The following is a 47,363-nucleotide window of genomic DNA, read 5'->3' on the forward strand; positions in this document are numbered from 1 at the left end:
ATCCTTTATCAGCAAACGATACGTTTGCAAATAATTCCGTTTTAAGGTTAGATCATTTGTGTTGATTCGCATAGCTTTAAGTTAGGCTATTTTGTCTCCGAATTATCTAACCTTTACAGCAATGACGCTGATTCTTGTAAATTCTATCAAGAATGATTCTAAATAATACATATGTCTTGTAATAAACATATTTCGCTGCATGTTTTGTATTTTTGCAAATCGATATTTTAATTATATAAACCGCGGATGAAAAAAAGTGCAATTTTTGGTCTTGTTGTTATCGCTATAGCCATAGCGGTTATCATTAGTGTTTATTCAAGCTCAAGCACCTATGCTTCCTTTGCCGAAGCGCAGCAAACCAGCAGCGAACTGCATGTAATAGGCCATTTTAGCAAGGGAAAAGAAATGGTTTATGACGCCACTAAGGATGCCAATTATTTTTCATTTTATATGAAGGATAACAAAGGAGAAGAGCGTAAAGTTGTTTTTACCGGTACCAAACCCGAAGATTTTGAGCGTTCAGAACAGCTGGTACTTACCGGCCAAATGGTTGGCAGCGAGTTTCACGCCTCAAAGATCCTGATGAAATGTCCATCCAAATACACGCAGGATAAGTTAGAAGTTACAGAAGCAAAGGCTAAACAAGCCAGCATTTAATCATTTTTGATGAATACAGTTTTTAAGGGCGAACACCTTTTACCGGGACAAATCGGCCAGTTTTTTATTGTTCTTTCGTTTGGTGCAGCCCTGCTGTCATTTATAAGTTACTACTTTGCAACTACCGATGATGCAGGCAAAGCTAACAGCAGCTGGCAGCGTTTAGGTCGCTTAGGTTTCTACGTAAGTTCTATCTCTATTTTAGGAATGGGCACCTGCTTGTTCTATGTGCTTTATAATCATTATTTCGAGTATCATTACGCCTGGGCTTATACCTCGCGTTCATTGCCTGTTTATTACTTGGTATCAGGCTTCTGGAACGGACAGGAAGGCGGCTTTTTACTATGGGCTTTTTGGCAGGCAGTTTTAGGTAATGTACTTATTAAAAGGGCCAAATCATGGGAGCGCCCGGTAATGACAGTTGTAGCCCTGTCGCAAGTGATATTAGGCACAATGGTGCTTGGGATCGATATTTTTGGTCAGCGCATAGGGAGTTCGCCGTTTTTGCTGTTGCGTAATTCGGGTATTGAAGCGCCTATATTTTCACAGCCAAACTACCTGGAATTTATAAAGGATGGTCAGGGTATGAACCCATCGTTACAAAACTACTGGATGATCATTCACCCGCCAACGCTGTTCCTGGGTTTTGCTTCAATAGTTGTTCCCTTTGCATATGCAGTTGCCGGGCTTTGGCAAAAACGTTATAAAGAATGGGTGCAGCCTGCTATATCATACGCTTTGTTTGGCTCTATGATCTTAGGTACTGGTGTTATTATGGGCTCGTTCTGGGCATATGAATCATTGAACTTCGGTGGTTTCTGGGCCTGGGACCCGGTTGAAAATGGTTCTATCTTTCCATGGTTAACTATAGTGGCGGCATTGCACGTAATGATCGTATTTAAGAATACTGGTCACTCATATTTTACAGCTACGCTGCTTGTTTTGCTGAGCTTCGTACTGGTATGGTACACCTCATTCCTTTCAAGAAGCGGTATTTTAGGCGAAAGCTCGGTGCACGCTTTTACCGATTTGGGCATGTTTTGGCAGCTGGTTATCGGGATATTGCTATTCCTTGTATTATCTGTTGTTGTTTTGGTATGGCGATGGAAAGAATTGCCTATCACCAAAAAAGACGAAGAAACCTACTCGCGCGAATTTTGGATGTTTGTAGGCGCGGTATTTTTAGGTCTGTCATGTTTCCACCTTATTGTAGTAACATCGGTACCAGTATGGAATGCCATGTTTGGTACCAAGATAGCCCCACCAGCCGATCCTGTTAAACATTATAACGTGATCCAGGCTTCGTTTGCCTTTGTTGTAACTTTACTTACAGGCTTTACGCAATTCCTGAAATATAAAAAGACCGATATTACCCGGTTCTTCATCACTACAGGCGTTTACTTTTTGTTCGCCATATTGGTAACTGCGCTTGTTGTTTACTTAACCGGTGTTTACCGTCTGAACTTTGTATTCAACCTTGTGATGTGTGGTTCAGTTTATTCGGTTATTGCCAATGCCAAAGTTTTGGTTGATGCCTTTAAAGGTAAGTTTAAGCTGGCAGGTTCGGCAGTGGCGCATTTGGGTTTTGGCTTGCTGATGGTTGGTGCGGTAATAGCAGCAGGTACCAGCAAAGTAGTTTCTGAAAATGCGAGTGGTGTGGTTAACGTACAGGGCTTTGATGCTAAAGCCGGCAATGCCCGCGAAAATATCATGATCTACAAAAACACCCCGGTAAAAATGGGCGATTATACAGTTACCTACCTTGGCGACTCGATATCATCTCCGTACCACTTTTACAGGGTTGATTATAAAAAGGTTGATGCCAACGGCAAAGTGCTCGAAAACTTTGTACTTAAACCAAAAGTACAGGCCAGCCGAGATGCAGGTTTCTCTTCATCGCCCGATACCAAGCACTACCTGTTAAATGACCTTTATACCCACGTAACCGCCATACCGAGCGAAGGTTTTGCCATGCAGGGCGAGGCCGGGCATGACGAAGGTAATGATGATAAAAATTACGATGATCCTGTAGCCCATGAAGTTGCCGTTGGCGATACCATCAGGTACCGCGACGGCTTTATGCTGGTTAAATCGTTAAACAAACAAGCGACCGTACAAAATATCCCCCTTACTGCTAACGATGTGGCTATCGGTGCTAATATTGAAGTACACAGCCGCGATGGCAAAGTATATACAGCCGAACCTGTATTTATGATCAGGGGCGGTAACGTGTTTGATTTTGCCCGCAAGGTTGATGATGCTGGTTTAAAACTGCGTTTTTCAAGGATCAACCCTGAAAATAAGAAGGTGGAGATCACTGTTTATCAGCAGCCGCAAAACAAGCGCCCATGGATTGTGATGCGCGCTATCAGCTTCCCATATATCAACTTTTTCTGGAGTGGTACTATTATCATGGTGATAGGTTTCCTGCTTTCAATCCAAAGGCGGAACAAAGAACTTAAAACCGTTTAAATTTTTTAGGTGGATATTACTGGGCACCGGTATAATATTGCTCATGACGGGTTTACCGTTATTGACGATATTTATACCAGTGTCGAAGTTAATGCCATTATCAACGCCATTGAATCGGCCGATAAAACAGGTCCGCTGTTCCGTCAAACTGATGATGTGTTTGCGATAAGGCAGTTTCTAAAAGCAGTTCCGCATGTTTCCCCTCTTTTATTTAATGAAAGGCTGAAAAGCGTTATCTCCAATATTTTTGGCGATGGGTATTTTGTTGTTAAATCCATCTACTTTGATAAGCCCGGATCATCAAACTGGTTTGTGGCCTGGCACCAGGACCTGACCATTTCTGTTGACCGGAAAATTGATATAGCAGGCTATGGCCCCTGGACGGTTAAGTACAACCAGTTTGGTGTACAGCCACCGTTAGATATCCTACAGGATAATTTCACCATCCGTATCCATCTTGATGATACCGACGAAGGTAACGGCGCTTTGAAAGTGCTGCCCGGTTCACATCTTAAAGAGATCTATCGCCCTGAGAATATTGACTGGCAGCAGGAAACCGAAGTGAATTGCAATGTGCAGGCAGGTGGTGTTATGATCATGCGGCCATTACTTATACATGCGTCAAACCGTACTACCAATAATAGAAAGAGGAGGGTAGTGCATATTGAGTTTAGCACAGTTGAATTGGCAGCAGGGATTGATTGGGCGGAAAAAATTTAATTAATCTGCTCCGTATGGGACGCCAACAGCGATAAAAAAATTCTGAAGCATTTGATACTTCTGTGTGCACTCTATTCCAATGTTTATTTTACCTGAGGCCGATTCGCTTCTATGGCATGAAAAGCAGATATCAAGATGGTCAATTACCCTGTTGTTTTTGTCAAGGAAAACAATTGAGTTGCGTGGATCAAAACAAGCAGCGATTCCCGCTGTCAGATAATCTTTCAAGCCGCTGTAGCTGTAGTTAAAGATTATGTCTGTGAATTTAATGAGCTGATCATGATTTAGAACTGTCCACTGTTTGACATTATTATATTTTAACCTTCTTTTTTTAATGGTGATACCTCGGTCAGTACCGGATATTTGTTCCTGATTAGGTAATAGGTTACCCGCAGAATCTATATTGGGTGCTGGGGGCAATTCACCCACATATGATATGGCCAATATTTTTGCTGCAATGGAAAAGGGATATTTCTTTAGGCGTTGTGCTACCGAAAACTGATTTGTATAGGCACAACTGTCAAATTCGGGTTTATAGCCTTTGATGTATTCGCGCGAATATATTGGTTGATATACAGTTTTTCGTTGATTACGTTTGATTTTTTTATGTATTGTAGTATCCGTTAGATGGGCCTGAAGGTAACTGTCATTTGCATAACAAGTAAGGTTTATCAGCAATAGTAAACAGGTAATTAATTTAAATTTCATCTTCTAAAATACAGATTAAATTAATTCTGCTATCCCTTCAAAAACGAAAAAATCTTGGCATTTACCGTATCAGCCTTTTCAATCATCGGTAAATGTGCTGCGCCATCAACAGGGAAATAATCAACTTTCAATACGCTACGAATGGAATCGGCAAAACGTAGTGGTAATGTTTTATCGGCCTTACCCCATATCAGCAGTACATTTTTTCCTGCACTATTCAAACAGGTGTTGCTTTGTTTGCCATTTTGGTGGTAATTGTACATGGTTGAAACCAGCGCGTTTCTGAAGCCTTTGTATCCCATCTGCGGCAGGTAGCGTTTTACCCATTCCGGATGGTTTTTGGGATAAAGAAAATCAGTTAATTGTCCGTTTGCCCGTTCATCGGAGTTTACGGCTTCATTATACAGGGTGAAATATTGCGGCGACGCCGGCTTTTTTTGCTCATATACGGGGTCAACAAGAATCACTTTATTTACAATGTCGGGGTGGCTGCAGGTAAAGTTGGTTATTACTGCGCCGCCGAATGATACCCCCGCTAAATTTATTTTTCTGCTTAACTTAAGTTGCTTGATGAGGTCAAGCAGTTGTGTATTATAAAACTCCTGAGTATAGGGAACATCCGGCCTGTCGGAATAACCACGGCCGTACATATCATAACGTAATACTTTGTATCCCTTTTTTACAAGGTAATCATAGGTACCATCCCATATATAATAAGGTACACTAAAGCCATGAACAAGTATGATCACTTCTGCACTGTCGGGACCTTCAAGCTGGTAGTGGGTTACGCCCTGGCTTAATTTGATGAAGCTTCCGGAAATGTTTTTACGGCCGGCATCGGTTAAGGTTTTGTTTTCTTTATTGTTATATCTATAGAAGCCGTAAAGGATTAATGACGCGGCCCCGACAAGAAATATCACAATTATTATGCTTACTTTAAGTATTTTCATGCGGTATTAGATGTTGGTTCCTAAAATACAGAAATATTTATACTACAGTTAGTTAAATAATTTTATCCATTGTAAAGATTATATGAACATTACTATAATAGGCTCCGGCAATGTAGCCACCCATATGGCAGCAGCTTTTAAAAATGCCGGGCACCGTATTGTACAGGTATACAGCCGTAACATGCAGCACGCTGCACTGCTGGCTTACCACGTAGGCGCCGAAGCCATAGATAACCTTGCCAATATCAATCCAGATACCGGGTTATTTGTTGTTTCGGTTAAGGATGATGCCATAACAACTGTTGTTAAAGCATTATCGGCCCATAAAAAGTTAATAGTACATACATCGGGTTCAACCGATTTGAACAGCTTGCTGGCTTTAACACCCAATGCAGGTGTTTTTTATCCACTGCAAACGTTTAGTAAGATAAGAGAGGTTGATTTCAGATCTGTCCCGCTCTGTCTTGAAGCTGCCGACGATGCTATACTGGCTGATTTAAAGCAGCTTGCATTTACCATCAGTAACAATGTATACACCGTTAACTCCGCTCAGCGTAAAATATTGCACCTGGCTGCGGTATTTGCCTGTAATTTCCCCAATTATTTATACGGAATTGCGCAGGAGCTGCTGGCGCAAAACCAAATGGAATTTAATATGCTGCGCCCGCTGATCCTGGAGACTGCACAGAAGGTGCTTGAACAGGAGCCGCGTAATGTACAAACCGGCCCGGCGGTGCGTAATGACGAGGGCACTATGGCCACCCATCTACAGCTATTGAGCGATATGCCTATGTTACAGGATATTTACAGTTTGTTAAGTCAGGGTATTATCAAAAACAATAAAGGACTTACCGCAGACCAGTAATTTTGTTACTTTTGCTTAAATGAACATTTATAAAATAAAGGTCAATTTCGAGGAAAAAGGGCACGAAAGCATTGAGCTCCCTATAGCCGAAGGAGAATCTGTATTAGACGTGTGCCTGGAAAATGGCATAGAGCTACAGCACAATTGCGGTGGTGTTTGCGGATGCAGCACCTGCCATGTTTACGTAAACAAAGGGATGGATAACATCCAGGAGATATCCGATAAGGAAGAGGATTTTATTGACAGGGCTGTTAACCCGCGTATTAACTCGCGCCTGGGTTGTCAGTGTGTGATTGTTGATGGCGACATTGAAGTTACCCTGCCTGATCAGTCGCAGTTTTTAGGCCACTAATGTTTGCATTAATCCGTTTAAAACAACAAATAAAACGTATAATTTACAACGTATTAGCGTAACCCCAGGGTAGTACGTAAAATCAATAAAAATGAGCGATAATAAATTTGCCTTACCAATTCACTGGAATGATTATGAAGATATTGCCATTGAACTTTATGAAAAGTTTGGTGACGATTTTGACGAATCAAAAATATACCGTATCCGTTTTACCGAACTGCTGGAGTGGGTATTAAGCCTGCCTAATTTTGCCGGTACCCGTACCGAATCAAATGAAGGCCACCTTGAGCAGATCCAATCGGCCTGGGTATACGAATGGCGCGACAACCAATAGTTCAGTTGGCGGTTTTAAGTTGGCAGCTTGTAGTTTTAAATTTGCAATTAGCAGTTTAACACAGTGCAAATATTCAGTAGTCAAAATAACCGGTGATATCACCCCTGAAAATAGGTGATATCATCAAAAAAAATCGGTGTAATCACAACCCATGGAATCATTCCTGAATAAATTAAAAGATATTACTACCCTCATTTTTGATGTGGACGGCGTTTTAACCGACGGATCTGTTTTTGTAACAGAAGCTGGTGAACAAAGCCGTGCGTTTAACATTAAAGATGGCTACGCGCTGCAATTGGCTGTTAAGTGCGGGTATAATGTTTGCGCAATATCGGGCAGCCGCTCAAAAAGTGCTATGTACCGCTTAAACAGCCTCGGTATCCAGGATGTTTATATGGGTACGCATACCAAATCGCAAAGGTTTAAGATCTACCTCGAAGAAAAAAGCATTATAGCCACCAACGTATTATATATGGGCGATGACATTCCCGATCTGGAAGTGATGAAGCTTGCAGGTTTACCTGTTTGCCCTGCCGATGCAGTTGAAGAAATCAAAGCTGTTAGCGCCTACGTATCGCCCTACGGCGGCGGCAAAGGCTGTGCCCGCGATATTATAGAAAAAGTGCTCAAAGTTCAGGATAAATGGATGAGCAAGCAGGCGTATAGCTGGTAGATTTTACAATAAAAAGATATGTCACGAGGATCCATCTGAGAAATCCTGAAAAAAACCGTGATGACTTATAAAATATATTTTAGCGATGGTGCGCGGGGGTCGCGTTAGTGATAGGAGCGGATACCGGCCTTGTGGCTAATGCCTGTGCAGTATGAGCGGATAGCACGGGCCGCAGGCAACGCCCATATTCATAAATCGATCAAAAAACACACTTAATAATCACGTCATTATAAGGTACAAAGCAATCGCGAACTCGGCAGTTTTGCTCTGTATAGCAAGCGATTGCCACGCTATCGCTCGCAATGACATAAAAAAATAACAATTCAACATGCACACTATCCCCCCCGTAATTCTCGCATCAAAATCACCAAGACGGCAGGAACTGCTCGGGCTTATGGATGTTGATTTCAGGGTTGTGCTTAAGGATGTTGATGAATCATACCCTGAAGGGCTAACCCCGCCGGAAGTTGCTTTGCATATAGCCCGCAAAAAAGCCGAAGCATTTGACGAAACGATAGGGGATGAGGTAGTGCTCACTGCCGATACCATAGTTTGTATAGACGGCCTGATACTGGGTAAGCCCGAAACCCGCGAACATGCTATCGAAATGCTTCAAAGGTTATCGGGGCGCGTACACCAGGTTATAACCGGTGTATGCTTGCTGTATAAAGGGCGTTATAATAACTTTTACGACCTTACCGAGGTCTTCTTCCGCAAGCTTTCGGATGCGGAGATCAGCAATTATGTAGATAAGTATCAGCCGCTTGATAAAGCCGGTTCCTATGGTATCCAGGAATTGATAGGACTGATAGGTATCGAACGAATTGAAGGCTCCTATACCAACGTGGTTGGTTTGCCCACCGAAAAGGTGTATGCGCAGCTACTTAGCTTAAACAAATAAATTTCCCGTATTTTTCGAATAAATTTTGGCGCAAGTCTTGTGTGGTGGCAAATGCGGAGGCTGACTTGTGACTCTGCTACAAATTAGAAAGGGCACAAGTAAGCCCGGCTCCGGTCGCCGCACAATACTTGCGCCAGTAAGGGCTGACTTGTGAGTCTGCTACAATTAAGAAAGGCACAAGTAAGCCCGGCTCCTGCCACCTTACAATACTTGCGCCAGGAATGCGCCAGTAAGGGATAAAAGAAAACACCCAATCCCAATGTATTTAAATAATTATTTATTTAAATTAAACCTTTATTTCCTGTATAGTCTAACGTTTAAATAAAGGGAGTAATTTGTCATGAAAAAAACTATTAACACAGGGCTGGTGTTTTTGCTGGTGGCCACCTTGTCTGCTTGCAGCAGTTACAATTATTACACCGCAGCCCGTAACAAAACAGATTTATCCGCTTACCGTACATTTGCCTGGCTACCTCCTGCAACCATGACCAATAAAGCCGGCGCAGTTTTAAAAAGGGAAGTGGCTGATGAACGTGTTAAGGATGCGGCTATTTCGGCATTGGAAAACAAAGGATTGAAATTTCAGGAAAACAACCCCGATTTGATGGTGAGCTATACCACAGTTACCGGCCGGGGTATGAAAACTGAATTTTATTATCCTGCCTATTACGGCGGCTATCCTGGCTTTGGTTTAGGATTTGGCTGGGGTTGGGGCGGCGGCTGGGGCTATCGTGGGTTTTACGGCGGTGGCTGGGGCTGGGGATATCCTTACAGTTACGGCTATGGCTATGGTGGCGGTGGTTATGCCCGTGTACCTTACAAAGAAGGTACGCTGATCATCGACATTATGGATGCCAGATCGCGCAAACTGGTATGGCGCGGCTTTGGTGTTGGTGAACTGCACAACCCGCAAAAAACTGTAAAGGAATTGCCAAAAGTGGTTAGCGGTATTATTGAGCAATTGGAACTTAACCAGGTACAGCAACCGCAGGTACCAATGAAAAAGGCATAAGAAATTTGCTGATCGATTTATTGAACTAATGAAAAATCCCTTCGGGCGCTATGCCCGGAGGGATTTTTGTTTGCGGTATAAATGAAATGCCCGGAAGGCAAATCATGATTTTAGCTCAATTACTACTAAAAGGACCCTCAAATTTCATCGTTAAATTTTATTGAATCCATGAAGTAAAGAAACCCTTTTCGGTTTAAGCCTGTATGGCTTTTTGTTTGCGGTATAAATGTATTGCTGTAAAGGCAAATGCTGCCACTGCTAATACAATTACCCAGGTATCAAGCGGGCAAAAGGAGTCGTTATCCACCGGCACGCATGGATCTTCTAATTGTGCAAAGCAGCTTAAATAAGCAGCCATAAAAACCAGGGTTATTGAAAGTGTTTTCTTAATCATACTCACAGTATCTTTTATTATAGTTTTACAAATTTACTTACGCCAACTAACTGCTTTGTTTTGTTATCAACAACCTTAATGATGTAAGTTCCGGGAACGAAACTACTTACATTATTTTTCCAGTAAAGTTGGGTAATATTTACAGTTCTAAGTAGTATACCACTACTGTTAGTTATTTGGATATTATAATCTGATGAAGCATTTGGCTGCGAAATTTTCACATTAATGCTTTCAGCTGTAGGGTTAGGATAAACGGTAAGCCAATTATTGGCTATGGTATTATTAGTATTGGCGTACATCAGTGATGCATCTTTTGAAAAACTGATGTCATTATTAAGATCAGTCATTTGCAAACGATATTTGTTAAGCCCTTTAGCCGGGTTAACGTCGGTATAACCATAGCTGCCCAGGCTGTTTGATTGAATTACGTCAATGTTTTGCCATGTTACCCCGTTATCGGTGCTTTTTTGAACAACAAAGGTTGTATAGTTGGCTTCGTTTTTAACCGTCCAGGTTGTTTGGGCGCCGGCTATGGCTTTAATAGCTTTAAAATCAAGCAGCTGTAATGCCAGTTCAGGGTTTTGGCGCAAAATAACTGCAAAACGGTCTTTACCAAATGAAGCTGCATTACCTTTATCAATGGTGAAACTGTAAACGCGATTGTTTTTGAGATCCAGCGAATCTTTAGTAAAGCTATCCCTCAGCCAAACCTCATAAATATCAGGCAGATCGGTTAAATCGGATAGTTTTAACTGGTAGGGCCCTGAGGCAGTAGCATCGGCAAATAAAGGTATTACCTCTTGTTGCTTATGCGGAAATGGCCTCCGATGGATAGTGGTTTTAATGCTATCTGCCGAAAATGCTGATAAACTCACCAATGCACCACTCCCGCCAAAGTCTTCGGCGTCTTTTTCTTTTTGGTACAAAGGGCTAATGTCTTTATCGAGCACTATAACTATGGCATCAGTATTCACAGTATCTTTTATCAGCCTGAAACGGAGCAGGGGTTCTACGCCATCATCAGCTACTGACTGTGCGGGCATGGCAGCGAAACTTGCAAATTTGGATGTTGATGCTAAAACAGGTCTGTCGGGTGCGCTTAGTATTGCATTGAGTGTAGCGGTATTAGGCTGCGTATTGGTTTTGGCCGATTCCCGGAACGTCAATGACTGACCGGTAGCAGTGGCTTTCACGTAAAAGCCCTGTCCGGTAGCTATCATGTTACTTGCAAAGCCGTCACTTGAGATACCGGGGTTTATGTTCGAAATTGTATCTGCCGAGGTGATAGCGGTTTTCTTTTGCTCGTAAGTTGAGTATTGCTTGGTTGTGGGATTGTAAACCCATATTTTAAGCGGGCTGCTCAAAGTAGCCGATGATTCATCCGGAAAACCACCGCCGTAAATAGATGATTTAGCCAGAACCGGCTGCCTGTTAAACTTTTCAATATTGATGGTACTTGCATAAGGGTTACCAACCAGGTTATAACCCGATACCTTACTGCCCGTAGTAGTGCTGTACATCAGATTTGAAGATTGATTGTACCAGTGTTTTACTGTTATATTGCCGGCATTTAGTGTGCCGGTAGTGGTGAAGGTGGTGCCTGTTGGTACATAGCTTGCTACAGTTTCGGTTGCTATGTTGGCTACCGACCTGTCGCCCCTGAAAAAGAAGAGGAAGCCGTTACCCACAGGTAAAGTAAATGTACCTGATTCGCCGTCAAAAGTATAGTTTGGTGAACTGTTCAAATTGTTAAGCCCCCTGTAATTTCCGCTGGTGAAACTTGTGCTTGAGGAAGCCAGATTTTCCCTGAAAAAGTAAATAGTAGGGTTATTGGCATTGGGCGATAGATCAAAGCCTCCTGCAGTGGTAGTTGTACCTGTTATATATGCAGAATTTTTGAAGTAGTTAATACTATAAATGCCCGAACCCGTGGTTACAGGTGATGTCATTAACCGATAACCTCTTTTTGATGCCCCGCCGGCTATATACCTTTCAACGCTCACGTTGCCAGTAATACTCAATCCCGAAGGAATAGCAGCTACGGTAGCCGATTGTGTTGCCAAACTTTTCAATGTGAAAGTGGCTGGCGAGCTTACAATCAGGTTGCCGCCGGTCATGGTAAGTACATTGTAAATGTCGAGCTTGCCGGTAGTTATGGTTACATTGCCGCCTGTAGCTGTATTGCTTACCGTCATATTGCCCAACTGCGATGAGCTTGCAGTTCCTGAGCCTGTAAATGATTGATTGGTATTGGGAGATGCACCGCTCCATGTAATGCCTGAGGCATTGAAATTGGTGCTGTTACCCATAGTGAGGGTGCCGCCTGCGCTGTTGAAAATATTGCAGCCTACGTTTAATGTAAACCCACCCAAATCCAGTTTGGTGCCACTGTTAACGGTAAGCGTATAAGCGCTTTTATTGGCTGTTAAAACAGGGTAGAAACCGGTTGTAGCCGTGCCTATGATAATTGCTTCGGTGCCGTCCAGTTTCGGTGCCTGGCCAGCTATACCTGTTGATGTATTGGTCCAGTTATTATCAGTACCAACTGCTGTTGTCCCCGCCAAGCCTGTCCATGTATAAGTTTGCAGGGTTGGTGTAACAATGGCCGTATTTTGGGTACACCCATTAACTGTTGTAGTAAGTGTATAATTTGTAGTAGTAGCTTTACTGAATGTAACAGGATTGCCGCTTCCGGTAAGGCTGGTGTTGGCATTATCAACCCAGCTGTAGGTTGCACCTGTCATGGTTTGTGCTGTTATAGTTAAGGGGTTGTTAGCGCAATAACCGGCTGAGAACGAGTACAGGTTCATATCGTTAGATGCAGCCTCGGTAGCCGAAAGCTCGTGGTTATAAATGGCCACATCATCAAGCACGCCGTTAAAATAATCATTTGAAGGGCGGCTTGGCCATCCGGCTAAGTTATCGCCGCCAATGCGCCAGTATTCGGCAATTTGCTGGGGAACGGTATAGGTAGTTGTTGATGCCTTCAAAGTCCCATCTACATAAATGCGCATGCCGTTGGTTGGGCCATCGGTTACAATAATATGGTGCCATAAACCGTCATTATAAGCCGTAGTTGTATTGATAGTTACTGTGCCACCATTGTAAACACCGTAGTAAAGCAGGCCGGCGTCGGTCATGTACAGGTTACGGTCTTGTGTAGCATTACTGCCTGTTTGGTTGCCGCCAATGCCTAATAATTTACCGCCTGCCACGGTTGTTTTAAACCAGATACTGTAGCTGAAGATCAGCGGGTCATACTGGGTGGTAGTTGATATGTATTGAGGGCTGGCGTTTGTTCCGCTAAAGCTGTAGGCACCATTTGCAAGGCCGTTCCTGTCGGCCACGGTGACAGGTAAGGTGGTGCCTTGCAATGTACCATTGTTGCTCAGCCCCGACCAATCGCTTAAGCTGCCGCTTTCAAACGGATAGCTTAGCATCGGGCTGTTTATTGACGATGATGCTTTAGGGTTTACGGTAACAGTAACCGGGGTACGTAAACTGGTGATAAACCCGAATGTGTAAGAAACATAAAAAGTAGTGCTGCCGCCGACAAACGGTGAATAACTTGTTGACGTGCTGCTTTGCAACGGGGTTGAAGTGGTATTATCAATATACCAGTTATAGGTATATGCGAAACCGGGGTTGCTTACGGTAAGCGTTGTACTGCCCGCACCGCAAAGCGTGGTTCCGTTTACAGTGGGCCCGGTAATACCAACAACTACAGTTTGGGTTGTAGTGCTTGAACATGATCCTTTAGTTACAGTAAGACTTATTGTTTTGGTGCCTGAAGTAAGCCAGGTAACACTGTATGAAGTTTGCGTGCTGCCGGTGGCAATACCGCTATCAAATGACCATGTGTAAGTAGCGGAAGCATCATAAGTGCTGGTAAGTGTAACGGTGGAGGCTCCTGTAATAACCGCGACCGGCGACGTAGCGGTAAAAGCGCTGCCGGGAAGAGCATTAACCGGTGCTGCATAAGTAGCAGTTGATGAACAGCTGCCGGGGCCGCCGGTTACAGTTAGCGAATAATTGCCGATTGCTGCACTTGAAAATACGCCCGGATTACCGGTATAAGTAGCGCCGGACGGTGATGTCCAGGTAAAAGTTGCACCGGTAATTGTTGGCGCGTAAATAGTTATCGGACTGCCTGCACATACAGAGGTATAGGCACCTATCTGGTTTACATCATTTAATGCCGTAACTGCCGATGCGGACAACTCCGTGCTATAAACTGCAACATCATCTATTTTACCGCTAAAGTAAGTGCTTGTTGGGGCATTGGGCCACCCGCTTACGTTATCGTTGCCGATTTTCCAATAGCCGGTATAAGGTTCGGCCGAAAAATAAGTAGATGTAGCAACAGAGGTATTGTCAACATACATAATCATGCCCGATGTTGTACCAAAAGTAACTACAACATGGTGCCAGTTGCCATCATTATAGGTTAAGGGCGAAATTATGGTGTGCGTGCCGCTGCTGTAAACACCAAAAACCAACTGGCCGGTATTGGTCATGTAAATATGCCTGTCAAACTGGCCGCCGCCATTTTGAGCTGAGCCAAAGCCTATAAGCTTACCGCCAGTTGTTGTAGTTGTATTAAACCATAAGCTCAGGGTAAAAGTTTGCGGGTTCACAAATGAGTTGGTAGTTGTAACCCATTGATTGGTACCGTTGAAGCTGTATGCGCTATTTGCAAAGCCATACCTGTCGGTAGTTGGTGTTGGTGAATTTTGCAGGTTGCCATCATTCTGGTTGCCGGAAACATCTTTTGCGTTCCCGCTAAATGAGTAGGAAAGCATGGCATTGGTTAATGGCGAAGTAACTATAGGGTTTATTGTTGCTGTTACCGCCACGCGGGAACTTTCAGTACCGCCGGAAGTATACGTTACATAAAACGTAGTAGTAGTTACTATAGTAGGCGAATAAGTAGCCCCGGTAGCAACCGATGTACCGCCAGTGGCCGTTGTATACCAATTATAAGTGCCGCCAGATGGTGAGCCGCCTGTAGCAGTTAAAGTAACCTGGCCGGCACCACAACGTGCTACAGCGGATGCTGTAGGTGGTGCAACGTTTGTAAAGGATACTACGTTATTACCGGTGGTTGAATTATTGGTATAACCATTATACGTTGGGTTGGTATAATCGGTAGTTCTGATTTGAACAGCACCTGATTGCGTATAGGTATTATATGGAGGCGGATTTCCATAGTTTAATGATGATAGTACATCCACCACTAAAAAATAATCTGCCACCCGGGTTAAAGAGCCATCTGCATTTCCTGAGTTGTAATTTGGATCGCCTGCGCCTGAGTTGATGGATCCAGACTGCATTGTGGGGCTGTTTATATTCACTGTTGTCAACAGCGAATTGTCGCCGGTAGTGGTATAAGTATCATCTATTGATTTATATAAACGCCCGTTAGTGAAAAATGCATTTATATTAGTGCCCGACGAAGGTGTTATGCCGAAGTTGATATCCGCAAAGCTATAAGTTCCCCTCGTGTTTATTTGAATGCCTGATGTAACTACGTTTGTTTGACCGGCATAAAATGAAGGCTGTGTGATACCGTTGGTGGTGGAGCTTACACTTGTAACACTCATCCTGCGGGTATACAATTTCAGGTTGTCCCAATAAAAATTGTTCCCGTTTGATCTTAAATCGGTTGTAGCTACTATGCTGTAAGCGTAAGTATTTAAATTGCTTTGTGTTGATGTATTGATGTAGGTTGTTGCTTCGGTATTTGAGCCCGACACGGGATTGGCCCAGACCGACCATTTACCTGTATTCAAGCGTTGTACTTTTATTGTCCAGACTACATTGTTGGTGATAGGGAAAGTAATCAGAGATTGAATATCCCATTGAGTATTTCTATAACGAAGGATCATGTTTGACCCCACCTGCGTCATATAAAACCCCTGGATTGTTTGGGAGGTTTGGTCAAATGTACTGGCGCTTAACCAATATTGCCATGCCCCGTTCCCTGCGGTTGGTCCGGCGCTTTGGCCGTTATCATAAGGTTCAACAGGCGATGTGGATGAGTTGTTTTTGTAAAGGAAAGTCCATTCGTAATCGTAATCATTAAGATTTCTGTCGAGGGTGGGAGCGATAATTGAACCGTATATGTTGTTTTTTGAATTGACGCCGTTAATAGATGTTAATGCAATGGTATTGTTGAAGGTTGTGCTTGTAGTTGAAGTAAGTTGAATGGTCTTGTTTGCTGTTCCCTGTATATATCCAACGCTTCCGATATTGCCATCATCATAAGGATTATAGTAAAACTGGTTTGCGGCAGTGAACTGGACCTCCTGGGCTGTAACTCTGTTAACCAGGCACAACAGGTAGCCTGCAAATAAAACGCAGAGTAATTGTGTTTTCAAATTAATAGGTTTTAGGGCGTAAATGCAATAATGATGCTAATTCAATAAAATCGGCATGAAACTACAATTTTTATCTTGATAAGGCACTTGTGTTAAAAATGACGACGTTGGTTTGGGGTTTTGTTAAAAAAATGGAAATGGAAGCGCGGTTAATTATTAATTATAATTTACCCATAGTGGGGAATAATTTCCACTGTTGTTTTAATCAATAAGCATGTTATTAACTTATAAAGAGGAGTAAAGGACAATCGCCTGATTGATAGATTTTTTAGGAATATTCCTATTAGGAGTGTGATTTTTACTGCAGCCAAAGGCTATTGAGCGTATTGCACAATTATCCGCAATGATGCCATAGCCGTTAACTTAAGGGGAGAAAAGCGCGGGCATGTGCTATTCCTCTCTTGAGAGAGTAATAGCACATGAAAAGACAATAAAAGAGTTTAAGATGTAGGGGCTGCGCGATTCCCTCCCTTGGGAGGGTGTAGGGAGGGGTTTCAGTGAGATGCCTTGTCGTTACAAAGGCGTATAAACCCCTCCCTGCCAACACACAATCCTAACGCGCCCCTCCCAAGGGAGGGAATTTTCAATTCATGGGCTATTACTCTCAAGAGGGGATTTTTAAAACCTTTATACAATTAATTGCTTAAGTTAACCGCTCAGGCGTAGCGGCTTTTTAGAGCAGGACGGGAAGTGTTCAACTTTTTAAAAACGGGTGTTCAGCTTTTAAGAGTGTATATTATTAAGTATTTGATTATCAGTATCTATGTGTTCAATTGTTATTTTGTTAAAACGCAAGTTATTGATAATCAGTGATGTTTTTTTTGGGAAATCACATCAGGTGTTCAACCCTAAAAAAGTTGAACACCTGATGTGGTATGCTTTATTTAACCTTTTGGCTGTTATTGGCACGGTTAAGATCGGGCAGGGCAGCATCCGGGTCTACGGTTACCGATTCGGCTTCCTGGGTAGTAGGCAGTGTATAAGTTATTTGCCTGTTTTGCAGCCAGGTTTCAACCGGCAGGTAAAAACGTTTTTTGCTGCCATCTTTAAATTTTACTTCAACAGTAAATGGCATCGGCAATTGCTCTTTGTTCACCACATTGATGGTAATACCTTTTGATGCATCCTTACCGGCATATTTAGCATCAATAAGGGCTATATCAACCAGCCAGTTATTGTAGAACCAGCCTTTCCAAAACCAGGAAAGGTCTTCACCCGCGCCATTCTCCATCGACCTGAAAAAATCATCGGGCTGGGGGTGTTTATAAGCCCATTGGTTAATATAGTTTTTAAAGGCATAGTCAAACCTGTCTTTACCCAATATCTGCTCGCGCAATAAAACCAGGCCAAATGCGGGTTTATAATAGGTTAGCGGATGACGATATTTTTCGGGGATGGCATCAGGCGCGGTCATAATGCTGGGCGATTGCGGGTCAAGCATTGCCGGGATGATCTCATCGGCAGGGTTACCGCCGCCGGGTGCGTATTCACTATCGCGCTTAGGGGCGTATTCACCTTTGTTAAATGCATCAGATGCATAAATGTCGATAAAGGTGTTCAGGCCTTCATCCATCCAGGCATAGCGGCGCTCGTTTGACCCCACTATCATCGGGAACCAGTTATGGCCTATTTCATGTGCGGTTACCCAATAAAGTACGCTGCCTTTATCGGTAATGCCGTCAAACACAATGCCCGGGTATTCCATCCCGCCGGCAATACCTGCCTCGTTAATAGCAACCGGGTAGGGGTATACAAACCATTTTTCAGAGAAATACTCGATTGATTTTTTGAGATATTCAGTAGCACGTCCCCAGGCATCGTTACCATAGCTTTCGGCAGGGTAAACGCTCATAGCCAATGATTTTTTACCGCCGGGCAGGTTAACCCTTGCCGCATCCCAGATATAAGCTTTCGATGCACCGAAAGCAACATCGCGGGTATTGAGCATTTTAAAATGCCAGGTAAGTGTACCCTTGTTAACCGGGCGACTGGCCGGATCATTAACTTCGGCCAAATCACGGATCATGATGGTTTTATCGCTGTTACGGGCCTGATCTAAACGGGCTGCCTGTTGAGCTGTCAGTACTTCTTTGGGGTTAAGTAATTCGCCCGATCCGGCTACGATCATATCCCATGGTACGGTAACCGAATAGTCTATGTCGCCATAATCAAGGTAAAATTCACCGCTGCCCAGAAATGGCAGGGTATCCCAGCCATGGCTGTCGTCATAAACACACATCCGCGGAAACCATTGAGCAATTTCGTAGATCTTGCCATTTTTGGTGTCGCAATAGTCGGTACGGCCGCCAAAAGTGCCTGGAATAGTATAGTGGTATTTGATGCGCAGTTTCATAGCTCCTTTTTGCAGCGGATGGGCAAGGCGCACCTGCATCCGGGCATCAGTAATTACAAATGGCACAGCTTTAACCACATCGCCATAATCAACCGATACAGATTCGATCTGGTAACCGCCGGTATGTTGATCCGCGCCGGGCGAACGGTCAGTAAAAAAGTTGGATCGGGCATCCTGTTTATAAGTATTTTGATCAAGCTGCAGCCAAAGGTATGGCAGGGCATCAGGACTATTGTTAATATAGGCTATCACCTCGGTGCCGCTTATGGTTTTGCCCACAGTATCAAGGGTGACTTTCAGATTGTAGTCAGCCCGGTTTTGCCAGTATTTCGCTCCGGGAGCACCATTGGCCGAATGGAAATCATTACCTTTTTCGGTATAAAACATAGGCGAAAAAGCCTGCGCCGGGTTGTAGTTTGATGAAGTGTCGTTAGGATTGAGTTTCCTTTTTTGCGCCGACGCGCCGAGTGCTAAAACCGACAATAAGCCAATGCCGATAGATCTTAATTTCATGCTGTGTATTTAAGCACCCAATATACAAAGGATGCCCGTAAAATTTGATTTTATAAAAAAGTTAAAGTGGTTTATGGAATTAGTGTGATGACTGCATCCTACTGATAAATTGATAAAATGGGCTCTATTCAACATATCAGCATACCTAAACCTTGTCATGAACAATGGCAGCAGATGACAACCGTTAGCAATGGCCGTTATTGCGGTCATTGCTGCAAAACGGTGGTTGATTTTACGATGATGAGCAATGAGGAGATCATCGAACATATTTCAATTAATGATAACGTTTGTGGCCGGTTTGAAAAGCAGCAATTGGATAAGCCGGCCAGTTACTTATTTGATAAATATAACAGACAGCATTTACGTAAGTATGTATTGATGGCAGTATCAATTATAAGCTTTGTACAGTTTGCCGGGGCAAAAGCGAGACTTAGTTTACTTCAACAGGTTGATTCACTGCATAAAAAACACCAAACCCGACATCCAGGCATAAGCGCTCCGGGCTTAAATCGGCGAATATTGCACCTGGCGGGTTATAAAGCAAATGGTAAAATATCGACAAAAGGCAAACCTGTTAAGTTAAATTCAGATACCCGCTTACCTGCTGATACATTATTTATGGGAAAAGCTGTTGTTAACATACCTGAAGTAAAAATCGGGCATTTGAAGAATTTGACAGTTATACGCAGCGTTGACACGGTTGCAAATGTTATTGGCGGAGTGGTAACCAAAGGTATAGTGGTGAAAAAGGAAGAAAAAGAAATAGACCGATCCATGCTTTATGAATTTGGAATACGATAAGAACGGCGATTATATTAACCAGTGAAATTTAAATTAACAATGAGTACGATTAAGCACATCAGCATACCTAAACCTTGTCATGAACAATGGCAGCAGATGACAACCGTTAGCGATGGCCGTTATTGCGGTCATTGCTGCAAAACGGTGGTTGATTTTAATGCCATGAGTAATCAACAGATCGTTACTTATTTAAACATCAACAACAATGCCTGTGGCCGGATCGATCCGCAGCGAATAACGCAGCTGAATAATTTATCAAAAGGGGACGAGAGAAAAAGGAATGCGATAAAAAGGTTGTTAGTTGCGGCCTCATTGATGAGTATATTACCATTTTTTAAAGCTGAGGCAAAACCATTACACAAAATGGAGCAGGTTGAGCCGGATTTTAACAGCGGTCAATCAAACATGCCCGCAGATACTATAAAGCGGATAACTTTAAAAGGGCAAATTATAGGGGATGACAATCTGCCGCTACCCGGTGCCACCCTGCAGCTTAAAGGAACAGAGACGGGTACTACAGCAAATACAGACGGTTATTTCGAGTTGAAAGATGTTCCTGTTTCAGGAGTTATTGTTGCCCATTTCATCGGCTTCCAGACAACTGAATTGCCTGTTGCTAATTTTCGCGACAGCAATGCAATATTCAAACTAAAAATGCAACCGAATATTATGGGAGCGATTGTTGTAATAAAACGCAATTCCTTTCCCAAAAAGGTATGGAATACCATAAAAAGCATATTTTAACCCAGCATCCCGGCCAAAACCCCTTCTTTTAACGAATTGGTGCACATACTCACCTTATGGATATCCAGTGCATGCATGATAAAGCGCGTAACTAAGGAAGCCGATACAATCATATCAACCCGTACCGGTATGATACCTTTATTGGCTGCCCTGTCCTTATGACTCGAAAGAATAAGTTTATTGGTGATAGTTAACAGCTCTTCCTCATCAAAATCATAATGCTGAATACTCTTCAAATCAAAAGGCTTGGCTTTCCCGGTTTCTATCAACCCGGCGAAGGTTTCAAACGCGCCTGAGGAGCCAACCAGCGTATCAATTTCAATACCGGTAGTGGCAATGAACAAATCGTGCAGGGTATCCTCCAGATATAAATTCATTGCCTCAATGGATGCGGGAGGGATAGGGTCGGTGTGATGGAACTGATCCATAAGGCGGGCGGCGCCCACTTCAAAACTCTGTTTCCATAAAATGTTATCGGTATTGCCTAAAATAAACTCCACGCTGCCGCCGCCAATATCCATAATGAGTGAGTTTTTGGCCGATAAACAACCGCTTAGTTTTACGCCGTTGTAAATGAAACCGGCTTCCTGCTCTCCGTCAATGATCTCGATAGCGATGCCTGTTTGGGCTTCAACTTCTTTAATGAAATCTTTTCCGTTTGATGCGCTCCGCAGTGCCGAAGTCGCTATTGCCCTTACACCGGCAGCATTGTTGGATTGGATGACTTCATGAAAACGTTGCATGGTATTTACACCACGCTGAAACGCTTCCTGTAAAATATAGCCTTTATTGATGCCGCCCTCGCCAAGTTTAACAGCTTCGGTGATATGTACAATTTCGTGGTAGTTGTGTATATCACCTTCGGCAATCAATAAATGGAAGGTATTTGTACCCAAATCCATTACTGCAACGCGTTTACTCATATGGCTAAAATAAATAATCCCCGGAATTGTTTAATCATTCCCGGGGATTTATTCAGTAAATCCGAAATCGAACATCCGATATCCGAAATCAAAATTATTCTTTATAAAAAAAACACTTGACTAATTCTTTATAGCTTGCTTTTTTGCCGTACATCAATATGCCCACACGATAGATTCGCGCTGCAACATATGTGGTGAACAGAAAACCGATCACCATTAAACTCATCGACAAGGCAACTTGCCAGACTGGCGGATCAAAGGGGATGCGTACCATCATAGCTATCGGAGCAGTAAATGGAATCATGGATAGCCAAACCGCCAGCGTGCTATCCGGCGCACGGAAAAGCACCGATACTGACAAAAGATAAGTGAACAGCAATGGCAGCGTTATCGGGAACATAAACTGCTGGGTTTCAGTTTCGCTATCTACTGCTGAGCCTACAGCTGCAAACAACGCGGCGTATAATAGATATCCGCTTAAAAAGTAAAATATAAAACAACCCATTATATAGCCGAATGGAATCGTTTGCAACACTGCAAGAGCGCCAGTCATAGGGCTGGCCGGAGAATTAAGCGCATGTCCGGCAATTTTAGTAGATATAACAGATAAGATTATCCATGCGCCAAATTGTGTTAAACCAACCAGGCCCACCCCTATGATCTTGCCCAGCATCAGCTGAAACGGTTTTACCGATGATATCACAACCTCAATGATACGGTTAGTTTTTTCTTCAATAACGCCGCGCATTACCTGCCCGCCGTAAATTAAAAGCGAAAGATAAATCAATATAGCGCAGGCGATGCCAATGCCAATATTAGCGCCCATATTGGCGTCTTTATCACCTTTGTCAGTTACCTCCACTGTATTTACAGATATGTCTGTTTTCTTTATGGAATGAATAGCAGCAGTATCAATATGACGTGCAATCATATTGTTATTGAAGGCGATATCATTCATCTGCTTTTCAATTTCAGAGCTGAGTTGGATCGCTGATTTCTTTTTTGCAAATATTTGAACCCCTCCTTTTGTAAGGTAATCAGCCGGGATGAATAAGGTGGCGATATTTTCATCGTCTTTAGATATCGCTTTAATAGTTTTTAAATCCTGTCTGGGGATAATGAATTTTATATTTGATACATCGTGAAATTTCCCTGCAAATAACTTACTATCGTCAACTACATTTACAATTTTAAGTGATGTGGGCTGCCCGCTGTCTTTAGCAACCATTGCAATAACGAAGCCCATAGCCAATATCAGCAACGGCACTACGAAAATCATGATGATGAATGATTTTTTACGCACACGGGTAATGTACTCGCGCTGTATAATGAGTAATACTTTATTCATGGCCGGTTGAATTTAGGTTAACTTTTTCGATGAAGATCTCATGCATACTTGGGATAATCTCCTGCAGCATATTTACGCGTACTTTTGGGATCAGGTATTGCAAAACATCGTTGGAGTTATGTTCGCCGGTAAGTTTTATTTTGATGTTGTAGCTATTATCTTCTATAATGGTTTCGCTAACTACTTCAAATGGCTGGCTTCCATCAAAGGCAACACGTTCGCCTGCATATTCAACAAGATAGGTATCGTTACGGTACGAGTTACGAATATGTTTAACCTTACCATCCAGGATTTTGTGCGATTGGTGGATGAGTGCAATAGCATCACAAAGCTCTTCTACCGATTCCATGCGGTGGGTAGAGAACAAAATGGTAGCTCCTTTTTTATTCAGCTGCAGGATCTCGTCTTTGATCAGCTCTGCATTCACCGGATCGAACCCGCTGAAGGGCTCATCTAAAATGATCAGGTCGGGCTCATGGAGTACGGTTGCTACAAACTGCGCCTTTTGCTGCATACCCTTTGATAGTTCTTCTATTTTCTTTTTCCACCAGGTTTCCATGCCCAGTTTTTCAAACCAGAATTTAAGGCGTTTTTGAGCTTCAGCACGGCTTAAGCCTTTTAAACGGGCCAGGTAGATCATCTGCTCGCCGATCTCCATTTTTTTGTACAATCCACGTTCTTCGGGGAGGTAACCGATACGTTCAATATGCGATTGGTTGAGTTTTTCGCCGTTAAAATATAACTCGCCCGAGTCGGGAGCGGTGATTTGGTTAACAATACGGATAAGTGAAGTTTTACCGGCGCCGTTAGGCCCCAGCAGGCCAAAGATCTGCCCGCTTTCAACTTCCAAACTTACATCACTCAGTGCCCTGTGACCGGCGTATTGTTTAACAATATTGCGGATGCTTAGCATTTGTTAAGGTTTATATGTTTTAAGTAGTTTGGTATTAGATAAGTATAGATAGCATATGTTACATGCCTGTTTTATCATCCGGCAGGTATTGCTTATCTATATCTTGAAAACGCTGTTCAAATTGCTGTTTACCGATAACATTTAATACAGTCACTGCAATATATACGCCTGCTGCCGGAATGATCAGGTTTACAAGGCCGGAATATCTTATGTAATCGCGATAGTTGCTAACACCTGTTAAAATAAGCAAGGGCGGTATTACAATATAAAATAGCATAATAAACAATTCGCCCAATGCAAAAAAGCGCAGAGGCAACCTGAATTGTGCAGGGCGCAAAGCAAAAGCTGCAACAATAAGGCCTATTATAACCAGCAGTTTAATGACCGCCGTTACCTGGTAAAACATGATCAATGATTGTGCGGATACATGGAGAAAGGTCATCGTTATGCTGATGCCACCGTGTAACGAGCAAAAAATTAGGTAAATGATAAAAGTATTAATGATAAAAGGCTTTTCATTGGTGTATTTTAAGATACTTATCACAAATACAATTAACCAAACGAAACATAACAAAGGAAGAAACGATATCAGGTGTCTGAAATTATCCGGCAATTTAAAAAACAGGTTTTGCATAGGTTGCATCAGGATTATTATCAATGCAGCTATAATGGATGTAGCAATAGTTAGATAAGCGGTATCACGATTAGGTTTCATGAGCAGGTAGGTTTTAGTTTAATATAAAGTTAAACAGTATGCCGGACATAATTGGTGAATTATTACAGGAGATACCAGTATGCTAATTTAATATTTATAAATAGCTAATATTACTTTAACTGCTTCAAACTAAACCTCAGCGTTTCAATAGCCTCCTTTTGCCTTGAAATGATCACATATAAGTAGCCATTATAAATAATAGTATGCGGGTACCCGTATTGCCCGCCTTTCCATAATCCTTCTTTTTTGAGGTGATACAACTCATCGGCTATGATATAATTTCGATCAAAGCTTTCGCTGTCTTTTGACAGGGAGATCACCAGTGGGTTACGGTCATAATGGTGCAGGGTATCAGGAATGCCTACATAATAAAAACGTTTATCGGGCAACCGGCCGAAATGAAATTTACTGTCATTATCCGAAAATGGTGCTACTGCCGGCCGCGACCAGCTACTGCCGTTATCCCTGCTTTCGGTGAGCCACAAATGGCCTTTCCAGCCTTTGCCGGTTACCCTGAGCAGCATGTGAAGGATATTATCGTCTGTTTGAAAAAATGAGCCTTCGCAAAGCGGCGGTAAACCAAGCTTAGCTGCCGGGGCATAAAAGGCAGCCGAGTTATCCTGTGTATACAACGAATCAGGATAAAAGCTGCTCAGTTTCCAGCCCGAAATGCCGCGGGGATCATCAGTATAAGGGAATAAAAAGTTACCGCTGATGATGAGCCTGCCATTTTTAGTAGCTTCGGGACCGTGGTTGGGGATCAGTGGTATGTGCATGTCTATCGCCTCGCTCCAGTGTTCGCCATCGGTACTGGTTTTGGCCCAAAGGTGGGTGTTTTGGCGATGTTTGGTATACTCGCCGTAATAAGCAACCAATGTGCCCTTGTATTGATATAAGCCTGCCGCGGTAAGTACGGTAAGGGTATCATTAACTTTGCTTGGTGATGCCAGTACAGCAGGGGCCGACCAATGCTTAAAATCCTTCGATACCGAGTAAACCACCCGCTGGCCCGGCGAATCTTCATCAATAAGCCCGTTGCTCCAAATGGCTATAAATTTATCTTTAAAATGGATAATAGAGGGGTGATGATTATAAAGCCATTCTTTATCGGGCGTGTAGATCATAGCCCGCTCAATGTTTAACCTGGGAACACCTGCTTCGGTTTGGTAGTTGTTGCGGATTTGGGCTTTAGTGTTATAACATGCCAATAAAACAATAAAAATGCAAAAGGCAAATATTTTTTTAGATAGCAGCATATACGCTAATATGCAAAATTTTCGGCATCACCTGCATGTGCAGAGTTGATAATTGTCTTAATACGGTGGAGATCAACGATAAAATAGCATACAAAAACGTGATACTAACAGTAGGCCGTTTTACTTTCATAGTATGCTTTTAATCAGCGCTGTTAACATTAAACTCGCGTTTTAGGAATGCCTTTAGTGTATGCTTGTCAATAACACCATCGTTTTTGCCAATGTTTTTTGTTGTGATAAAGTCTATTGGCCCGGTATTGGGAAACTTAGTAAGTGTGAAATTTTGACGGTTAGTGCTCCAGTCAATCAATACTTCGCTATCCTTAAGGGTTAGCTGGTATGGAAGCAGGTAATAGTAGTCAATCCGGTTGCGGCCAAAGGTGCTGATTATTTGAGGGTCGGTAACGGGCACTTTGATCTCCCCAAGTTTTTCAAGTTCGATAATCTTATTATTTACCTTAACGTAAACTCTTTTTATAGGATATTCGGAGCTGTCCCGGTTAAGTGACGGAATGTACAACACCCCAAACCCATTCAGCTTTTTATATTCTTCAATATCGGCTCCAAACGCATAATCCATTTCGGCCATGCGTGGCACTGGTGCATACCTGGCATAGTTTTCAGCGTCTTTTCTTATGCGGCTGGTCATTTCATCTGCTGATACAGGATTGTTTGATGTAGAATTTACAGGCGAAATCAGGTGTAGGTAATTGCTTTGGCCGTATGCAACATTTCCCAGCAGTAGGATAGCTAATAAAAAGAGGTTTTTCTTCATGTATTTAATGTGAAAGGTTTTGTGGTTATAAATTTAGGTAAATCTCCCGCAACAAAAAGGCCGAAGTGTAAAACTTCCGCAAGTTAAACTTCTCCAGCTTGAAGATGATTTTTCGACAAGTGTATAAACCTACCGGAAGAAACCTAAATGAGGGAACGTGGGTGCTCAAACCAACTATAGTTCAAGCGAAGGACGCTTAAACTTGCAAAAACAAAAAAGCCCGAAGTAAAAACTCCGGGCTTTTAAAAGCTTTATGCTTTCGGCTTTCAGTCTTAAGCTTTATTCAAAATATTCCTTCATCCGTTCAAAGAAACTTTTCTCGTTTTTGCCCGGATTCGGTTTAAAGTTTGGTGAGCTTTGCAGTTTTTCCAAAATCTCGCGCTCTTCGCGGCTCAGGGCTTTTGGTGTCCAGATGTTGATATGCACCAGCTGGTCACCGCGATGGTATGAGTTTACTTCGGGTAAGCCTTTGCCTTTCAGGCGCAGGATTTTACCACCTTGTGTTCCGGGATCAATTTTTATTTTGGCCTTACCGTCAATGGTTGGCACTTCAACAGAGGTACCTAAAGTTGCATCAACAAAGTTTACATGCAGGTCATAGATCACGTTGTTGCCATCGCGTTTCAAGGTTTCGTGTGGCACCTCTTCAATCAGGATGATCAAATCGCCGGGAACACCGCCGCGTGGGGCAGCGTTACCTTTGCCGCTCATGCTCAGTTGCATACCTTCACTTACGCCTGCAGGCACCTGGATGGTGATCAGTTCTTCGCCTCTAACTACGCCGTCACCATGACAAACAGTACACTTTGACAGGATGGTTGAACCTTCGCCGTTACAGGTAGGGCAGGTGCTGGTAGTTTGCATCTGGCCCAAAATGGTATTGGTTACCCTGCGCACAGCGCCCGAGCCACCACAGGTTTTACAGGTTTGGAATGATGATTTATCCTTTGCACCGCTGCCATCGCAGGTTTTACAGATGATCTGTTTGTTAACCTTGATCTTCTTTTCGGCGCCGTTGGCAATTTCTTCGAGGGTTAAACGCACTTTAATACGCAGGTTGCTGCCGCGGGCTACGCGCCTGCCTGCACCGCCTCCCTGGCGACCGCCGCCAAAGAAACCTTCAAACGGACTGCCGCCGCCAAAAATATCGCCAAACTGGCTAAATATGTCATCCATATTCATACCGCCACCACCGTAGCCACCGCCGTTGGCCGATGACGCGTTGGCAGCATGACCAAACTGGTCGTAACGCTGACGTTTTTCAGGGGTACTCAATACTTCGTAAGCTTCCGCAGCTTCCTTGAACTTTTCTTCCGCTTCTTTATCGCCCTCATTTTTATCAGGGTGATATTTAATAGCCATTTTACGATATGCTTTCTTTATATCATCAGCACTTGCACCTTTTGCAATCCCAAGCACATCGTAATAATCTCTCTTAGCCATAATGTTTTAAATTTCGGATTCCGAAATTCAGATTTCGGATTTGTTATTATATAATATTGTGTAAGATCAGGATGGACAATCATAATCCGGATAAATCCGAAATTGAAAGTCCCAGATCCGAAATCAGTTACGCTCCAACTACCACTTTGGCAAAGCGGATCACTTTGTCATTCAGGGTGTAGCCTTTTTCCATTTCGTCCATTACCTTGCCTTTAAGGTCATCAGTAGGTGCCGGAATGTTGGTAATAGCTTCATGCAGGTCGGCATCAAAGGCATTGCCAATTGATGGCATCTCTTTAAGTCCTTTTTGTGTCAGTATATTTTTCAGCTTGTTTTGGATCAAAGTAACACCTTCTTTAACAGGGGCAACTTCGGTAGCCTTATCCATGGCACGCTGAGCGCGTTCAAAGTCGTCAAGTACAGGTAATAAAGCCACAATAATGTCTTTACCTTCGGTTTTGCGGGCTTCCTCGCGTTCTTTAATGGTACGCCTTCTAAAGTTATCAAATTCGGCATATAAACGCAAGTACTTGTCATTAGCCTGTGCCAACTCATCTTTCAGCTTTTCTTCGGCAGTAGGGGCAGCTGCAGTTTCCTGTTTAGTTTCAGTAGTTGTAACTTCTGTTTCCTGGGCTTGTTCCTGCCCTTCGTTTTGTAGTTGCTCGTTATTCACTTCGTTTATATTTTCAGTATTATCCGTATTTTCTTTCTTCTTTTTCTTCAACATGTCGTTAAATTTCATAGCGAGTAGTGCCAATCAAGTATCCTGCCATAGCTGCAAAGCGGTCAAGCTGTCAGTGGCATGAACTAATTTTAAGAAATGGTGACAGAGCGTACCGCTGATTTGGCGGGTTGGCTTTTTAAAAGCGTCATTGCGAGGAACGAAGCAATCCCCTATTAGCAGAGCGGCATATCATGTCTTCTCTGTACAGTTTGGGATTGCTTCGTGCCTCGCAATGACGGTAAAATAATTTTATATTGCCACGTCTTCCAAAACCTTACCATTTTCGCATTTGATAATGCGTGAAGGAAAAGCGCGGATAATGTGATAATCGTGAGTGGCTACCAGTACGGCTGTGCCCGACTGGCTTATTTGTTTAAGCAGCATTACAATTTCTTCAGATGTTTCCGGGTCGAGGTTGCCGGTGGGCTCATCGGCCAGGATTATTTCAGGATCGTTAAGCAAGGCGCGTGCAATAACCACACGCTGCTGCTCACCGCCCGAAAGTTCATGAGGCATTTTCTTTAATTTTGAGCGCAGACCAACTTTTTCAAGCACATCGAGGGCTTTATCAGCAATCAGCTTTTTATCGTTCCAGCCGGTGGCACGCATTACAAAATTCAGATTTTGCTCAATGGTGCGGTCGGTAAGTAACTGGAAATCCTGGAAAACTATGCCAAGCTTACGGCGCAGGTAGGGGATGTCGCGGGTTGGGAGTTTGCTCAACTCGTAGCCGCAGGCATGGCCGGTACCGGCTTTAATAGCTAAATCGCCATAAATTACCTTCAGCAGGCTGCTTTTGCCTGATCCTGTCTGACCTATCAGCCAAACAAAATCGCCTTTGTCAACATGTAAATTTACGTTTGAAAGTACCAGGTGCGCCTGTTGAAAAATATCAACGTTGTTTAGTTTTATTATAGAATTTCCTATCATCGTTTTTATAGCTCTAATTTTAAGATCTGCCCAAAAGGAAGGTCTTTGATAATATTCATGATCTGCTCGGCTTTATCGGCCAACCCAACTTTGTCAAGCGATTTATCCGGCCTGTCAACCCTGAAATAGGCCAGCAGCGTAAATTTATCATCGCGCAGCTGTACATAATCGGGTATTTTGGCAACGCCTTTAACTTTTATGATATACATTTTGTTAGCTTAAGGCTCAAAGCAAAAAGCTTAAAGCAATTTATATTTTCACAGGCGCTTTCAGCTTTAAGCCTTCTGCTTTTAGCGTACTTTCCAAAGGTATTATTTATTTAAAGACTTGACAAAAATTCCATCGTATCCACGCCATCGGCATAATCCCATAACTGGGGTTGCTGGCTTTGGCCGAAACCTACTACCTGGTTTTGTACTTGTAAAGGTAGTGTGCTTACTATGCACTGGATGTTTTCGGCATTCCGGCTAATTATACTTTCGGCATCTGCCATGTCATGATAGTAGTTAAAGAACAATGCTGACAGCGGGGATGTCAGCCTGTCATCTTCCTTAACCATCAAAAATCCGTTATCTAAATGCTTGTCGCTGTTTACTAAATAAATAGATTTATTATAATCGTAATTGTTGTTGTATTTATGATGATTGATGATGGCCTTATGATCCTCTATCGATTCAAAAAAGAAAGTAAAGTCATATCCTTCAGGTACCAGTACTTTGGATACGTTACGGCAGCCAAGTCCGTAGTAATCAAATATGTCATGGCCTAAATTGAATAAATCTTCAGCACTTTCCCTGCCGCTTAATACCGCAATGCTGTTACGGTTTTTGCGGATGATGTTTGGTACTTTGCCAAAGTAATAATCAAAATAACGTGAGCTGTTGTTACTGCCTGTAGCTATGATGGCATCAAAGCCCTGCAGCCGGTCAATAAAGCTAAAGGTATCCTCAAAAGCGGCATCAATAGCTACCAGTTTTTCCAGTACCGCTTTGATAAGCCTGGCATCCTGCGATGAGGCTTTGATGAGCGCTGTATTGCCTGAAGCTATAACGCAAAGCACATCATGAAAACCCACCAGCGGGATGTTGCCCGCCAGGATAAGTCCAACGCTTTTTGCAGCCTTTCCGGTTTCAAGATTGTATTTTGAAAGCCAGGTGCTTAAGTCATCATCGTTAAGCATGTTGCCTATAGCTGTTACGGCTTCTGAAACGCTTGCCGGTGTAAACCAGGCGTTGTGGTATTGTTCATTTTCAATAAGGGCGCTTAATGCTGCATCGGGCGACAATAGTTGCCTGCCTAACTCCGAAAATGAATTAATTGAGTTTTTTGAATTAATTTTTGACATATATATGTTAGGGGATTAAACCCTTAAAGCCTTTTTTTGTTATATTTGTGCGCTTGATATTTGCAGGCAAAGTTAATTGAGATTATTAGATATTTAGAAATATGGCGATTAAAATCACCGACGAGTGCATAAACTGCGGGGCCTGCGAACCGGAATGCCCTAATAATGCTATTTATGATGCAGGAGCGGCCTGGCGTTTTAGCGACGGGACAGGCCTGAAAGGGGTTATTGATTTTGGCGATGGTAATACCCTGAATGCCGAAGAAACACAAGCTGCGTTATCTGACGATATATATTATATAGTGCCTGATAAGTGTACCGAATGTGTAGGTTTCCATGACGAACCTCAGTGCGCTGCCGTTTGCCCGGTTGATTGCTGTGTAGATGACGAAGATATCCGCGAAACTCAAGAAGAGCTGCTTGCCAAAAAAGACTGGCTGCACATGAACGAATAATCATACATTTTAAATGATATTGAAAGGGATATGCAATGCATGTCCCTTTTTTGTTTAGCGGTAAATTTAAAAGGAATGGTAAATAGAGTATTTGTAGTGCTATGGTACGTGTGAGTTTGATTGAAAATTCTAAAAATATTTGTAATATCGTACAGCTTTTACCCCAGAGCATCCAAATACCAATTATAAAAGTAATATCATATTAAAATGCTAACCGTGTATTGGTTTTAAATACGCGAGGAATTTTTGTTTATTTGACATTTACAGAACTATGGAGTACGGGATATGTAACCTGGCCGTAATCCCGCTTAGGGCCGAGCCTAACGAGCGGAGCGAGCAGGTATCGCAATTATTATTTGGCGAGGCGTTTGAAATAACCGAGTGGCAAACTAACTGGGTTAAGATAATTGCCGAAAGTGATGGATATGTGGGATGGGTGGGTCGCCTGCAATTTGCTATGCTTGGTCATATAGCACATAAAAACATTAAAAACCATCCTCCTCAACTTACTTACCAGGCTGTTACACAGGCTTGGAAAATCAGCGATAACAGTGTTGTTTATTTACCGGCCGGCAGCTCGCTTGCTTTTTTGGAAGGTACTTCATGCAGGATTGGTAATGAGCGCTTTGAGATAATTGGTAAAGTTGGTGAGCCTGAAGATCTTGCTGTTACTGCTAAGTCATTTCTGAACTCACCGTATTTGTGGGGCGGGCGAACCCATTTTGGTATCGACTGTTCCGGCTTTACACAGGTGGTTTATAAACTTAAGGGCCTCCGGATTAAGCGGGACGCCAGTATGCAGGTAAAAGAAGGTACCAAAGTTGATTCAATAAAAGATGCCCGGCTGGGCGATCTGGCTTTTTTTGATAATGCCGAAGGCCGTGTAACGCATGTAGGTATCATGCTTAATAATGAGCATATTATTCATGCATCGGGCAAGGTTAAAATTGACACCATTAATGAGGATGGCATATACTCGCTCGAGCAGAAAAAGCATACCCACAACCTGTGCGGGATCAGGCGCTTTTTTTGATCTTATTATTGTTTGATGAATTTTTTAAACCCGATAACGCTGTTGTCATTGCCATTAACAACCTGCATGATGTAGGTACCCGGCACAAAAGCAGCTACATTATTTTGCCAGTTAGGCTGCGATGATGTGGCTGTGGCCATTAACTTACCCTCGCTGTTGGTGATGTTTATTTTGTATTTATAAGCGCTGCCATTACCTATTTTCATTTCGGCATGAATTACATCAGTAGCCGGGTTTGGGTACAAGTTCATGATACTGCTTATTGTGTTCTGCGCTTTATTGCTAAACATTACCGGAACAATTTTAGAGTAGGTGCTGTCGCCGTTTAGGTCAATTTGTTTTAAGCGGTATTGGTTTAGTCCCTGCGCCGGTGTTTGATCATTAAGTGAATAATTTTTGGCCCCGTTTGAATATAGTGTGCCTATCGGGCGGAATGTTTTACCATTGTTGGTGCTCCTTTCAACAATGTAGGTAGTATAATTGGCTTCGTTTTCGGCAAGCCAGGTAACTTGAGCGCCGTCAGTTACTTTCTTAGCGTCAAAGTTGAGTAAATGTACCATAAGGGTTTGGTTTTGGCGCACAATAAGCTGCAACCTGCCGGCGCCAAAGGTGGCGTTATTGCTTTTATCTATGTTGAAGTTATATTCCGGGTGTGTCTTGATATCCAGCGAATCATTTAAAAATTTATCCTTTAACCAAACCTCATACAAATCGGGAAGGCCTTTTATATCAGTTAGTTTAAGTTGATAAGGGCCGGACGCAGTAGCATCGGCAAACAAACGGATTGTTTCCTGGGTTTTGCCGGGTAGGGGATGGCGGTGGATGGAAACCTGTATACTGTCGCTTGATAATACTGACAAGCTTTCGGGTGCACCGCTGCCCCCGAGGTCTTCAGTGTCTTTGTTTTGATCGAAGGCAGGCGAAATGTCTTTGATCAACACAATAGCTACACCGTCTAAATTCAATGAATCTTTGATTAACTGCAACCTCATCAATGGCCTTGGCCATGCAGGTTGGTTAGCAGGAGCGGGCTCTGCGGCAACCAAACTGCTTTGTTTAGTGGTTGCCATTGCTAAAGGCATGTTTCCCTTAGGCATGCTTAACACTTTGTTGAGTGTAGTTGAAGACGGCTGGGTATTGGTTTTAGCTGATTCTCTGAAAATCATAGTTTGACCGGCCCCTGTAGCCCGAACAAAAAAGCCTTGTCCGCTGGCTATCATGTTACCTGCTGCCCCGCCGCTAATGCTTTGAATGCCGGGGTTAATTGTCGTTGTGGTATCTGCAACTGATGTTATCTGATTGGCATTTTGCTGGTAACTTTCATACTGTTTATTGGTAGAATTGTAAACCCACATAGATACAACCGGCGGTATATTTGCAGTTACAGTAGTATAGATCTGCGCTTTTTCGCCGGAGATATACATAGATGAAGTGGGATCTGCATTGCCGCCGGATACGCCTTTACGGTTGAGCTTTTCAAAATTGATCGTACTTGCATAAGGATTGCCCACAAGGTTATAACCTTGTACGGTACTGCCGGTTGTACTTGTGTATAATAACGCACTCGTGCCGGTATACCAGTGTTTAACGGTAATATTTCCCTGGTTTAAAGATCCGGCAGCAGTAAAAGTTGTGTTTTCGGGTATGTGTGATACCACCGTTGCCTGCGCTATGGTGGTTGACCTGTCGCCCCGGAAAAAAAAGAGGAAGCCGTTACCTGAATATAAAGTATAGCTTCCGGATTCTGAGTCAAAAGAATAGGGCGAGGAAGTTATGCTATTCACTCCCCTGTAATTGCCGCTTGTGAAGCTTGTGATAGATCGGGCCGTATTTTCGCGAAAAAAATAGATGGTTGGGTTATTAGCATTAGGCGAAGGGTCAAAGCCACCGGCCGCCATTGTCGTTCCGGTTACATAAGCACTGGTTTTCAGGTAAGCAAGTGTAAATGCACCTGATCCGTTATTTACCGGGGAGGTAAGTAATCTATACCCGCGATGGCTTGAGCCGCCACTGATGTAGCGTTGTACATTTACATTGCCCGTAATGGCTGTACCCGATGGAATGCTTGCCACGGTAGCCGAGCCCGATGCATCTGAATTTAATGTAAGTACCCCGCCTGCAACCAAAGTAGCCGTGCCGCCCATAGTGAGTATGCCTGCAGATGAAACAGCAAATTTTCCAGAGCCTGAAGCCGACATGGTTTTTGTTCCGCTGCCTTGTACAAAAATATTTTTAAATACCACACCATTGCCCCCGTCTGATCCGGCATCGCTTAATGATTGGGCTGTTCCCCCAAAAATAACCGATGGGTTGTTACTGATCACATCAACTTTGCCTGAGGCCGAATTCCAATTGCCCCAGACGCTCAGATTACCCGCTGTTACGCTTTTTGTACCTGCTGATGAAAAAATAATGTTTTGATAGGCAGCCGGGTTAATATCCAGCAAGGTTGAACTTTCTGTGTAAACAGTTTGGGTGCTTGTACCTGAGTATTCAACCGTACAGGTGCCTGATCCACCGCTGTTGTTATAAAAATCTATTGATCCTGCAATACTTAAAGGGTCGATAGGTGTTGCATTTGTAAGCTTTAGGTTTGGTGTTAACGTTGATGATGAGGGGATATCAATGGTAAAGGTTGATATGGATGCCGCTGAGCCTAAAGGGAGAATGCCATTTGTGAGGTTTTTAGTGAGGAGCTGGCCATTAACTGTTGTGGTACCTCCCCGCAAATAGAATGCAGCATTGTTATAACCTAATGGGATAATAAGCGCAATATACGCTGTGCTATAAACATTGATATTGCCTGTTACATTAAGATTGGCTACTGTAGATACCAGTTGTACATTATTGGTTGATAGCGCAAGTACATTTAACAGGGTTATCAGGTCGCCCGCTTGCACCGATGCACAACTGATGCTACCGGTACCGGCAAGCGTTCCGGTTACAGTATTGTTGCCCAAAAGATTGATTGAAATGGCGCTTGGTAATTGTTCTATCGTTCCGGTTACGGTTAATGTAACACTGCTGCCGGCAACTGTTAGCACTGTAGATGCTTGCAATGTCCCGAAACTAACTGATGCACAGGTTGTGTTTGCTGTTATGATTGGTGCATTGGCACTGCTAAAAGTAAAATTAACTCCAAGTTGTATAGCGTCGGCTGAGCCGGGTGCTGCAGATGGCGTTACAAAACAAAGGCCAAGGCAACCGGGCACTTTCCAGTTATTTTTATCGGTCCAGGCGTTTGGATTGGGAGAAGCTCCGCCAACCCAGTCGTATACAGTTGCCGATGCTGCAGAGCTAAAGAATAAAAATAGAATCAGGACGATTTTATTTTTCATAAGTATACATTTTAATACTATTTTTTATATTCTTAAAAGCTATGAGTGGCGTTTGGAATAGCTTGCGTGAATAACAAGTATTAGTGTATAATTACGACTAAATGCCTATAAATGTTCCTGTTTTTAGATAATGAATAAAATGAATAAACAAAACAGGAATGAATGAAGTGAGTATTTTGTATATTAAATCAAGGTGTTTTGTATTAAAAATACACTGCTTTAATATATTTTATAAAAGTTTTGGACAGGTATTTGTATAACGTGGAATTGCGGGATCTAAACCGTTTTACCGGTAAAACAGTAAGTATATTCCATTAAGGAAAATGACTGTTTTAAAATAGTCATAGTAGGGTGATTTTCGGTAAAATGAAATTTAAGGCTTATTAATTAAAGCTAATTTCCCAATTGATGATGTTCTTATCATCACTTACTGAAAGCAGCTGATCAGGAGCCGACCAGGCTAATTTATTGATGGAGAGCACGTGGCCTGGGTATCCTTTTTCCCTGCTGATGTTTTTGTAAAGTTTAAAATCATCCGATCCCCAGATCTTGATGCTTTTATCCATACTGGCAGTAGCAAAATAAGGCAGAGTAGGGTGAAATACAATATGGTTCACTGCGAACAGATGGGCAGGGATATTTTTTATTTCATGAAAGGTACCGGTGTCCCAGATCTTCACCTGCGCGTCACGTGAGCCTGAAGCAATGTAGGTTCCGTCAGGACTGTACGCAAGCGAAAAAATAGCCATAGTATGCCCATGCAGTGCTTTAATAATAGTATAATCTTCCAGGTCGTAAACAGCGATGTGATTATCACGGCAACCGAATGCCACCTGTTTTTGATTGGGCGAAACAGCAATGCAGCGTACCGTATCCTTTGATACGCTTATAGCATGTACCATTTCGAGGGTTTTAAGGCTCCATACAGATACAGTACCATCTTCCGAAGCTACCAGTAATTCATCCTTTTTAACCGATGATTTAATGTCAAAAATAGCCTTACGATGATGCCTTAATGGTTTAAGTAGCTTTTGCTGGATAAAATCAAATACCAAAACCTCGCCGCTGCGTAAACCCGCAAACATCAGCGGGTAACCTTCCGGGCAGTGGACAGCATAAATAGATGCATTAACCGGAAACATCACCTTAATGAATGAAAAATCTTTCAAACTCCACTCAACCAGCCCTTTGTCATTTCCACCGGTAAACAATATCCCCGGCTTTTGCGATAGCTCAAGTGTAAATATCGGGTTGGCATGGCCGGTAAGTTCGGCGGTTTTTTGTACGGTGATCATCTTTGTTATTAATAAGTATAGCCAGTTGCCGGTAAATTATTTTACCGCATCATCAAAAGCTGCTTTGGCAATCCGGGCTATAACAGACTCCCTTACTGGCAAATCAACCGGCGTATCGCTTACAAATATAGCTATTGCCAAATGCTTACCATTAGGTAAGGTAATAATGCCAATGTCATTAGTTGCGGCAGTGATGCCTTTCTCACTGGTGCCTGAGCGCCCGGTTTTATGATAAACAATTGTACCGGCTGGAAGTAAACCTTTGATTTGCTTAGGGCCGGTTGATGTTTCCTGCATGATCTTCCAAAGGTAGTCGTGACTTGCCGGTGAAAGAAAATTTGGTTTAAAAGAAATATCGAGCAAATGAGTAAGATCAGTTACCTCGGCCCAGTTGGTGTACTGAACTGGCCAGGCCTGTGCCATCTGAAATTCGGTGGCTTTAAAGGCGATGTTTTTTACGCCCAGGCTATGAATGTAATCATTTACCTTATCAATACCGCCAAGTGTTTTTATCAGTACATCGCAGGCAATGTTATCGCTTAATGACACCATATAGCTTAACAGTTCCCTTATAGAGATGTCAACGCCGGTCACCGGGTTTTTATCCTTCAGCGGACTGTAAGTATCATAATAATCACTTTTACTTACATGGATTAGCTGATCAAGCTTAAAATTCCCTTTATCAATTTCATGCAAAACAGTAATAGCAATGCTAAACTTCATTACGCTTTGCATAGGCAAATGAGCATGCCCGTTTAATGACAATGTATCGCGGGTTTCCAGGTTTAATATCGAAACCCCAACGATGCCTTTGGCATCTTTAGCAATTTCAGCTAACTGAGCTCTTAGCTTTTCGTTTTGCGCATTACTTTTAGTAATACCAAATGCAAAAATTAAAAGGAATAATAATAAAAAGCTTCGTAGCATCCAGGCTGTTTTTGTACGATGATCATTTTTTCAGTTTGCAGTAGGCAGTTTTCAGTTTGCAGTTGGATGGCCTTAAGTTTTGGAAGCTTTTTACTGCTTACTGCCAACTCAAAACTGCCAACTGTTACTTATGTCTTGATTCCAGGTTTTTGGCAATAGTTTCCAATGTCAAACCTTTTTCGCGAAGCAAAACCAGCAGATGGAAAACAAGATCTGATGATTCATTGATCAGGTCGGTTTCGGTTTCGGCAAGGGCAGCTATTACGGTTTCAACACCTTCTTCGCCAACTTTTTGGGCTATTTTATTTAGGCCCTTATTGCGGAGTTTGTTCACGTACGAACCCTCTACCGGATTGGCATACCTGTCGGCAATGATATTTTCCAGTTCCAGTATAAAGTTTTGATTAAATTCGGTATTAAAGCAACTGCGCGAGCCGGTGTGGCAGGTAGGGCCATCAGCTTTAACTTTAATAAGCAGGGTATCGTTATCGCAATCAATGCTGATATTTTTTACATGCAGAAAATTGCTGCTGGTTTCGCCTTTGGTCCACAAACGGTTTTTTGAGCGGGAATAAAAGGTAACGATATTTTCCTGTACGGTTTTATCGTAAGCTTCCTGGTTCATGTAACCCAGCATCAAAACCTCTAAAGTTTGCTCATCCTGTATGATCACGGGGACAAGTCCGCCGGTTTTTTCAAAATCTATGTTCATTTTTTTCTTCTTATTCCCTCTCTTGGGAGGGGTGTGTTGGGAGTGAGTGATGGCAGGGAGGGGTTTATATGCCGTTTTAATAAATATGCATACTGAAGAAACCCCTCCCTACACCCTCCCAAGGGAGGGAATCGCACAAACCCGCGCTTTTTATTATTCTTAATATAGGCGTTATTAAATCCTTACCTCAATCTTATTATCAAGCAAGATCCGCTTCAAATCCGGTATCAGTATTTCACCGTAATGAAATACCGAAGCTGCCAGTGCCGCATCAACGTTGGTTTTTTCAAATACATCAACAAAGTGCCCAACCTTACCTGCTCCACCCGAGGCGATTACCGGGATATGAACTGCATCATTAATAGTTTTCAGCAAGCCATTATCAAAACCACTTTTGGTGCCGTCATGATCCATTGAGGTAAGCAGGATCTCACCTGCACCACGGCTTTCGGCTTCCAGGATCCATTCCAGTGTCTGGCGTTCTGTTGGCAGCCTGCCGCCATTCAGGTGTACTACATTTTTATCGCCAATACTGCGGGTATCAACCGCTATCACCACAAACTGAACACCAAAAGCAGCGGCCAGCTCATCAATCAACTTAGGGTTACGTACCGCAGCCGAATTAATGGAAATCTTATCCGCACCTGCATTCAATAATGCATCGGCATCGGCAATTTCATTAATGCCACCGCCAATAGTGAAAGGGATGTTAATCTGCCTGGCAACGGCTTTTACCAGATCAACCATAGTTTTACGGCGTTCAACTGTAGCTGTAATATCTAAAAATACCAGTTCATCCGCTCCCTGGCGCGAGTAATTCCAGGCCAGCTCAACCGGATCGCCGGCATCGCGGAGGTCTACAAAGTTTACACCTTTAACGGTGCGGCCGTCTTTAACGTCGAGGCAGGGGATGATTCGCTTGGCAAGCCCCCCCCGCCCCCTAAAGGGGGAGCCTTTGATTTGCGTATTTATATTTTCCAATACTTTTTCTAAATGATTAATTACTTGTTCGTTGGTAAAGCGTAATACTTTGAGTCCATCGGAAACCAAGTTGTTTTGTCTAATTATATCATTTTGAATTACATCCGGAAGATTATGAATACTTCCATCTAATTCAATGACTAATTTATATTGATGACAATAAAAATCAGCAATATAAATTCCTAAAGGATGTTGCCTTCTGAATTTTACACCCAATTGCTTTCCTTTTAAATGTTGCCAAAGTAATTCTTCAGCAGCTGTCATTCTATAACGAAGGGATTCTGCGTTTTGAAAGACCAATCGATCTGCTCCCAAAAACATTTTTCTTTTCATTTTATAGAACTCTTGTTCCCCCTTTAGGGGGGTAGGGGGCGGGGCTTATATCGATATCAGCGCGTCCAGATTCCAGTGTTTCACATCTTCAATGGTGATATGGCCCTCGTATATTGCTTTTCCAACTACCACCGATTCAACTTTTAAACGGCTTAGTTTTTCGATATCACCCATAGAACTTACGCCACCCGAGGCTATCAGTTTGATGAAAGGTGAATGATCAAGCAGTTTTTCGTACAGTTCAATACCTGCGCCACCAAGTTTGCCGTCTTTGTTGATGTCGGTGCAAAGGAAACGGAAAAAGCCTAAGCTCAGGCATTTATCCACATAATCCATCAGTTTAATTGGTGAGCTTTCCATCCAGCCGGAGTATTTGATCACTTCGTCAAGTACGTCGATGGCTACAACAACCTGGTCCGAACATTTGTCTTTACCGCAGATTTCTTTGCTCAGCTCGGGCAGGAAGCTTGGGTTAGTAAGGGCTTGTGTGCCAACAATAACGCGGTGAACACCTGCATCAATCAGCTCTTTTACTTTTTCGATACTGCGGATACCGCCGCCGTATTGCACCTTCATGTCGGTTTTGCGGATTACATCAAACAGGTATTGCTGGTTGCTAAAATCGTTTTTTGCACCGTTAAGGTCGATAATGTGAATGAAGTTTGTGCCGTTGCTTTGGTAGCGCTCAATCATTTCTTCAAGGGTAACATCGTATTCGGTTACCTGTGCGTAGTCGCCTTCGCGAAGGCGGACAACCTTCTTGTTCAAAATGTCAATGGCAGGAATAATGTACATATCCTTTTATATTTTTGAGAAATTAGTTAACAATGTTTCGCCAAACACACCCGACTTTTCGGGGTGGAATTGTACGCCATAAAAATTATCAAGCCAAATTGATGCCGAAAATTGATTTCCGTAATCGGAGGCCAGTAAAGTGTATGCTTTATCATACTCAATAAAGTATGAATGTACAAAGTAAAAGTGTGAACCTGACGGTATATTTTGAAATAGGGGGTTTTCTTTTTCAGGATAAACCCTGTTCCAGCCCGTGTGCGGCACTTTATGATCGGCACTGTCTTTAAACCTTAAAGTTTTAACCGGTATGATATCCAACAGGTTAGAATCTCCCTCTTCTGAATAGGAAGTCAGCAGTTGCATTCCCACGCAAATACCTAAGGTTGGTTTTTTAAGCGCCTTGATGGTTGGTACAAGCCCGGTGGCTTTCAACTTGTTCATTGCAGCGCCCGCATGACCAACACCGGGGATGATATAACGGTCATACTTATCAAAATCCTCCTCGCTATTGATAAAGCCATAGGGGATACCTAAGCGTTCCAAAGCTGCAGTAAGGGAAAATATGTTTCCGGCGCCGTATAGTATAATGCCGATGCCCCCCCCGCCCCCTGAAGGGGGTGCCTCTGCGAGGCTTTCCTTGCCTGGTTCTCGTATGTTTTGATCTGGTGTATCCATTGTGTATTATTTCGCTCCCCCTTTAGGGGGCCGGGGGGCGCCTAAAGCAGCCCCTTTGTGCTTGGTAAAACCATCTTATCTACATCACGTTTTACGGCCATTTTTATTGCCTTGGCAAAGGCTTTAAATATAGCTTCAATTTTGTGATGTTCATTCTGCCCTTCGGCTTTTATGTTCAAATTGCTTTTTGAAGCATCGCTGAACGATTTAAAGAAGTGATAGAACATTTCTGTCGGTACATCGCCCACTTTTTCGCGTTTAAAATCGGCATCCCAAACTATCCAGTTGCGGCCGCCGAAGTCAATAGCAGCCTGTGCCAGGCAGTCATCCATCGGCAGGCAAAAACCATAGCGCTCAATTCCCATTTTGTTGCCTAATGCGGCGGCAAATACTTCGCCTAAGGCAATGCCGGTATCTTCAATGGTATGATGTTCGTCGATATGCAGGTCGCCTTTGGCTGTAATTTCCAGGTCGATGCTGCCGTGGCGGGCAATCTGGTCAAGCATATGATCAAAAAAATGCAGACCGGTTGATATTTTGGCTTCACCTTTACCGTCGAGGTTTATTTTGATATGAATATCGGTTTCCTTAGTAGCGCGGCGATGTTCAAACACCCGCTGACCAAGCTTTAGAAACTCATAAATCTTTTGCCAGTCGGTAGTTTCAAGGGCTATCACGTCGTCGATATGATCGGCGTCGGTAAATTCGCTTCCACCCAAATTGCTGTGATTATTAAGCCAGATGGCTTTTGCGCCCAGGTTTTTTGCCAGCAGTACATCGTTTTTACGATCGCCGATGGTGAAGGAGTTTTTCAGGTCGTATTTTTCAGCATCAAGATACTGCGATAATAGCGCGGCGCCTGGTTTGCGGGTTGGGGCGTTATCTTTAGCAAAAGTACGGTCGATGATCTGGTTGGCAAATTTTACGCCTTCGCCTTCAAATGTTTGCAGGATGAAATTGTGTACGGGCCAAAAGGTATCTTCGGGATAAACAGAAGTACCCAAGCCGTCCTGGTTGGTTACCATTACCAGTTCAAAATCAAGCTCTTTGGCTATTTTGGGTAAGTAGGTTAACGCGCCGGGATAAAACGAAAGCTTGGCGAATGAGTCTATTTGCTCATCAGGTGTTTCATTAATCAGGGTGCCGTCGCGGTCAACAAACAATATTTTTTGAAGGTTGCTCATTTATAATTCTGTAAGGTTTGCAGTAAGGTGGTGTTTTCGTCGGGAGTGCCAACAGTTATGCGTAAGCAGCCCTCGCAAAGCTCAACTTTTGAGCGGTTGCGTACTATGATGCCCTGTTTAACCAGGAAATCGTAGATGCCATTGGCGTTGGTGGTTTTTACGAGGATGAAATTGGCATCAGATGGATAAATATCTACCACAAAATCAAAATCTTTCAGTTGTAAAACCAATCTGTCGCGCTGAGCAAGGGTTTCTTTGATCCAGTCGTTAACCTGTGCAACGTTAGCTAAGGCTGCCAAAGCCAGCTGCTGCGATGATTCATTTACGTTGTACGGTGGTTTTACCTTGTTCATCACCTCTATGATCTCTTCGCTGGCGAAGGCCATGCCTACACGTAAACCAGCCAGTCCCCATGCTTTTGAAAGCGTTTGCATCACCACAAGGTTAGCACATTCGGTAAGTTCCTGGATAAATGATTTTTGCCTGCTGAAGTTAATATAAGCCTCATCAACCACCACAATGCCGCTGAAATTAGCCAGCAGGGTTTGGATATCATCGCGGTTGATAGAATTACCGGTAGGATTGTTTGGTGAGCAGATAAAGATGAGCTTGGTGTTTTTGTCGATAGCTTCGGCAATACCTTCCAAATTAAGCTGGTACTCTTCGGTAAGGTTTACCTTGCGGGCTTCAATATCGTTGATGTTTGCCGATACCTCGTACATACCGTAAGTAGGCGGCACCAGGATCACGTTATCAACGCCCGGGTTGCAAAAGCTGCGGAACAGGATATCGATAGCTTCATCACTGCCGTTGCCAACAAAGATATTGCGGGGTGGTACACCTTTAATTTCGGTGATCCGTTTTTTTAGATCATACTGCAATGGATCGGGGTAACGGTTAAACTGCTGATCTAAAGGGGAGCCAAAAGCATTTTCATTGGCATCCAAAAAAACGCTTGCTTCACCCTGGTACTCATCACGGGCGGACGAATAGGGCACAAGCTTTTTTATATTTTCTCTAAGTATATTATTGATGTTAAACATTTTAATTATAAGGCTTAAGATCCTTTGTGAATTTCCTTAATTTTTTGCTCTCACCATCAAAATAGATGGTGTCATTTTTTAGATATGGCGCTGAAAAATAGTTGGCATCATCAGTTTCGATATAATCATCAACTAAATAATAATTCGCGGTTTTTTTAGTAACCGGATCATATTTGGCAGCCGATATGCTGTTATTCCCTGTTGTATCTATTTTTTTTATTTGCCAGAAATAGATGTTGCCGTTTATTACAGATGGTGAAGAAAAATAGTCGTTAAAGTCAGGTATTAACGCCGACAGATTTTGTTTTTTACCGTTTACAACCATTATATAACTGCCCAAAGAACCGCTGATTGATTTTTTAGACCCCTGTATTCCCGAAGCATCATCTTCCCCCGGCCCTGTGCCTGTTATGGTTAGATATAAATAGTTACCGTTGCCAATTTTTTCAATTCCGTAATATTTGTCAATAGTATCGGCCAGTTTTCCATTCCTTGTTACAACAGCATAGCTACCTCCCATAACAGAGGCATCAAAAACACCTGTATCAATTACAGTATAGTCTTTATTAAGCTGATATGGCTTAAACGAGGTAGTGGTATCTTGTTTAGCTGTATCAGATATTAATCGTTTATGATTGCCGTTGTGACAAGCAGTGAGTGTAAACAAACTCAAAAGGTATGCAAGCTTTTTCATGATCAACTATTGTTTCTGATGCTCACCGCATTCCTATGTGCATGTAAGCCTTCCAACTCGGCCAAAATTTCAACTGTTGGGCCAATGTTTTGGATCCCCTCGCGGGTGATATGCTGAAAAGTGATCTTCTTCACAAACGAATCAACCGATACGCCGGAATAAGCCCTTGCATAACTGCTGGTTGGCAGGGTGTGGTTGGTGCCCGATGCGTAATCGCCTGCACTTTCGGGGGTTAGGTTTCCTAAAAACACCGAACCTGCGTTGATGATGCTGCCGGTGATCTGTTCCCAGCTTTGTGTGGCCAGGATCAGGTGCTCTGGAGCATATTGATTACTGAAGCCCATAGCTTCACTCAAACTGCTGGTAATAACCACGTACGAGTTATCGATGGCCATTTTGGCTATCTCGGCACGGGGTAATACGGGCAGCTGTTTTTCAACCTCGGCAATGGCCTTTTGGGCAACATCGGCAGAGGTGCAAACCAATACGGCCTGGCTGTCGATACCATGCTCGGCCTGGGCCAGCAGATCGGCTGCAATATAGGCAGGGATGGCGCTTTCATCGGCAATAACCAAAACTTCTGAAGGGCCTGCAGGCATATCAATTGCCGTTGTGGTAGTTGATTGGATAATGGTTTTGGCTTTGGTTACAAACTGGTTACCAGGGCCAAAGATCTTATCAACCTTAGGGATGCTTGCTGTTCCGTAAGCCATAGCGGCTATAGCCTGTGACCCACCCACCAGGTAGATCTTATCGATCCCCAGCATCAGCGCCACGTAAGCTATAAAGGCGTTAACCTTACCATTTTTTTGGGGAGGTGAACAAACTACTATTTCATGACAGCCCGCTATGCGCGCCGGAATACCAAGCATCAAAAATGTACTTGGCAATACCGCCGAACCGCCGGGAATATACAAGCCAACTTTCTCAATCGGCCGCAGTTCGCGCCAGCAGGTTACGCCAGGCATGGTTTCAACCTTATCCTCGGTTTTTAGCTGCGTTTGGTGAAATTTATAGATATTGCTGTAAGCCGTTTCCAATGCCGTTTTCTGATCGGCAGATATCGCTTTGGCAATTTCTTCCAACTCGGCCCTGTCAAGGTAAAGCTTGTTCAGTTCCACCTTATCAAACTTTAAAGCATAATCAAGCAGTGCGCTATCACCATGCAGCTGCACGTTGGCAATCACCTCTTCAACAATGGTCCTGATCTCATTAGCAGGGTCAACATTGCGCTGAACCAGTTTCTGGATGTCGGATGTAGTAAGTTCTGAATAGTTGTATGTCTTCATTAGCCCCCCAACCCCCTAAAGGGGGAGTTATGTTAAGTAATAAACTGCCCGCCCTTTCACTCCCCCTTTAGGGGGCCGGGGGGCGTTGGCTTATAAAATGATCTTCTCAATAGGCATTACCACAATGCCTTGTGCGCCGGCTTGTTTGAGCTGGCTTATACGGTCCCAGAAATCACGTTCGGGGATCACCGTGTGTACTGCCACCCAGCCTTCTTCGGCCAATGGTACTACCGACGGGCTTTTTACCCCCGGAAGTAACGCTGTAACAGCCGAAAGGTTCTGCTTTTCAACGTTAAGTACTACATATTTAGTCTCTTTGGCGCGTAAAACCGACTGGATGCGCTGGATCAATTCCAATACAAGGTCGCTTTCGGCAATGGCTTTGCTGCCTATCAGTACAGCTTCTGACGACATTACATCGGCAAAAGGTTTCAGCCCGTTGCTTTTCAGGGTACCACCGGTTGATACCAGGTCGCAAATAGCATCGCTAAGACCTAAACCCGGTGAAATTTCAACCGAACCTGAAATAGTACGGATATCTGAAGTAATGTTTTGTTCTTTTAAAAACTTGCCTAAAATGGCAGGGTAGGTAGTAGCAATTGCTTTGCCGTGCAAATCGGCCAGAGAGTTAATGTCGCTGTTGTTGGGTACTGCTATTTTAAGCGAGCATTTGCCAAAACCAAGGCGTTGCAGGTAGCTTACCTCAACTTCGGTTTCCTGGATCACGTTTTCGCCAACAATACCTAAATCGGCAATGCCATCCTGCACGTACTCAGGGATATCGTCATCGCGAAGGAAAAGGATTTCTAAAGGGAAGTTTGATACCGGGGAGATCAGCGAGCTTTTGTAATTTTCAAAATTTAAGCCGCAATTTTTTAATAATTCAACGGATTTTTCGTTGAGCCTACCCGATTTTTGGATAGCTATTTTAAGTGTTTTCAAAAGATTGAATTTAAGAGACTATGATAAAAAAGAATATAAACGGAGGTTGTTATTTCGCGTAGAAACATACATATTAGCTGATCACCACATGGTGGTGATGCAGATGAAGATGATGTAGTGCGATACCGTTCATTTTTTATATAGTAAAACTATAGATTAGCGGTGCAAATATAGACAGATGTTTTTTAAATCAAAATTTAATGTAAAAAAGTGCCTCGGTGCATGAAATTTTCAGGAAGTTTCATGTTGGATTAGGTGAGTTTTTAGAATTTTATTTTGTAACCTTGAATTATCGCCGTTGTTGATGCTGTGATAATTCACAAAGCAGTTAACAGAAAACGTCATTGCTGTAAGGGTTTAGTAATTCGGAGACAAAATAGCAGGTTATTATTTGTTGTTTAAGGAGATCATATCGATAGGTCTTTTGCCATTAATACCTTGATGAGGTCTTTCCCAGTTATAATAG

41 protein-coding genes are annotated in these 47,363 nt (G+C 43.0%); 13 read left to right on the forward strand and 28 right to left on the reverse strand.

Annotation, left to right across the window (positions count from 1 at the left end; genetic code table 11):
- The first annotated feature begins 246 nt into the window (after positions 1-246).
- The 3 genes from ACFFGT_RS20315 to ACFFGT_RS20325 are packed head-to-tail and all read left to right on the forward strand — an operon-like array spanning position 247 to position 3,849.
- A complete protein-coding gene (locus tag ACFFGT_RS20315) occupies positions 247-657 on the forward strand; it encodes a cytochrome c maturation protein CcmE domain-containing protein (RefSeq protein ID WP_091211296.1) in 411 nt (136 codons plus the stop codon).
- 9 nt (positions 658-666) lie between these two features.
- On the forward strand, positions 667-3,129 hold the full coding sequence (gene ccsA / locus ACFFGT_RS20320) for a cytochrome c biogenesis protein CcsA (RefSeq protein WP_377024344.1): 2,463 nt from the start codon (positions 667-669) through the stop codon (positions 3,127-3,129).
- A 9-nt stretch (positions 3,130-3,138) separates the two neighbouring features.
- Complete coding sequence (locus ACFFGT_RS20325) at positions 3,139-3,849, forward strand: phytanoyl-CoA dioxygenase family protein (RefSeq protein ID WP_377024345.1); 711 nt, start codon at positions 3,139-3,141, stop codon at positions 3,847-3,849.
- Here the strand turns inward: ACFFGT_RS20325 and ACFFGT_RS20330 are convergent, their stop codons facing one another.
- Positions 3,850-4,557 carry a hypothetical protein gene (locus tag ACFFGT_RS20330; protein WP_377024346.1) on the reverse strand — a complete coding sequence of 236 codons (708 nt, stop codon included), beginning with the start codon at positions 4,555-4,557 and terminating at the stop codon, positions 3,850-3,852.
- Positions 4,558-4,586: 29 nt separating this feature from the next.
- Positions 4,587-5,507, reverse strand: a complete 921-nt coding sequence (locus tag ACFFGT_RS20335) for an alpha/beta fold hydrolase (RefSeq protein WP_377024347.1) — start codon at positions 5,505-5,507, stop codon at positions 4,587-4,589.
- An 82-nt stretch (positions 5,508-5,589) separates the two neighbouring features.
- Between ACFFGT_RS20335 and ACFFGT_RS20340 the strand changes: the two genes are divergently transcribed.
- The 6 genes from ACFFGT_RS20340 to ACFFGT_RS20365 all read left to right on the forward strand — a co-directional run bounded on the left by ACFFGT_RS20340 (position 5,590) and on the right by ACFFGT_RS20365 (position 9,644).
- Positions 5,590-6,372, forward strand: coding sequence for a Rossmann-like and DUF2520 domain-containing protein (locus tag ACFFGT_RS20340; protein ID WP_377024348.1), 783 nt, complete (start codon positions 5,590-5,592; stop codon positions 6,370-6,372).
- 19 nt (positions 6,373-6,391) lie between these two features.
- A complete protein-coding gene (locus tag ACFFGT_RS20345; RefSeq protein WP_110585103.1) occupies positions 6,392-6,724 on the forward strand; it encodes a 2Fe-2S iron-sulfur cluster-binding protein in 333 nt (110 codons plus the stop codon).
- A 91-nt stretch (positions 6,725-6,815) separates the two neighbouring features.
- Positions 6,816-7,058, forward strand: a complete 243-nt coding sequence (gene iscX, locus ACFFGT_RS20350) for a Fe-S cluster assembly protein IscX (RefSeq protein ID WP_377024349.1) — start codon at positions 6,816-6,818, stop codon at positions 7,056-7,058.
- A 151-nt stretch (positions 7,059-7,209) separates the two neighbouring features.
- Positions 7,210-7,731 (forward strand): KdsC family phosphatase, encoded by a 522-nt coding sequence (locus ACFFGT_RS20355; protein ID WP_090524424.1) that lies wholly within the window; start codon positions 7,210-7,212, stop codon positions 7,729-7,731.
- A 328-nt stretch (positions 7,732-8,059) separates the two neighbouring features.
- A complete protein-coding gene (locus ACFFGT_RS20360) occupies positions 8,060-8,632 on the forward strand; it encodes a Maf family protein (protein WP_377024350.1) in 573 nt (190 codons plus the stop codon).
- Positions 8,633-8,972: 340 nt separating this feature from the next.
- A complete protein-coding gene (locus ACFFGT_RS20365; protein ID WP_377024351.1) occupies positions 8,973-9,644 on the forward strand; it encodes a DUF4136 domain-containing protein in 672 nt (223 codons plus the stop codon).
- Between the two features lie 193 nt (positions 9,645-9,837).
- Here the strand turns inward: ACFFGT_RS20365 and ACFFGT_RS20370 are convergent, their stop codons facing one another.
- The 3 genes from ACFFGT_RS20370 to ACFFGT_RS20380 form a co-directional block, all read right to left on the reverse strand.
- On the reverse strand, positions 9,838-10,038 hold the full coding sequence (locus tag ACFFGT_RS20370) for a hypothetical protein (protein ID WP_377024352.1): 201 nt from the start codon (positions 10,036-10,038) through the stop codon (positions 9,838-9,840).
- Between the two features lie 17 nt (positions 10,039-10,055).
- Entirely contained in the window at positions 10,056-16,418 is a 6,363-nt protein-coding gene (locus tag ACFFGT_RS20375) for a LamG-like jellyroll fold domain-containing protein (protein WP_377024353.1), read from the reverse strand.
- Positions 16,419-17,298: 880 nt separating this feature from the next.
- On the reverse strand, positions 17,299-19,284 hold the full coding sequence (locus ACFFGT_RS20380) for a M1 family metallopeptidase (protein ID WP_377024354.1): 1,986 nt from the start codon (positions 19,282-19,284) through the stop codon (positions 17,299-17,301).
- A 240-nt stretch (positions 19,285-19,524) separates the two neighbouring features.
- Here ACFFGT_RS20380 and ACFFGT_RS20385 point away from each other — a divergent pair, with 240 nt between their 5' ends.
- Together ACFFGT_RS20385 and ACFFGT_RS20390 are read left to right on the forward strand one after the other, a co-directional pair.
- Positions 19,525-20,085, forward strand: a complete 561-nt coding sequence (locus ACFFGT_RS20385; protein ID WP_377024355.1) for a hypothetical protein — start codon at positions 19,525-19,527, stop codon at positions 20,083-20,085.
- A 39-nt stretch (positions 20,086-20,124) separates the two neighbouring features.
- Entirely contained in the window at positions 20,125-20,829 is a 705-nt protein-coding gene (locus ACFFGT_RS20390) for a carboxypeptidase-like regulatory domain-containing protein (protein WP_377024356.1), read from the forward strand.
- Here ACFFGT_RS20390 and ACFFGT_RS20395 read toward each other — a convergent pair.
- From ACFFGT_RS20395 to ACFFGT_RS20445, 11 genes are all read right to left on the reverse strand, one after another.
- Positions 20,826-21,752: a Ppx/GppA phosphatase family protein gene (locus tag ACFFGT_RS20395; protein ID WP_377024357.1), complete on the reverse strand. Its 927-nt coding sequence runs from the start codon at positions 21,750-21,752 to the stop codon at positions 20,826-20,828. The two genes, ACFFGT_RS20390 and ACFFGT_RS20395, sit on opposite strands and share 4 nt — an antisense overlap.
- Before the next feature lie 94 nt (positions 21,753-21,846).
- Positions 21,847-23,100, reverse strand: a complete 1,254-nt coding sequence (locus ACFFGT_RS20400) for an ABC transporter permease (RefSeq protein ID WP_377024358.1) — start codon at positions 23,098-23,100, stop codon at positions 21,847-21,849.
- A complete protein-coding gene (locus ACFFGT_RS20405) occupies positions 23,093-24,013 on the reverse strand; it encodes an ABC transporter ATP-binding protein (protein WP_377024359.1) in 921 nt (306 codons plus the stop codon). The genes ACFFGT_RS20400 and ACFFGT_RS20405 overlap by 8 nt, the downstream gene beginning before the upstream one ends.
- Before the next feature lie 58 nt (positions 24,014-24,071).
- Positions 24,072-24,728 carry a hypothetical protein gene (locus ACFFGT_RS20410; RefSeq protein ID WP_377024360.1) on the reverse strand — a complete coding sequence of 219 codons (657 nt, stop codon included), beginning with the start codon at positions 24,726-24,728 and terminating at the stop codon, positions 24,072-24,074.
- Positions 24,729-24,838: 110 nt separating this feature from the next.
- Positions 24,839-25,984 (reverse strand): exo-alpha-sialidase, encoded by a 1,146-nt coding sequence (locus ACFFGT_RS20415; protein ID WP_377024361.1) that lies wholly within the window; start codon positions 25,982-25,984, stop codon positions 24,839-24,841.
- 139 nt (positions 25,985-26,123) lie between these two features.
- The gene (locus ACFFGT_RS20420) at positions 26,124-26,759 is read right to left on the reverse strand and encodes a hypothetical protein (RefSeq protein ID WP_377024362.1); all 636 of its coding nucleotides are present in this window, start codon (positions 26,757-26,759) and stop codon (positions 26,124-26,126) included.
- Positions 26,760-27,038: 279 nt separating this feature from the next.
- Positions 27,039-28,202: a molecular chaperone DnaJ gene (gene dnaJ / locus ACFFGT_RS20425; protein ID WP_377024363.1), complete on the reverse strand. Its 1,164-nt coding sequence runs from the start codon at positions 28,200-28,202 to the stop codon at positions 27,039-27,041.
- Positions 28,203-28,329: 127 nt separating this feature from the next.
- Positions 28,330-28,944 (reverse strand): nucleotide exchange factor GrpE, encoded by a 615-nt coding sequence (locus tag ACFFGT_RS20430; protein ID WP_377024364.1) that lies wholly within the window; start codon positions 28,942-28,944, stop codon positions 28,330-28,332.
- A gap of 231 nt (positions 28,945-29,175) precedes the next feature.
- On the reverse strand, positions 29,176-29,856 hold the full coding sequence (locus tag ACFFGT_RS20435; RefSeq protein WP_377024365.1) for a cell division ATP-binding protein FtsE: 681 nt from the start codon (positions 29,854-29,856) through the stop codon (positions 29,176-29,178).
- A gap of 5 nt (positions 29,857-29,861) precedes the next feature.
- Positions 29,862-30,065: a fructose-6-phosphate aldolase gene (locus ACFFGT_RS20440; RefSeq protein ID WP_228948731.1), complete on the reverse strand. Its 204-nt coding sequence runs from the start codon at positions 30,063-30,065 to the stop codon at positions 29,862-29,864.
- A 110-nt stretch (positions 30,066-30,175) separates the two neighbouring features.
- Positions 30,176-31,201, reverse strand: coding sequence for an acyl-CoA reductase (locus ACFFGT_RS20445; RefSeq protein WP_377024366.1), 1,026 nt, complete (start codon positions 31,199-31,201; stop codon positions 30,176-30,178).
- Between the two features lie 101 nt (positions 31,202-31,302).
- Here ACFFGT_RS20445 and ACFFGT_RS20450 point away from each other — a divergent pair, with 101 nt between their 5' ends.
- Together ACFFGT_RS20450 and ACFFGT_RS20455 are read left to right on the forward strand one after the other, a co-directional pair.
- Entirely contained in the window at positions 31,303-31,656 is a 354-nt protein-coding gene (locus tag ACFFGT_RS20450) for a 4Fe-4S dicluster domain-containing protein (protein ID WP_183561156.1), read from the forward strand.
- Between the two features lie 271 nt (positions 31,657-31,927).
- Positions 31,928-32,689, forward strand: coding sequence for a C40 family peptidase (locus ACFFGT_RS20455; protein WP_377024367.1), 762 nt, complete (start codon positions 31,928-31,930; stop codon positions 32,687-32,689).
- A gap of 5 nt (positions 32,690-32,694) precedes the next feature.
- Here ACFFGT_RS20455 and ACFFGT_RS20460 read toward each other — a convergent pair whose 3' ends face one another.
- The 12 genes from ACFFGT_RS20460 to hisG form a co-directional block, all read right to left on the reverse strand.
- On the reverse strand, positions 32,695-36,027 hold the full coding sequence (locus tag ACFFGT_RS20460) for a T9SS type A sorting domain-containing protein (RefSeq protein WP_377024368.1): 3,333 nt from the start codon (positions 36,025-36,027) through the stop codon (positions 32,695-32,697).
- Positions 36,028-36,410: 383 nt separating this feature from the next.
- Positions 36,411-37,322, reverse strand: coding sequence for a WD40 repeat domain-containing protein (locus ACFFGT_RS20465; protein WP_377024369.1), 912 nt, complete (start codon positions 37,320-37,322; stop codon positions 36,411-36,413).
- Positions 37,323-37,358: 36 nt separating this feature from the next.
- Positions 37,359-38,249, reverse strand: coding sequence for a class A beta-lactamase, subclass A2 (gene bla / locus ACFFGT_RS20470; RefSeq protein WP_377024370.1), 891 nt, complete (start codon positions 38,247-38,249; stop codon positions 37,359-37,361).
- 124 nt (positions 38,250-38,373) lie between these two features.
- The gene (hisIE, locus tag ACFFGT_RS20475; RefSeq protein ID WP_377024379.1) at positions 38,374-39,012 is read right to left on the reverse strand and encodes a bifunctional phosphoribosyl-AMP cyclohydrolase/phosphoribosyl-ATP diphosphatase HisIE; all 639 of its coding nucleotides are present in this window, start codon (positions 39,010-39,012) and stop codon (positions 38,374-38,376) included.
- 123 nt (positions 39,013-39,135) lie between these two features.
- Positions 39,136-40,275, reverse strand: a complete 1,140-nt coding sequence (gene hisF / locus ACFFGT_RS20480; RefSeq protein WP_377024371.1) for an imidazole glycerol phosphate synthase subunit HisF — start codon at positions 40,273-40,275, stop codon at positions 39,136-39,138.
- 45 nt (positions 40,276-40,320) lie between these two features.
- Positions 40,321-41,070 carry a 1-(5-phosphoribosyl)-5-[(5-phosphoribosylamino)methylideneamino]imidazole-4-carboxamide isomerase gene (locus tag ACFFGT_RS20485; RefSeq protein WP_377024372.1) on the reverse strand — a complete coding sequence of 250 codons (750 nt, stop codon included), beginning with the start codon at positions 41,068-41,070 and terminating at the stop codon, positions 40,321-40,323.
- Between the two features lie 6 nt (positions 41,071-41,076).
- A complete protein-coding gene (hisH, locus tag ACFFGT_RS20490) occupies positions 41,077-41,745 on the reverse strand; it encodes an imidazole glycerol phosphate synthase subunit HisH (RefSeq protein WP_377024373.1) in 669 nt (222 codons plus the stop codon).
- 41 nt (positions 41,746-41,786) lie between these two features.
- Positions 41,787-42,929, reverse strand: coding sequence for a bifunctional histidinol-phosphatase/imidazoleglycerol-phosphate dehydratase HisB (gene hisB / locus ACFFGT_RS20495; RefSeq protein ID WP_377024374.1), 1,143 nt, complete (start codon positions 42,927-42,929; stop codon positions 41,787-41,789).
- Positions 42,926-43,972 (reverse strand): histidinol-phosphate transaminase, encoded by a 1,047-nt coding sequence (gene hisC / locus ACFFGT_RS20500; protein WP_377024375.1) that lies wholly within the window; start codon positions 43,970-43,972, stop codon positions 42,926-42,928. The genes hisB and hisC overlap by 4 nt, the downstream gene beginning before the upstream one ends.
- 1 nt (position 43,973) lies before the next feature.
- Positions 43,974-44,666: a hypothetical protein gene (locus ACFFGT_RS20505; protein WP_377024376.1), complete on the reverse strand. Its 693-nt coding sequence runs from the start codon at positions 44,664-44,666 to the stop codon at positions 43,974-43,976.
- Between the two features lie 2 nt (positions 44,667-44,668).
- Entirely contained in the window at positions 44,669-45,955 is a 1,287-nt protein-coding gene (gene hisD, locus ACFFGT_RS20510; protein WP_377024377.1) for a histidinol dehydrogenase, read from the reverse strand.
- 90 nt (positions 45,956-46,045) lie between these two features.
- Positions 46,046-46,897, reverse strand: coding sequence for an ATP phosphoribosyltransferase (hisG, locus tag ACFFGT_RS20515; protein ID WP_377024378.1), 852 nt, complete (start codon positions 46,895-46,897; stop codon positions 46,046-46,048).
- Positions 46,898-47,363: the final 466 nt, after the last annotated feature.

It is taken from the genome of Mucilaginibacter angelicae, from assembly GCF_042434235.1.
Lineage (GTDB): Bacteria > Bacteroidota > Bacteroidia > Sphingobacteriales > Sphingobacteriaceae > Mucilaginibacter > Mucilaginibacter angelicae.

What these genes read in the sequence shown, in the direction of transcription:
- ACFFGT_RS20315 (WP_091211296.1), top strand. Translation starts at nt 247, where the DNA reads ATGAAAAAAAGTGCAATTTTTGGTCTTGTTGTTATCGCTATAGCCATA.
- ccsA (WP_377024344.1), top strand. Translation starts at nt 667, where the DNA reads ATGAATACAGTTTTTAAGGGCGAACACCTTTTACCGGGACAAATCGGC.
- ACFFGT_RS20330 (WP_377024346.1), bottom strand. Translation starts at nt 4,557, where the DNA reads ATGAAATTTAAATTAATTACCTGTTTACTATTGCTGATAAACCTTACT.
- ACFFGT_RS20335 (WP_377024347.1), bottom strand. Translation starts at nt 5,507, where the DNA reads ATGAAAATACTTAAAGTAAGCATAATAATTGTGATATTTCTTGTCGGG.
- ACFFGT_RS20340 (WP_377024348.1), top strand. Translation starts at nt 5,590, where the DNA reads ATGAACATTACTATAATAGGCTCCGGCAATGTAGCCACCCATATGGCA.
- ACFFGT_RS20345 (WP_110585103.1), top strand. Translation starts at nt 6,392, where the DNA reads ATGAACATTTATAAAATAAAGGTCAATTTCGAGGAAAAAGGGCACGAA.
- iscX (WP_377024349.1), top strand. Translation starts at nt 6,816, where the DNA reads ATGAGCGATAATAAATTTGCCTTACCAATTCACTGGAATGATTATGAA.
- ACFFGT_RS20355 (WP_090524424.1), top strand. Translation starts at nt 7,210, where the DNA reads ATGGAATCATTCCTGAATAAATTAAAAGATATTACTACCCTCATTTTT.
- ACFFGT_RS20360 (WP_377024350.1), top strand. Translation starts at nt 8,060, where the DNA reads ATGCACACTATCCCCCCCGTAATTCTCGCATCAAAATCACCAAGACGG.
- ACFFGT_RS20365 (WP_377024351.1), top strand. Translation starts at nt 8,973, where the DNA reads ATGAAAAAAACTATTAACACAGGGCTGGTGTTTTTGCTGGTGGCCACC.
- ACFFGT_RS20370 (WP_377024352.1), bottom strand. Translation starts at nt 10,038, where the DNA reads ATGATTAAGAAAACACTTTCAATAACCCTGGTTTTTATGGCTGCTTAT.
- ACFFGT_RS20380 (WP_377024354.1), bottom strand. Translation starts at nt 19,284, where the DNA reads ATGAAATTAAGATCTATCGGCATTGGCTTATTGTCGGTTTTAGCACTC.
- ACFFGT_RS20385 (WP_377024355.1), top strand. Translation starts at nt 19,525, where the DNA reads ATGAGCAATGAGGAGATCATCGAACATATTTCAATTAATGATAACGTT.
- ACFFGT_RS20390 (WP_377024356.1), top strand. Translation starts at nt 20,125, where the DNA reads ATGAGTACGATTAAGCACATCAGCATACCTAAACCTTGTCATGAACAA.
- ACFFGT_RS20395 (WP_377024357.1), bottom strand. Translation starts at nt 21,752, where the DNA reads ATGAGTAAACGCGTTGCAGTAATGGATTTGGGTACAAATACCTTCCAT.
- ACFFGT_RS20400 (WP_377024358.1), bottom strand. Translation starts at nt 23,100, where the DNA reads ATGAATAAAGTATTACTCATTATACAGCGCGAGTACATTACCCGTGTG.
- ACFFGT_RS20405 (WP_377024359.1), bottom strand. Translation starts at nt 24,013, where the DNA reads ATGCTAAGCATCCGCAATATTGTTAAACAATACGCCGGTCACAGGGCA.
- ACFFGT_RS20410 (WP_377024360.1), bottom strand. Translation starts at nt 24,728, where the DNA reads ATGAAACCTAATCGTGATACCGCTTATCTAACTATTGCTACATCCATT.
- ACFFGT_RS20415 (WP_377024361.1), bottom strand. Translation starts at nt 25,984, where the DNA reads ATGCTGCTATCTAAAAAAATATTTGCCTTTTGCATTTTTATTGTTTTA.
- ACFFGT_RS20420 (WP_377024362.1), bottom strand. Translation starts at nt 26,759, where the DNA reads ATGAAGAAAAACCTCTTTTTATTAGCTATCCTACTGCTGGGAAATGTT.
- dnaJ (WP_377024363.1), bottom strand. Translation starts at nt 28,202, where the DNA reads ATGGCTAAGAGAGATTATTACGATGTGCTTGGGATTGCAAAAGGTGCA.
- ACFFGT_RS20430 (WP_377024364.1), bottom strand. Translation starts at nt 28,944, where the DNA reads ATGAAATTTAACGACATGTTGAAGAAAAAGAAGAAAGAAAATACGGAT.
- ACFFGT_RS20435 (WP_377024365.1), bottom strand. Translation starts at nt 29,856, where the DNA reads ATGATAGGAAATTCTATAATAAAACTAAACAACGTTGATATTTTTCAA.
- ACFFGT_RS20440 (WP_228948731.1), bottom strand. Translation starts at nt 30,065, where the DNA reads ATGTATATCATAAAAGTTAAAGGCGTTGCCAAAATACCCGATTATGTA.
- ACFFGT_RS20445 (WP_377024366.1), bottom strand. Translation starts at nt 31,201, where the DNA reads ATGTCAAAAATTAATTCAAAAAACTCAATTAATTCATTTTCGGAGTTA.
- ACFFGT_RS20450 (WP_183561156.1), top strand. Translation starts at nt 31,303, where the DNA reads ATGGCGATTAAAATCACCGACGAGTGCATAAACTGCGGGGCCTGCGAA.
- ACFFGT_RS20455 (WP_377024367.1), top strand. Translation starts at nt 31,928, where the DNA reads ATGGAGTACGGGATATGTAACCTGGCCGTAATCCCGCTTAGGGCCGAG.
- ACFFGT_RS20460 (WP_377024368.1), bottom strand. Translation starts at nt 36,027, where the DNA reads ATGAAAAATAAAATCGTCCTGATTCTATTTTTATTCTTTAGCTCTGCA.
- ACFFGT_RS20465 (WP_377024369.1), bottom strand. Translation starts at nt 37,322, where the DNA reads ATGATCACCGTACAAAAAACCGCCGAACTTACCGGCCATGCCAACCCG.
- bla (WP_377024370.1), bottom strand. Translation starts at nt 38,249, where the DNA reads ATGCTACGAAGCTTTTTATTATTATTCCTTTTAATTTTTGCATTTGGT.
- hisF (WP_377024371.1), bottom strand. Translation starts at nt 40,275, where the DNA reads ATGAAAAGAAAAATGTTTTTGGGAGCAGATCGATTGGTCTTTCAAAAC.
- ACFFGT_RS20485 (WP_377024372.1), bottom strand. Translation starts at nt 41,070, where the DNA reads ATGTACATTATTCCTGCCATTGACATTTTGAACAAGAAGGTTGTCCGC.
- hisH (WP_377024373.1), bottom strand. Translation starts at nt 41,745, where the DNA reads ATGGATACACCAGATCAAAACATACGAGAACCAGGCAAGGAAAGCCTC.
- hisB (WP_377024374.1), bottom strand. Translation starts at nt 42,929, where the DNA reads ATGAGCAACCTTCAAAAAATATTGTTTGTTGACCGCGACGGCACCCTG.
- hisC (WP_377024375.1), bottom strand. Translation starts at nt 43,972, where the DNA reads ATGTTTAACATCAATAATATACTTAGAGAAAATATAAAAAAGCTTGTG.
- ACFFGT_RS20505 (WP_377024376.1), bottom strand. Translation starts at nt 44,666, where the DNA reads ATGAAAAAGCTTGCATACCTTTTGAGTTTGTTTACACTCACTGCTTGT.
- hisD (WP_377024377.1), bottom strand. Translation starts at nt 45,955, where the DNA reads ATGAAGACATACAACTATTCAGAACTTACTACATCCGACATCCAGAAA.